Source organism: Aquimarina aggregata (assembly GCF_001632745.1).
Taxonomy (GTDB): Bacteria; Bacteroidota; Bacteroidia; order Flavobacteriales; family Flavobacteriaceae; genus Aquimarina; species Aquimarina aggregata.
Window position 1 is genome coordinate 173014 of the sequence record NZ_LQRT01000001.1, and the last position, 57671, is coordinate 230684.

At 31.9% G+C, this 57671-nt stretch carries 43 protein-coding genes (2 of these 43 only partly in view); 16 read left to right on the forward strand and 27 right to left on the reverse strand.

Going from position 1 to position 57671, the window contains the following annotated elements; all coding sequences use genetic code 11:
• A protein-coding gene (locus AWE51_RS00705; RefSeq protein ID WP_066308079.1) for a tetratricopeptide repeat protein crosses the window boundary here: on the reverse strand, positions 1 to 1225 show its 5' portion. The gene continues 863 nt to the left of window position 1, outside the view; only the first 1225 of its 2088 coding nucleotides appear in the window; its start codon is at positions 1223 to 1225; the stop codon falls past the left edge of the window.
• A gap of 551 nt (positions 1226 to 1776) precedes the next feature.
• On the opposite strand from AWE51_RS00705, the gene AWE51_RS00710 reads away from it, so the two are divergent.
• The 6 genes from AWE51_RS00710 to AWE51_RS00735 all read left to right on the forward strand — a co-directional run bounded on the left by AWE51_RS00710 (position 1777) and on the right by AWE51_RS00735 (position 10123).
• Entirely contained in the window at positions 1777 to 2583 is an 807-nt protein-coding gene (locus AWE51_RS00710) for a glycosyltransferase (RefSeq protein ID WP_066308083.1), read from the forward strand.
• A gap of 97 nt (positions 2584 to 2680) precedes the next feature.
• Positions 2681 to 6646 carry a DUF6923 family protein gene (locus AWE51_RS00715; protein ID WP_066308086.1) on the forward strand — a complete coding sequence of 1322 codons (3966 nt, stop codon included), beginning with the start codon at positions 2681 to 2683 and terminating at the stop codon, positions 6644 to 6646.
• A 111-nt stretch (positions 6647 to 6757) separates the two neighbouring features.
• Positions 6758 to 8005 carry an oligosaccharide flippase family protein gene (locus AWE51_RS00720; RefSeq protein WP_066308089.1) on the forward strand — a complete coding sequence of 416 codons (1248 nt, stop codon included), beginning with the start codon at positions 6758 to 6760 and terminating at the stop codon, positions 8003 to 8005.
• A gap of 114 nt (positions 8006 to 8119) precedes the next feature.
• A complete protein-coding gene (locus AWE51_RS00725) occupies positions 8120 to 8416 on the forward strand; it encodes an STAS domain-containing protein (protein WP_066308092.1) in 297 nt (98 codons plus the stop codon).
• Positions 8417 to 8442: 26 nt separating this feature from the next.
• Positions 8443 to 8742, forward strand: a complete 300-nt coding sequence (locus AWE51_RS00730) for a hypothetical protein (protein ID WP_066308097.1) — start codon at positions 8443 to 8445, stop codon at positions 8740 to 8742.
• A gap of 199 nt (positions 8743 to 8941) precedes the next feature.
• Positions 8942 to 10123, forward strand: coding sequence for a glycosyltransferase (locus AWE51_RS00735; protein ID WP_066308100.1), 1182 nt, complete (start codon positions 8942 to 8944; stop codon positions 10121 to 10123).
• 615 nt (positions 10124 to 10738) lie between these two features.
• Here AWE51_RS00735 and AWE51_RS00740 read toward each other — a convergent pair.
• From AWE51_RS00740 to AWE51_RS00750, 3 genes are read right to left on the reverse strand one after another with little or no spacing between them, the layout of a single operon-like run.
• Entirely contained in the window at positions 10739 to 12286 is a 1548-nt protein-coding gene (locus AWE51_RS00740; protein ID WP_066308106.1) for a glycoside hydrolase family 2 TIM barrel-domain containing protein, read from the reverse strand.
• Entirely contained in the window at positions 12283 to 13521 is a 1239-nt protein-coding gene (locus AWE51_RS00745; protein WP_232517316.1) for a hypothetical protein, read from the reverse strand. Before AWE51_RS00745 ends, AWE51_RS00740 begins: the two co-directional genes overlap by 4 nt.
• Complete coding sequence (locus AWE51_RS00750; RefSeq protein WP_066308109.1) at positions 13521 to 16610, reverse strand: hypothetical protein; 3090 nt, start codon at positions 16608 to 16610, stop codon at positions 13521 to 13523. Before AWE51_RS00750 ends, AWE51_RS00745 begins: the two co-directional genes overlap by 1 nt.
• Positions 16611 to 16782: 172 nt before the next feature.
• Between AWE51_RS00750 and AWE51_RS00755 the strand changes: the two genes are divergently transcribed.
• The 4 genes from AWE51_RS00755 (at position 16783) to AWE51_RS00770 (ending at position 19659) form a co-directional block, all read left to right on the forward strand.
• On the forward strand, positions 16783 to 17604 hold the full coding sequence (locus tag AWE51_RS00755; protein WP_066308112.1) for a dolichyl-phosphate beta-glucosyltransferase: 822 nt from the start codon (positions 16783 to 16785) through the stop codon (positions 17602 to 17604).
• 206 nt (positions 17605 to 17810) lie between these two features.
• Entirely contained in the window at positions 17811 to 18362 is a 552-nt protein-coding gene (locus AWE51_RS00760) for a TetR/AcrR family transcriptional regulator (protein WP_066308115.1), read from the forward strand.
• Positions 18363 to 18410: 48 nt separating this feature from the next.
• On the forward strand, positions 18411 to 18767 hold the full coding sequence (locus AWE51_RS00765) for a DoxX family protein (RefSeq protein WP_066308117.1): 357 nt from the start codon (positions 18411 to 18413) through the stop codon (positions 18765 to 18767).
• Positions 18768 to 18795: 28 nt separating this feature from the next.
• A complete protein-coding gene (locus tag AWE51_RS00770; RefSeq protein ID WP_066308120.1) occupies positions 18796 to 19659 on the forward strand; it encodes an SDR family oxidoreductase in 864 nt (287 codons plus the stop codon).
• Positions 19660 to 19759: 100 nt separating this feature from the next.
• Here AWE51_RS00770 and AWE51_RS00775 read toward each other — a convergent pair whose 3' ends face one another.
• From AWE51_RS00775 to AWE51_RS00825, 11 genes are all read right to left on the reverse strand, one after another.
• Positions 19760 to 19993: a hexameric tyrosine-coordinated heme protein gene (locus AWE51_RS00775; protein WP_066308123.1), complete on the reverse strand. Its 234-nt coding sequence runs from the start codon at positions 19991 to 19993 to the stop codon at positions 19760 to 19762.
• 130 nt (positions 19994 to 20123) lie between these two features.
• A complete protein-coding gene (locus tag AWE51_RS00780) occupies positions 20124 to 20405 on the reverse strand; it encodes a hypothetical protein (RefSeq protein WP_066308125.1) in 282 nt (93 codons plus the stop codon).
• Between the two features lie 65 nt (positions 20406 to 20470).
• The gene (locus AWE51_RS00785; protein WP_066308127.1) at positions 20471 to 20857 is read right to left on the reverse strand and encodes a group III truncated hemoglobin; all 387 of its coding nucleotides are present in this window, start codon (positions 20855 to 20857) and stop codon (positions 20471 to 20473) included.
• A 58-nt stretch (positions 20858 to 20915) separates the two neighbouring features.
• A complete protein-coding gene (locus tag AWE51_RS00790) occupies positions 20916 to 23135 on the reverse strand; it encodes a nitric-oxide reductase large subunit (protein ID WP_082832259.1) in 2220 nt (739 codons plus the stop codon).
• A 28-nt stretch (positions 23136 to 23163) separates the two neighbouring features.
• Positions 23164 to 23499, reverse strand: coding sequence for a cupin domain-containing protein (locus AWE51_RS00795; RefSeq protein WP_066308527.1), 336 nt, complete (start codon positions 23497 to 23499; stop codon positions 23164 to 23166).
• 7 nt (positions 23500 to 23506) lie between these two features.
• Positions 23507 to 23833 carry a 2Fe-2S iron-sulfur cluster-binding protein gene (locus AWE51_RS00800; RefSeq protein ID WP_066308131.1) on the reverse strand — a complete coding sequence of 109 codons (327 nt, stop codon included), beginning with the start codon at positions 23831 to 23833 and terminating at the stop codon, positions 23507 to 23509.
• A gap of 3 nt (positions 23834 to 23836) precedes the next feature.
• Positions 23837 to 24310: a hypothetical protein gene (locus tag AWE51_RS00805; protein WP_066308133.1), complete on the reverse strand. Its 474-nt coding sequence runs from the start codon at positions 24308 to 24310 to the stop codon at positions 23837 to 23839.
• Between the two features lie 45 nt (positions 24311 to 24355).
• Positions 24356 to 24787 carry an RrF2 family transcriptional regulator gene (locus AWE51_RS00810; RefSeq protein WP_066308135.1) on the reverse strand — a complete coding sequence of 144 codons (432 nt, stop codon included), beginning with the start codon at positions 24785 to 24787 and terminating at the stop codon, positions 24356 to 24358.
• Between the two features lie 107 nt (positions 24788 to 24894).
• A complete protein-coding gene (locus tag AWE51_RS00815; protein ID WP_066308138.1) occupies positions 24895 to 26073 on the reverse strand; it encodes a PepSY-associated TM helix domain-containing protein in 1179 nt (392 codons plus the stop codon).
• A 94-nt stretch (positions 26074 to 26167) separates the two neighbouring features.
• Positions 26168 to 27457 (reverse strand): DUF4374 domain-containing protein, encoded by a 1290-nt coding sequence (locus AWE51_RS00820; protein ID WP_066308141.1) that lies wholly within the window; start codon positions 27455 to 27457, stop codon positions 26168 to 26170.
• A 34-nt stretch (positions 27458 to 27491) separates the two neighbouring features.
• Complete coding sequence (locus AWE51_RS00825) at positions 27492 to 29819, reverse strand: TonB-dependent receptor (protein ID WP_066308143.1); 2328 nt, start codon at positions 29817 to 29819, stop codon at positions 27492 to 27494.
• Positions 29820 to 29936: 117 nt separating this feature from the next.
• On the opposite strand from AWE51_RS00825, the gene AWE51_RS00830 reads away from it, so the two are divergent.
• Positions 29937 to 30953 carry a helix-turn-helix transcriptional regulator gene (locus AWE51_RS00830; protein WP_099098755.1) on the forward strand — a complete coding sequence of 339 codons (1017 nt, stop codon included), beginning with the start codon at positions 29937 to 29939 and terminating at the stop codon, positions 30951 to 30953.
• Here the strand turns inward: AWE51_RS00830 and AWE51_RS00835 are convergent.
• The 8 genes from AWE51_RS00835 to AWE51_RS00870 all read right to left on the reverse strand — a co-directional run bounded on the left by AWE51_RS00835 (position 30950) and on the right by AWE51_RS00870 (position 42943).
• Positions 30950 to 31780: a crotonase/enoyl-CoA hydratase family protein gene (locus tag AWE51_RS00835; RefSeq protein ID WP_066308530.1), complete on the reverse strand. Its 831-nt coding sequence runs from the start codon at positions 31778 to 31780 to the stop codon at positions 30950 to 30952. The two genes, AWE51_RS00830 and AWE51_RS00835, sit on opposite strands and share 4 nt — an antisense overlap.
• Before the next feature lie 2 nt (positions 31781 to 31782).
• On the reverse strand, positions 31783 to 32901 hold the full coding sequence (locus AWE51_RS00840) for a heparan-alpha-glucosaminide N-acetyltransferase domain-containing protein (protein ID WP_066308145.1): 1119 nt from the start codon (positions 32899 to 32901) through the stop codon (positions 31783 to 31785).
• A gap of 5 nt (positions 32902 to 32906) precedes the next feature.
• Positions 32907 to 33839 (reverse strand): sterol desaturase family protein, encoded by a 933-nt coding sequence (locus AWE51_RS00845; RefSeq protein WP_066308150.1) that lies wholly within the window; start codon positions 33837 to 33839, stop codon positions 32907 to 32909.
• Between the two features lie 158 nt (positions 33840 to 33997).
• Positions 33998 to 36442 carry a GNAT family N-acetyltransferase gene (locus tag AWE51_RS00850; RefSeq protein WP_066308152.1) on the reverse strand — a complete coding sequence of 815 codons (2445 nt, stop codon included), beginning with the start codon at positions 36440 to 36442 and terminating at the stop codon, positions 33998 to 34000.
• A 16-nt stretch (positions 36443 to 36458) separates the two neighbouring features.
• Positions 36459 to 38909, reverse strand: coding sequence for a GNAT family N-acetyltransferase (locus tag AWE51_RS00855; RefSeq protein WP_066308154.1), 2451 nt, complete (start codon positions 38907 to 38909; stop codon positions 36459 to 36461).
• Positions 38910 to 38914: 5 nt separating this feature from the next.
• Positions 38915 to 40099, reverse strand: a complete 1185-nt coding sequence (locus tag AWE51_RS00860; protein WP_232517317.1) for an MFS transporter — start codon at positions 40097 to 40099, stop codon at positions 38915 to 38917.
• Entirely contained in the window at positions 40096 to 41430 is a 1335-nt protein-coding gene (locus AWE51_RS00865; RefSeq protein WP_066308157.1) for a lysine N(6)-hydroxylase/L-ornithine N(5)-oxygenase family protein, read from the reverse strand. Before AWE51_RS00865 ends, AWE51_RS00860 begins: the two co-directional genes overlap by 4 nt.
• Before the next feature lie 7 nt (positions 41431 to 41437).
• On the reverse strand, positions 41438 to 42943 hold the full coding sequence (locus tag AWE51_RS00870) for a pyridoxal phosphate-dependent decarboxylase family protein (RefSeq protein ID WP_066308160.1): 1506 nt from the start codon (positions 42941 to 42943) through the stop codon (positions 41438 to 41440).
• A 291-nt stretch (positions 42944 to 43234) separates the two neighbouring features.
• On the opposite strand from AWE51_RS00870, the gene AWE51_RS00875 reads away from it, so the two are divergent.
• Complete coding sequence (locus AWE51_RS00875) at positions 43235 to 43792, forward strand: hypothetical protein (protein ID WP_066308162.1); 558 nt, start codon at positions 43235 to 43237, stop codon at positions 43790 to 43792.
• A gap of 68 nt (positions 43793 to 43860) precedes the next feature.
• On the opposite strand, the gene AWE51_RS00880 is transcribed toward AWE51_RS00875, so the two are convergent.
• Both AWE51_RS00880 and AWE51_RS25990 read right to left on the reverse strand, forming a co-directional pair.
• On the reverse strand, positions 43861 to 46023 hold the full coding sequence (locus tag AWE51_RS00880; RefSeq protein ID WP_066308164.1) for a beta-1,3-glucanase family protein: 2163 nt from the start codon (positions 46021 to 46023) through the stop codon (positions 43861 to 43863).
• Between the two features lie 95 nt (positions 46024 to 46118).
• The gene (locus AWE51_RS25990; RefSeq protein ID WP_082832260.1) at positions 46119 to 47846 is read right to left on the reverse strand and encodes a carbohydrate-binding protein; all 1728 of its coding nucleotides are present in this window, start codon (positions 47844 to 47846) and stop codon (positions 46119 to 46121) included.
• Positions 47847 to 48489: 643 nt separating this feature from the next.
• Here AWE51_RS25990 and AWE51_RS00890 point away from each other — a divergent pair.
• The 4 genes from AWE51_RS00890 (at position 48490) to AWE51_RS00905 (ending at position 55560) form a co-directional block, all read left to right on the forward strand.
• The gene (locus AWE51_RS00890; RefSeq protein ID WP_198403781.1) at positions 48490 to 51297 is read left to right on the forward strand and encodes a helix-turn-helix and ligand-binding sensor domain-containing protein; all 2808 of its coding nucleotides are present in this window, start codon (positions 48490 to 48492) and stop codon (positions 51295 to 51297) included.
• 299 nt (positions 51298 to 51596) lie between these two features.
• Positions 51597 to 52208, forward strand: coding sequence for a hypothetical protein (locus AWE51_RS00895; protein WP_066308170.1), 612 nt, complete (start codon positions 51597 to 51599; stop codon positions 52206 to 52208).
• Positions 52209 to 52659: 451 nt separating this feature from the next.
• The gene (locus AWE51_RS00900) at positions 52660 to 53103 is read left to right on the forward strand and encodes a glycosyltransferase (protein WP_066308172.1); all 444 of its coding nucleotides are present in this window, start codon (positions 52660 to 52662) and stop codon (positions 53101 to 53103) included.
• An 846-nt stretch (positions 53104 to 53949) separates the two neighbouring features.
• On the forward strand, positions 53950 to 55560 hold the full coding sequence (locus AWE51_RS00905; protein ID WP_066308175.1) for an isocitrate lyase: 1611 nt from the start codon (positions 53950 to 53952) through the stop codon (positions 55558 to 55560).
• Between the two features lie 120 nt (positions 55561 to 55680).
• Here AWE51_RS00905 and AWE51_RS00910 read toward each other — a convergent pair whose 3' ends face one another.
• Together AWE51_RS00910 and AWE51_RS00915 are read right to left on the reverse strand one after the other, a co-directional pair.
• Positions 55681 to 56595, reverse strand: coding sequence for a LysR family transcriptional regulator (locus AWE51_RS00910; protein WP_066308176.1), 915 nt, complete (start codon positions 56593 to 56595; stop codon positions 55681 to 55683).
• 380 nt (positions 56596 to 56975) lie between these two features.
• On the reverse strand, positions 56976 to 57671 hold the 3' portion of the coding sequence (locus tag AWE51_RS00915) for an alkene reductase (protein WP_082832261.1). The gene runs 372 nt beyond the window's last position; 696 of the gene's 1068 nt are visible here — the last part of the coding sequence; its start codon lies off the right edge, out of view — the gene reads right to left on this strand; its stop codon occupies positions 56976 to 56978.

Here is a 57671-nt window from a genome sequence, read left to right on the forward strand (position 1 = left end):
AACTCACTGCCTCATTATCACCATTATCAAAAGTAAATGTTGTTTTTTCTTCTATAAAAGGTGTGTGCGATTTTTTGAGCGTCTTTATTAATTTCTCTGCATCTGGTTGTTTAGGATAATAATTTAATGTCTTAAAGGCATATTCATACGATTTCATATCATCCCCCACTGCCCTATATGCATTTGCAATCCCCAAATTACCATCAAAAGCTCCCAAATTTTTATTCAAAATACTTTTATAACTATCCAGACTTGTCTTAAAATTACTCGTATACATACCACGGGTTGCCTTTAGACTTAGAATTCTTGGGTTATCTGGGTAATCCAGTGTTAATTGATCTGTAGCTTCTTTTGCAGATGTAAATTTTTTATTCCAAAGTAAGGCTTGGATATGTCGTTCTTGGGTTGCTAAATATAAATCTTTGTCACTTTTAAATTGCTCTACTTTTGATTTTGCTATTAGCGTTATATCAAGTGCTTTTTTTTCTTTTGATAACTTATGCGCAACCAAAGCTAAACCGTTTAATGAAACGATACTATCTTTTGGTGTTGTAGCTAATGCCTCGTATGTTTTCTTTGCATTTACCAGATCTTCTTGAACTAAATATATATTCGCTTTATTAAGCTGTGTATCCTTATCATTAGGGAAATCAACTAGGTTTTGGTCTAACAATGTAAGAGCTTTATCATACTTTTTATCTTGAGATAGAGCATTGGCGTATCCCAATCGAACGTATTTTCTAGATGTCAAAGCATTTGCGTTTCCAGATTGTAATGTTAGCGCTTTATTAACTACCTCTAGTGCCTTACTATATTTCTTTAAGTTTGAAAGCGTATTAGCATATCCCAAAACTGCAGGAAAACTAGTATCGTTCTCTTTAATAAGGGTTTCGTAGTATGACTCTGCGTTAGAAAACTGACTATTCCATAATAGTGATTCTGCATAATTTAATTTAACTTCAAAATTATCAGGATAGTCTGCTTTTAAAGCAGTAAAAATAGCAACTGCTTTTTCTGAGTCTCCAGATAAACCAACAGCTCTTCCGTAGCATAGTCTTGCTGTTTGATTTTCTGGATATGATTTTAAAATGTTTTCAAAGAAGTCTTTTGCTTCAATATATTTACCAGTTTCTAAATAGGTAAAACCTTCTTGCATTTCTTGAGCAAATACCGATGAAAATGACAACAAAAACAAAAGGATAAAAAAAAATGGTTTTAAGGACATGAATATGTATCTCGTTGATTGATATTGTTAAGTTAAGAATAACATCCAGAAGATTCATTAAAAACCGAATAAGTTTTACAAAAATCGTAACGCATTAGAAGTCAGTAGTAAAAGAATTTTAATCCATTTTAACATAAAATTAAAACTTTCACCTCCATTTAGGGGGAAAATACCCCCCTATTTTAACACTAAAACAGTAAAAAAATCATCTTTTTCTTTAACACTTGTAGGATTTATCTTTACATTTTAACTGAACAAATGTTAAAATTTCAATGAAAAATGCACGATTATCGACAAAATACACTGTTTTTGGTGTTAGCGTATTAAATTTGTGGTTTTACCGTAACCAACTTTCTCAAACACTTATTAGTTTTACATCAGATTGATCACTAGATATTTAGCATCAATTTAAGTTCGTCAAAATGTTAATATAGGCTTCAAAAATCCCCAGAAGAATGTTTAACATAATTTAAAAGAATACAGACTAAAAACAACAAGTCACTTTTAAAAATACTTCATTAAAAACGAAGTATCCCCAAAATAATAAAAACATGACGAAAATTACTGGTATTATTATCCCTTGTTACAACGAGTATTACAGATTAGAAAAAGAAAAATTTTTAACCTTCTTAGGTAACAACCCCTTATACCATTTATGCTTTGTAAATGATGGCAGTTCAGACAATACATTAGAGATGTTAAATGAACTTAAACAGATCAACCCTAAAAATATATCTGTACTTAATCTAGAAACTAATCAAGGTAAAGCTACTGCAGTACAAACAGGAGCCAATTATCTTGCCGAATTAGATTTTATAGAAAATATTGCATTTCTAGATGCAGATCTTTCTACATCTTTAGAAGAGATGGACAATCTAGTACAAAAACTAAATAACAATCCAAAACTAGCCATGGTTTTTGGATCTAGAAAAGCTGAAGAATCAAATAATATAGATAGAAATATAGTAAGAAAGTTTTTATCAAATTTTGTAGGGTTCTTTATTCGTTTTATTCTACAACTTCCTATTAAAGATACCCAATGCGGTGCAAAAGTATTCAGAAAAAGTATAATCGAGAATGTTTATAGCCAAAGGTTTATCAGCAGATGGTTATTTGATATCGAGATTTTTCTACGTCTTAAGAAACATATTGGTTTAAAAGACCTTTTAAATCATATTAGTGAAGAACCTCTTGATAGCTGGATCGAAGTAGACGGATCAAAAATAACATTAAAAGATTCATTTCTTATCCCGATTAATCTTTTAATTATCTGGTTTAGCTACTTAAAGGTAAATACACCTAGCAAAAACACAATAGCAGTAGGTCAACTTAAAGTAAACTATACTATGGTTAAATAATTACTTTCTTTTCTATACCCTTTACATTCAACATATTTTTTAATTATAAAATAACTGCTAGCACATTATAGCTCTAGCAGACAACAATAAAAACACTATGAAAAAAACCTTTACTCTATTGGTTATTCTTATAGCCAGCTCTATCTATGCTCAACAACCTTTTGATTGTAATGACGGTAAATTTTACCAAGTCATCTCTGGAGCTTTGCGATCGTATGATCCTATAACAGGTACATACTCAGATCCGTTGCACACCCATACTGCCTATAATGCAGGTGGATACAATCCTGTAGATAATTTTTTATACGCCATCAGAAACAGTGATAAGCACTTATTGCGTATCGGCTCAGATTTAATTGTAGATCTTGGTGCAGTAGCAAATAACGGAGGCGTAACATTTGGTGGTGGTTATGCTGCAGATGTCGACAGTGAGGGAAATCTGTGGGTTTTTCAGAACTCTCTTGATAAACGTTCTTTTCATAAAATTACAAACTTGCAAGATTATGACGGATCGTCTTCTCCTGTTTTTGAAATTATAGTATCTGATCAAGCATCACCAAGTACTTGTGCAGATATCGTATTTATAAATGGTAATTTATATGGTGGTAGTAGAGGTAACGTATACAAATGGGATCTTACTACGGCCACACCGGCATTTAGTGGTAAATCTGTAACAGATTTACCAAATCATACTTTTGGAGCCTCTTATACAGATACTAGCAATCGACTGTATGTATCTAGTAATAATGGTGGTTTATATCTAGTTAATGATTATGAATCGGCAACTCCATATGCCACATTACTAAATAATACAGAGGTTACCAACTCTAATGATGGCTTTAAATGTGCTATTGGGGTTTCTCCGATAGATGCTGATAAAGATGAAGTTCTAGATCCTTTTGATAAAGATACCGATGGTGACGGGATTCCTGATCTTGTAGAAGGCGGTGGAATAGATCCTTATGGTGATGATGACTCTGATGGAATTTTTAATTATTTAGATGCTGATTTTGGAAACACATGTAACAGTGGTGTGTCTCTTGCATTTGACACAGACCGAGACGGAGTACCCAATGTATTAGATCTTGATAGTGATAACGACGGTATATTTGATATTGTTGAAGCTGGTCTGGGAAGTTATGATACCAATGGTGATGGCTTTTTTAATTCTGAAGACGACAACTTCGTAGATTCTGACTTAGACGGTATTGCCGATATAGTAGATGTTGATCAAACTGGAGTTATATTCTATCCAGCAGATACCGATAATGATTTAATTTATGACCCTTACGATATCGATTCTGACCAAGATGGTATTACCGACCTTATCGAAGGACAGGTTAGTTTAAACTATATAGGGCTTTCGGGATCAGATCAAGATCGTGACGGTATGGATGACAATTTTGATCCGGATAACGGGGGTACACCTCAAGGGTATATCAATACAGATGGTACAGATAATCCAGATTTTTTAGATACAGATTCTAATAATGACGGGGTCTTAGATACCGTTGATGCATATGATACAACAGGTGATGGTATTGCAAATACAGTCCCATCTGGAAACGATTTTGATCAGGATGGTATGGATGACAATTTTGATTTAAAAGAAACTGTTTTTGACTCTGATAACGGAGATCAAAATCCTAGTAGCTTTCCTGTTGCTAGTATAGGTGAACGATATCAATATGTAAGTACGTTTAATGCCAATGGTACTCCAAATAATTTGGGCACAGACGAAACATTGTCTTCTGATTATCTTACACGTATAAACGACGCTTTACCAGAAGGAAGTTCTGTTCCTAATCTTAATCCTAATTTTATCTATGCAGGATATGATACCAATATTTCGATAGAAAATACCGCAGATATCTCGGTAACTTTTATAAGCGAAAACACTACTTACAAAAATGCACTAGGATACTATACATATGATCTTAATAACCCTTCTACAACCGTACCTAAACCAGAGGATATAACTCTTGTTTTTGCCAATGCTTCAGGAACAGGTAGTGATGGTGAATTAAATGCCGGAAATACGATGAATATAGGTAGTTTTCCTGCAAATACAGGTATAGGATGGGTATTACTAGTTGACGGTTGGAACAGTACATCTGTAGACGAAGGTTTATGGCAAGTATATACCAACCCTGAATATAACCCAGAATGTGATGAAACGTTAAGACCTCATAATATCCTTTTGGCAGATCCTGCAAATGAAACAATAATATTAGGTTTTGAAGATATAAGAAGAGATTACCCAGGAGCAGATCATGATTTTAATGATATTCTGTTTCACATTAGGGCTGATCAATACAGCTCGTTAAAAACGACAAACATTCCAGAGCTTACCGAAGAAGGTATAGTTACATCAGGAAATGATGGAGGATTAGAGAGTAATGGTGATTTGGCAAGTCTTATTGCCAAAAGAAATTTCTTAAGATCAAAAACTAATAAAGTTAATAATCAAAAGAAATTACAAAAACGCTTTATCCCTGGTAAAAAATCAAATAAATCAGGAAAGATTGATCTAAGTATTTATTTCTCTGATACTGGTGCTTCTGGTACAGAAACATCTTTTGTTTCTAGCCCTGATGACTTACTTGGTATTACAAATGCTACCTCTGTATTCTCTATTGATTATTACAATAAAGAACAACGTGTCGGAGCAGCATTAGCAATGGCTACAGAAGGGTCTGTTTATGACCATTCAAAAACCATTTGCGACAGGCTTAATGGTTCTGTTTTAGAAGATATTAGAACACTTACCATTAGAAACCATACACTAGTTAACACCAGAATAAGAAGAGTAACCGGTGAAGTTGAACAAGCTTTACATTTTTCGGTAAGAATAGATGAATATCAAAATGAGCTGTATAGTTTATGGAATATTGATCAATATCCAGCGGGAGATTACCTTAATTTCCAAATCTGGGGAGGGTCAATACCACAAGTGGCTACCATGGCTAATAACATTATTGATAAATTGATTGATCAAAAATCTCTGGGAAAAACCTTTATTCCTGATAATATTCCTCCTGTATTTGTACAAAAAGGATTTTATAAAGACGGAAAACTTGTCTTAGACATTGTAAATAAATCTGAAATAAGTCAATTTAACTTTAGAGGGAATAAAAGAATTACAGAACTATCTGAAGAAGAATTAATGATAAAAACTGTAGGTCTTTCGGGTGAATATAACGAAACGGTCACTATAGAAACAGGACACCTGTTTGATATTGGGTTTGCGATTACTGGTGAAGACCCTAATAAAGCAGATGCATTATACCTAGCAGATGGCCCATGGGGAATTGATTATCTAGAAGACGGCGCAACAGTAGCTAATTTTGAAATTGTTAAAAGTGAAAAAACTGAAGATCAAGAAGATCAATATACAGTAGAACGAGATATTAAAGTAAATGGTGAGCTTAAAGAAACTCTAAATGTATTTAGAAATATACTTGGAGGTGACTTGACTCTAGATGTCTCTAATTATGAAGCTCTAGCATTTGAATTATTTAGTGATAAAGATGTAGAAGTAATTTTAGTAACTAAAGATCTGGTAGATTGGAACCAAAGACTTAGATATACTATAAAAGCCAATGATAAAAAACAGCTGTATACAATTCCCTTTTCAGATTTCTCGAGTAAAACAAAACAAAACAGAGTTATGGATAATCTAAGAAGTGTGGTATTCTCTATCCAAGGAGATTATAAAAACAATACCACTTTTACTTTAGATATTTCGAAACTTGCCTTTACAATGGTAGAAGAAACAAATGGAAACATAATTGTAGATAATGATACTACTACGATAACTAATTCTCCTAACCCATTTAGGTCACAAACCACTATAAAAATGCCAACCGATAATCAAAAAATTACAATTTCTGTAATTGATATGTTGGGTAGAATAGTACAAAAAGAAGAATTAGGAGGTATAGGAACACCTACACAAATCTTTACTTTTACTGCTAAGAATTTACAGCAAGGTGTATATAAATATATTATTAGAGGAGATGACTTTAAGAAGAGATATGAAGGAAGTTTTCTAATAAAATAGAAATCTAACAAAACAACTATATCTTATTTAAATAAGGTATAGTTGTTTTAAAAAAGGTCTTATCTTTAGAGATATAACGACCAAAACTTTAAAACAAAACAACATATAATAATGGCCATTCATATTTCTGTATTAAAGAAATTAAATGCTGAACAGAAGTTCATGGCCAGCGTAATTATAGTTAACGGAGGAAATTATCTTTACAATTTACTTTTAGGAAGAATTCTGGGACCCGAAGAATTTGCAGATGCAGCATTATTGATTACATTTCTTTTAGTACTCTCTTTTGTTGCCATGACATTTCAGTTATCCACTGCAAAATTTTCTGTCATTTTTGAAAACGAAATATTTAAAAGTTTTATCAATATCACTTATAAATATTCAACGATAACGGGTGTTATTCTAGGTATCTTAATGATTGTTTTTTCAAAACCATTGCAATCTCTTTTTAATGCGCAATCTTCATATATGTTTGTCATATTTGGGATTGGTATACCCATTTATTTTATTATGAGTGTTAATAGGGGGATTTATCAAGGAAGTAAAAAATTTGATAGTCTAGCAATTACTTATCAAAGTGAAATGATAAGTAGATTAGCTATTACACTAGTTTTAATATATACTATTGGTCTACAGTCTTCAATTTTAGTTGCAATAGGTATTGCCGCTTCTTTCTTTTTTGGACTAATACCATTTCGTACAAAAGATATAGAAATTACAACAAAACATAGTCTCCCTAAAGCAGAGTCTAAGTATATCACTAAGTTCTTTATTTTAACAGCATTCTATGAACTCACTCAAATTATAATTAACAACAGTGACATTTTAATGGTTAAACATTATTTTGAAACTTATGAAGCGGGTTTATATGCATCATTGGCACTAATTGGCAGAGTAGTATATTTTGTAGCATGGATGTTTGTGATGTTACTGCTACCTAAGGTTGTTGAAAAGCAAAAAGATGGAGAAGCCCATGCGCCTATCTTATTTAAATATGTATTCTACATTACTCTATTATCGGCAACCATCGTTTTGGGCTGTTATTTATTTCCAGAATTAGTAATCCAGATGATGTTTGGTTCAGAATATATCAGCATTGCGCCATTACTATGGAAATATGCTATTGCTACCTCTCTTTTTGCTATATCTAATATTTTTGCTTATTATTTTTTGTCATTAGATCAATATATACCAGTTGTACTATCAGCCTTATTAGGTATATCACAAGTAGCACTCATCGTCTTTTTTCACAACACATTATCAGAAGTTGTTATTATGCAAATAGTAGCAATGGCTATTCTTCTCACATTTCAGTTATTCTTTTTTATCGGTTACCTAAAGCTATCTAAAAAAGCTTAACGTACCGGTAGACCCATTCGTCGAAAGAGATTAGCATCTCAACATAATTCGTGTTGAAATGCCCAATAATTGTACCATATTTATAAAACAATAACCCTTAAAAACAAAATAGTTATGGCATTACGAATCACTAAAAACCAAGAAGTTTTTGAAATTAAAGGAAACATTGTAGCAGAAAATGCCCGTTCTGTACAACACCATTTTGAGAAGTTATTATTTCATTCTGAAAAAGTAGTAGTGTGTCTCGATAAAGTAAAAAAAATAGATGCTTTTGGAGTTAATGTACTTACTCGATTGTTTAAAAATGCAGTAAAAAACAATAAAATCTTCTTTATTATCGGTAAAGAAAATAAGATCGTACGACAGGCATTTGGCAATGTCAACTACATTTTAAGAAGTGATTTTGTCTAACCCCCAAACCCCAAAATACTACCATTATGAAACTACAAATTATAAACACCGCAGGAACCTTTGAAATTATAGGAAATTTAACCCTAGATAATACTGTAATCGTAAAAGAACATTTTAACTACTTATTAGATCATTACGAAGAAGTCGTTATGTGTCTTAACAAGGTTAAAAAAATAGATGAAAAAGGAATTGCAGTACTTAAAGAAACCCATGCCAAAGCAAATAAAAGAAGTAAAGTGTTATTTGTTCTAGGAAAAGAAAATGAGGTAGTTTCAAATGCATTCAAAGAAAACCAAGTAAACTATATTTTTAGAGATAGTTACTAAATCTTTATCACTTAAAAAACGTAATTCATTAAGATACTATAGATTCTTATCCTTTTTGAGTTGTTTTTTAAATAAGGTTGTTATAACTTAGTGTATAACATAAAAAGACGTACCCCACTCGTCCTAAAATCTTAAAACCTAATACCTCTTTTGGATTTTAATACGTTTCTGTCTCTTTCCTAATAAAATAGAAATATAAATGAGATTAGCCATTGTAACTGCGTACCCCCCAAGTAAAGTAACTTTAAATGAATACGCATATCATTTAGTAAAATATTTTAGACAACATCAAGAAGTTTCTGAACTTATATTACTAACAGATGTTACAAACAAAGAAGCTGATATCAATTTTGAAGAAGACGGTTGTAATATTATAGTAAGACAATGTTGGTCTTTTAACAGCTATAGTACTCTTTTTTCAGTAATGAAAGCAGTTAAGCAAACAAAACCCGATGCTATATTGTTTAACCTTCAATTCATGAAATTTGGAGATAAAAAGATAGCTGCAGCCCTTGGTCTATTATTGCCAAAGCGATGCGTTATGAATAATATACCTACCATAGTTTTGCTACATAATATTATGGAACAGGTCGATTTAGAAAGCTCTGGGTTTACTAAAAACAAATTACTGCAAAAAATTTATACTGGCATTGGCACGATGCTAACACGCTTTATTTTGGGTGCGGATATTGTTGCCGTTACTATCGATAAATACGTACACATCTTAAAAGCAAAATATAAGACCGAAGATATAGTTCAAATTCCTCATGGCACTTTTGAATTGCCAGTAGAACCTAATTACCAACTACCCGAAGGGCCTTTGCAAATAATGACGTTTGGAAAATTTGGCACATATAAAAAAGTAGAAATTATGATTGAGGCGGTAGAAAAAGTGCGTTTAAGAACAGATGCAGATCTAGAGATTGTAATAGCAGGAACCGATAACCCGAATGTTCCTGGATACCTTGAATCTATGAAGACAAAATATACTCATGTACCGCAACTAAGGTTTACGGGTTATGTAGAAGAAGTAGATGTTCCTAGAATCTTTGCAGATAGTGCTATGGTAGTATTTCCGTATACCTCAACAACAGGAAGTTCTGGTGTACTTCATCAAGCCGGAAGCTATGGTAAAGCGGTTGTAATGCCAGATTTAGGAGACCTAAGCTTGTTGGTAAAAGATGAAGGGTATAAAGGTGAATTTTTTGACCCTGAAAGCATTGACAGCCTTGCTGATGCTATAGAAAAAATTGTATTAGATCCTGTATACCGAAATACTTTGGAAAAAGCTAATTACAAGGCAGCTACAGCGTTTCCTATGAGTAAAATTACATCAATGTATATAGAGCAGTTCAAGGCAATAAAAGCAAAGAAAAAATAGCTTTAAAACTTAAAACAACACTGTAAAAGCCCCCTCCTTTCATAGATTAACAATTATCTATGTGTACAATTCTTACTTCTAATACATAATAAACTCAGCCTTATCTCCCACTTCTTACTATTTCTATATCATTAACGGGTAGTATTAAATTAGTACTACTATTTTTTTATCCTCATTTCCAACAATCTTTAAAGATAACCAGGCTATTGATCATTTACTGTAAAACGTTAAAAGTCAATAATATTACAATCATCGACACATACCAACTGCTCATCGAAAATAAGGCTCAAAAGCTATCGATTAGGCCCATATTTGTAGTGTAACAAAGAAACATTATTAAAAAAAAGAATAATAATGTTGATACGGTCTTAAAAAAACAAATTCAGAATTAAAATATAAAATTCGATTTAGTAAGGATAAAATTAAAGTTTCGACTTCTTTACTACTTGAATAAAAATATATACAATACTAAATCTGGAAATTAGATCAATACCGACCATCTAATAATAAAAAGATGTTTATAGAATCTGATAGCCTTCGATTTAACATTTTCGTCAAAAATATGCTACACCTGCACCATACTGCAGGTGTTCTTATTTTGAAGAGTTCCTGTTGTTAATTTCCTATAAATTTGAAAGCTGGTTTTTTGTTTCCTTCACGATCAATAAAACCAAAATGCTTTTGTTTGTGTTTACGCCAAGGTAATTTTCCAACAACGGCACTAGGCACTTCTTCAAAATCATAGAGTGTCCAAGACATGTAATGCAAATTTTCTTGCTTTATAATTTCCTGAAATTGCTGATGGTAATCAGCTTGTTTTTTTTGTGAAGCTCCAAAAGGACTCCAAAGTCCTCGATTAGACGATAGTCCAAACTCTTGTAACACAAGAGGTTTTTGAATATTTGTTTTTAATTCTGAATACGAATCTGTAAAACTATTTTGATCAAGATAATAGTGAAAAGATATGATATCCATTTCATCTTGTAAAAGACTTGCAGATTCTATATCAGACCAGCCTATGGTAATCAAGTGATTTGGATCGTATTGTTTTATTTGATGTTTCATTTCTTTTAACCACGCTAATACATTTTCTTTTCCTCTAGTATCAAAATCCAAATTAGGTTCATTCTTTATATCCCATGCTAAGATTGCTTTGTGTTCTTTAAAAGCACTTACAATTTGCTCTGCATGGCGGTGTGTTAAGGTCCAATCTAATACAGAATAATCACCATAAAAATCAAATAAGGTTACAATAACCATAAGCTCTTTATTTTCTGCATTATCAAGAACCTGTTTTAATTTTTCAATTTTTTCTACCTCAACGTTTGCCTTTCCAAACATCTCATAAGGCACAAAAATCCGTATTGTATTTAAGCCTCCATCTAGCAAAATATCAAAATCCTTTCTTATTGCTTTGATATCAAAACTGTCTCCAAACATATCCCATGGTGTTTTTTGCGGATAATAATTAATGCCTTTAATTTGGTATTCTTTATTCTCGACATAGATTATATCATCTATCGTTTTTGCAAAACCGTTAGATTCAATAATGGTGTCTTGCTTTTTACTTTCTTCTTTTACTATATGTCTTACGCGCCAGAAACCATCTTCTAACATTAATAGTACTTGATAATCTGACTTTATTTCGGTCTCAAGTATCATCGTTTCATTTCTATAAACTCTTTGGTATTCTTTTACATTACTATCGGTTAACACGGCTAATTGCCCATCTGCACTATAAAAATCTAAATCTATGGTATGGTTTGTAGTGGTGCTATGTATAGCGATTCCCTGCTCTTTATTAAATTGCAATGTGCTATCAATATTCTTTCTTGCACTCTTGGTATAATAGTCTTCTATTCCTTCATTTTTATTAGTTTGGTATGCAGCATTACGAATATACCAGGCATTAAGGTAATCTTGTTCAATATCAAAAAGCGTTTGTTTTTCCATAGGTCGCCCTGGATTTGTGGTATCTTTCCACACTATTTTAGGCAAGTATATTTGTTCTTTATTTAATGCTAGATGCAACATTGAACTCCTATCGGCTCCGGTATTTAGATATGATAAGGTTTGGCTAATCCCAAAAAGTACTAATACTATTACTCCGACAAAAGAAATAATAATAAATATTCTGTATATGTATCTGTTCCAGCTTATCATTTTAGTCTTATATCGTTATATTTTTTTTCTACTCCCAGTGCCGATATTTCAATAGTATACTCACCAGTATCATAAAAACCTTCTTGCAAAATGAATCGTACCAAACCCTGGCTTGATGATTCTATCTTAGTGTCTATTTTTACTCCATTTTTTATGATATTCATTTTAACTATAGCACCATCTGGAATTAATTGTTCCATAAAGCTTATTAAAGGTCCTACTTTAATTTCTCTATTATGATTCGTAAACTGAACATTAAAATCATCTAATACTGCTTCATATTCTAATAACAGCGTATTACTTTCTGCCATACCGTGTACATAGCCTTTAATTTGCCAAATTTCATGATGACTAGGGTGTAACATTTTAGCAACAGCTTTACCTTCAATAGTTTTTCCTTGGGTGTGTAATAATAATCCACTTTTATCTTTAATTGAAAAATCAACCATGGTACCATCACTAACTATATTACCATTCTCATCTCTAATTATAGAGGTTATAAACTCTGTAATTTGATTACCGTCGGCATAGATATGTTCTCGCTTACTGGTAATTTCAAAATTTTCTGGTAACGAAGGGTAAACTTCTACAGAAAACTCTTTAGATACTGTAGCATGCACTTTTGAGAATAATAGCATTCTACCTGATTGTTTATAAGAAAATATATTTGTCCATGTTATCATATCTTTACTATACAATTCTCGTTCTTCTATTCTATCCAAAAACTGATGTTTCATTATAACCTTAGTACTATCGGCAATAGGGTTATCATAAGAATCATTGGCAAGAACTGTCTGCATTGTATAATCTCTACCCCCAGCAATAATACTAGGAGGACCGATATAAGATTCAAGAAACACTTTTTGTTCTGTGGTAGCTATGATCTTTATTTCCCCGCTGGCAATACCTTTAGATTTATATACCAATGTATACGTTATTCTTCCTTTTTTGTTGGCCATAAAATCTGGAATGTCAAATTGAGTATTATCAGACAGATTAGGTGTTATGACAGTTGTTCCATAGGACGAATGCAGAAAAAGTTCTGTTTCCACAGAATCACTAAGTTTAAAGTCAAGTTGTATATTTTGCCCTGCTTCAAAAGTTGTTGACTTGGTTAACAAAGTAGCTGTAATATTTCTTTTTTGTGTTGTACTATTTGTAAAGGCAATACTGATAGCTATTACTATCGGAAACAGTAACAAAATGATATATCGTTTTCTTTTATTTAATTTCATTAATTCGGGTTTCCTATATAGGTATTCACTTCTAACTTGACATAACTAAAGCCTTTTCCACTTATTGGTATTAGAGGAATTAACTGGTGTTCATATTTTCTTTCTGGTACAACTTTATTGCTTATTTCTTTATTCAACAAACCATTAATAAAAACGTTTTCCAGGTTATTTTCTCCTTTACTAACTGTCGAAATATCTAATAACTTGTAGTCAAAATATTGTTTGCGTTGTGGTCTAATACCTTCTGGTAAATATTGATGATCGACCCATATCAGTTCACTATTCTCATCGTAATATGAAACTAATAACAACGGTATTGTTACCTCTTGGAGACCAGAATTAAACAATACGCCCTCGATATGATCTTTTTGAATAGAAAGTTCATTAATCGTTACTCCTTTATACAAATCCACTGTGGCGACGTTTCCTGCACATTGCAAATCAAAATTAGTAGGCTGCTCCTCTAAATTAACCGGAGTAAATTGATCAGGATCAAATGTTTCTGGTTTGCGCTCTTCATGGTTGGACCAAGCAATACCTTCAAAATTAACGCGAAAACTAGTTATTTCTTTAGGCATTAACTTATGTTTCATTTGATGTTTCACATTAAACATCGCCAATTTTTTATTTGCTTCGTTATATAATGTTCCTGCAATAACAACATCTGCAGGAACATTATCTATATTCTGTATTTCACCAATAATAGCGTATTGTCCATTATTCGATATAATTTTTGCCGAGAGTACTTCTAAAACAGGTTGTTTTAAGACATCTTCATGATAAGTTTGTTCTGAAGTAATTCTACGTCTTCCGTGGTTAAAGTAATTTGGAGTGTTTTCTACAAACAATTGATCTGGTGGAATATCTAGATCATAACTAGACGTTTTAACAAACCATTTCTTATCTTCTTTTATCAATTCATGAAAAAACGTTTTATCAATTTTCTCCAAAGGCGTGACCCATTTTGTAAATGCTTTTACTTTGGCTGTACTATCGGTTTGAGCAATTATGTCGACTCTTATCTCATCTAATTTTGCGTAAGAACTTAAAAGCCCATCTGTTACTGCAATCTCTAACATATACTGATCCTTGGTTTTAGTACTATTTGGATCTAAATAAGAATATGCTCGCTCAAATTCTTTAAAATCCAAGGCGTCATAATATGATTCGGTTACATTTATCGGGCTAATTTGTTTTGCATTTTTTATATACAATAAGTAAAAACCAATTCCAAAAACAATAATCATGAGTACACCCCATATATGACTAATTTTAATTACTGAACTTTTAAAACCATCATAGGCTACTGCAAATTTAAAATACACAGGAAAACTCTTATGTTTAGATTTTAAACCATGGATCCAAATCAATTGTATATTAATAATAAACGCCAATAAAACAGTACCAACAGGTATCAAACCCCACATTAACTTTAAAAAAGTTGGCACGTCTTCTTTTGGTAAAATACTGGATAGCGGGGGAATGTTTAGTTTCTCCCAAACCATAATTCCGTTTTCTAATTGTCTTAATCTTTGCCAACCACAGAAATATAAAATAGGGTCATAAAACTTATCATTAGAAAAGACATATTTTAAATTGTATTTTTCGGGAACGGTAAGGAATTGTTGTAACGAACCTATACCTTCTACACCTCTAAATTTTGAATTTTCAAGACGTTCTACTGCTCTAGTCGTCAATTCTGGTAGTCTTCTTGCAGAGTGATAATTTCCATCAACAGTCATTGCATTTGTCTGCGCAGAAAGCCAAGCCATTTGATCTCCAAAACCAAGTGGTAAAAATCGCCAATGATCGTGTTGATCTTGTTGTAAAAAATTAAGAATAGGAAGCATTTTTATTTTCTGAGGCTGAAAAGGTCTAAAATACCCTAAACTCATAGTAAAGAATACTATAAAAACAAAAGTAGATACAAACAAGCCTCCTAAAACTCTTCGATACACTCCGCCATATTTTTCTTGAATTTTCTGTCTTAAGTCACCTTCAACAAAACGGTAACCAAACTCCCCAAAAATTGGCAATGCCATTATTGAAGCCCATAATGTAAATCTATCTAATGTAAGAATATTAAATGCATTATCCCCAAGCATCATTCTGGGAATAGGAGTAGTCCCCCCTGTTCCTAAAATTGTTAAAAGCGTAAAAGATAATCCAAAAAACAGATATCGTTTACTGTAAAACCGAAACCAGATATAAGGAAGTATAAACAATAAGATTCCCCAAGGAATCAAAAAGAACACCAAACCAGAAGAAGTAACTTCAAAAAAATTATCTCTAGAACCATGCGGAATTGGAACTTGAGTAATTGGGTTATTTTTGGTATTCACCCAATAAGGTAAAATACAAAATATAATGAGCAATAATGAACCAAAACCAAAAACCACTATTCTTTTAAAAAGCGACAAAAAAGTTTTGAAAAATAGAAAAAACCTAACCTCTTTGTAGCTATTTACTTTTTCTCTCGATGCATCCATAATTATCATACCAATTAATGGAAAGATAAAAAAGACCATTCCAAAAATAGGAGTTACATGATGTGAGGTAACTGTAACTGCCAGAAGACTTAAAGCATTTACCAAATACTTATATTTTCCTATTTTGATCCAAAGGTAGATTTCGGGCAGTGCATGAAGTAAAATAGAGAGCCCTACAATACTAGGTAGTTGTCCAAAAATATGTAATGTCTCTATAAATGTAGACGAGAACACTGCAAATATTGCTGTATATCCGGCTACGTTTCTATTCGAGGTAAGTACTAATGCAAATCGATATATCCCGGTTATAAAAAGAATAATACCTATAATAGCCACAGTAAACAGCCCAAATTTTACTCCACCGATGTATGATAACAAACCAATACTTTGATGTACAAGTGGTGGATACCCCATAACTGTAAAACCGGTATACCAACTATAACTCCAAGGGTCAAACCAGTTATTGGCATAGTGATTCCCAAAAAAAAGATGAATTAATGCATCGTAAGTAGACTCTAGTGTAAAAAAAATTGCTGTTCCATGGAACATGACACCTATCAGCAATGCACTAATTAAATACTTATTTGTGGATTTATCCATATAGACTCGCCATAGTTTATGATTTAAATATACAACAAAGGTTTCAGTTTCGACGAATAGCACACCTTCTGAAAAAAACCATTCATCTACAGCAATTCTCTTCTCACCGAATTGTGGCAGATCACGATATCAATGATAATTAATTTTAAAAAAGAACCCCTAATGCTACATTATGAAAACTGGAATTATTATACCCTGTTATAACGAAGAAAAAAGATTAAATACAATTGCATTTTTAAATTGTATACGAACCAATAACAATTTCCACCTATGTTTCGTAAACGATGGAAGTAACGATAATACTATAGATGTATTAAAAGAGTTACAACAATCTAACCCATTTAGAATTAGTGTAATTGATATAAAGAAAAACGCAGGAAAAGCTTCTGCTGTAAGAACAGGTGCAAATTATTTATATACTAGAGGCGATATAGAATTTATAGGTTTTATAGATGCCGATCTATCCACAGATTTTAACGATTTTAACGGACTATTACATACGCTAAAAAGTAATAATGACTTAGATATGGTATTTGGCTCAAGAGCAAAAGATACCTCTGCAACTATCGAAAAAAACGCAATTAGAGGATTATTTTCAAAAATCATTAAAATCCTTGTATACTTTATTTTGAAATTACCTATAGAAGATACACAATGTGGTGCAAAAATCTTTAGGACTAAACTTGTTCCTGTATTATTTAAGAAAAATTTCTTTAGTAGATGGTTATTTGATGTGGAGATGTTTTTAAGAATGAAGGAACACTTTGGAAAAGTCAAAATTTTAAGTAAAATCTATGAACAACCCCTACAGCGATGGGTGCATATGGAGGATTCTAAATTAGGGTTAAGAGATTCTCTAGAAATCCCTTATCGATTGTTATCCATCTGGTTTAATTATACTATTCTTCAAAATTTAAGTTACACCAATATTGAAGAAATCATTGAACCGAGTATAGAGATATTCGGTATGCCCAATACAGCTTTAGCAGCTTAATAATTTAAGGTGACTGTAGGCGAAAACCTGTCAAACTTGTTTTAATTTTGGATAAGTAATAAAACAAGTAGACAGGTTTTTCTTTGTAGACAGGTTTTTCTTTTTGGATTCTTTGACATTATTCTTTTAAAGTGTATTAAAAACCTATAACGAAAAACACCTTCTCTATTTTTGGAATATTCATTCCATCTTTCTAGTTTTGCTATGTGAATAAAAAAGAAAGCATTCTTAAAGCTGCCTTAGAGTTATTAGTTGTAAATGGCATACATGCTACTCCTATGTCTGCAATAGCAAAAGCAGCAAATACTGGCATGGGTACTATTTATAATTATTTCCCTACAAAGGAAATATTAATAAATGCCATTTATATTGATATTAAACAAAAGGAAAAAGCATTACTATTATCACCAATTTCTAAAGAAACTATTAAAGAAGAATTTGAACACTACTATATTGTGGTGATTAATTTTTTCTTAAAAAACCCCGTTTATTTTCAGTTTTTAGAACAACTAAATAGCTCTCCTATTATCTCAGAAGAAAGTAAAAGAGAAGGATATAAAGCTATTGAACCTGTAATCACTTTACTCAAAAAAGGTCAAAAAGAGGGTGTCATAAAAGATATCGATATAGAGGAACTTTTACAATTTTTAGGAGGAGCCATTTTCTCTAATTTAAGATGGTTATTTCATACTACCAATCTAAAAACAATATCGACTTCGAATCAATTAAAATTGGTTTGGGACGCCTTGAAGTTATAATTTTTTTAATCAAAAATGGAATGAACATTCACTCCAAACTATACTCATATGAAAACTATTTATTGGACCTCTACAGGTTTACTATCAATTTTACTATTATGGAGTTCATACTCCTATATTTTTAGTCAAGCAACTATTACGGGAATACGCGCATTAGGGTTTCCTGATCATTTTAGGATACAGCTAGCTGTTTTAAAAATTATTGCTGTTATTATTTTACTTGTTCCCCAAATTCCTTTACAGATAAAAGAGTGGGCATATGCAGGAGTTACCTTCTTCTTTATAACATCAATCGTAGCACATACAGCTCATAAAGATTCTATTTTTATATCACTACTTAACTTACTGTTTATAGCATTAGTATTTATTTCAAGCCTATATCTACATAAATCAAACATCTTATAATCTTATATAAACCTTAAAAAATTAATCAATGAAAAAAATAGCCATTGTTACCGGAACATCATCTGGATTGGGTCTCGAAACATCTATTATACTCGCGCAAAACGGTTTTAAAGTCTATGCTACTATGCGTAACTTAAAAAAACAAGAAGCTCTTATGCAAAGTGCCAAAACAGCATCTGTACATCTAGAGGTTTTACAACTAGATGTTACTGATCAAGAATCTATCGATTCATGTATAAAACTCATATTAGCCAAAGAAGGACAAATAGATTTACTGATTAATAATGCAGGGGCTGGTTTTGCCAAAACTACTGAACAAACTACTGAAGAAGAATTAAAATGGGTTACAGATGTCAACTACCTCGGAGTTGTACGATGTACCAAAGCGGTACTTCCTAGTATGCGAGAAAAAATGAAAGGTCATATTATAAATATTACTTCTGTTGGCGGTTTAGTTGGACAACCATTTAATGAGCTTTACTGTGGTGCTAAGTTTGCTGTAGAAGGATTTACAGAAGCTTTGGCCTCATACATCACCGATCCATTTGGAATAAAGTTTTCTTTAGTAGAACCTGGAGGTATTGTTTCTGAATTTATGAAATCTGCGATGGAAAAAACCATTACAGATGGGCAAATGGCACATCCCGATTATATGCCCATATTAGAAAAGTATATGAGTGGGGTTCAAAAAAGAGCCCAAGAAAGTGCAGATCAAGTATATCAAACTCCTGAAGAAGTTGCTCATGTTATTTTAAAAGTAACTCGATCTAAAAACCCTCCTTTACGAATACGAACTTCGCAATGGGCCGAAGATTTCACATTGCTTAAAACGCAGGCAGATCCAGATGGCACCAAACTCATTCAAGATATAAAAGAGCGGTTTTTGAAGTAAAATCTTCAAAAAAATTATAAAAAAAGGTACTTTAAAACAAAGTACCTTTTTTTATAAACTTATATTCTTATTAAAACGAACATTTAATTTTATCTTACCGCTATTTCCAATACTTATTCGCTGCAGAAATTGTTTGAAAATTCACAGCAATCACATGCGATGCTGCAGTAAGACCAGAAGCGCTATTTGCATACTCCTTCCTCAATTTTTTTAAAACTTCTATATCTGGTTGTGTAGACTTCACTCCCATTCTTGATAGTTTTATCGCTAATTCATATCCTTCTTGTGGGTTCTTGGTAATTAGGCTTTCTAACCATATTTCTTTTTTTTCCATATTATAATAATCTTAATTAAGTTTATTCTGAGTACTTGTTACTTTGCTTATTTTCTTGGAGTCTACCTACAAATGCTACGGCATATGAAGAAGATCTGAATTTTAAAATAGGATCATCTATAAAAATGATTTAAATCAAATTAATAATCGTAAAGGAAATACTGAATGCTACACTCATAACAAGTAAATTAAAACTTATTTTGGGTTTTTGCTGAGATAAAATAGCCGCATTATAAAACATACACATGATGGTTATTATAAATAATTGAATCATTTGTATTGCAGAGTTCCCGTTCATTAATATAAACATAGCGGCTACTGATCCTAAACAACTTTGTCCTATAATTGCAATAGGAGAATATCCTATTATTCCTTTTGAATACTCTTTTAAATAACTATGATAAATTTTCATTTTTCTTTTTTTATGAAACCAAGAATACAATACTGGTTTCGATTAAACATTGAGTCACTTTATCATTAGGGTCTGCTTTTCCAAATCGTTAAATATTGGCTTGTTGCCATTTTTCTTGCTGCATCTTTTGCTCTTTGCGCCAATTCGCCTTCATACAATGCATCTATTGTAGTAAACCATAACTCTAACCATTTCCCAAAATGAACTTGAGTAATACTGTGGTTTAAATTTTTATCCACATTTTTATGTACCTGCCCTGGGTTTCCTTTAAAACAAGCTTGTCCAAATAATGCCGTGACCCAAAAATCTGTGAGTTTTTCTAAATGCATTGGCCAGTTATTTTCGGGAATATGGCTATTAAATATTGGTCCCAGTAATTCATCTTTTTGAATGGTTCTATAAAAAGTTGATACCAGAACAAAAACATCATCTCGATTACGTATTTCTTCCATCTTTTTATTTTATACCAGTACGCATCAAGCAAATATTGATATGTACTGGCGTATTAGTTTAGTTTCTTTTTTTTAGACAATAGATCGTTTCTTGAATAGCGAACCAACAGAAATAGAATATTCCTACCGAGAATATAATATCACCTATCATACGCAACCATTTTAAAGTTTGCACGACTGGTGAGTACAGTAATTCTGCATCTCTCGCAAAAGAATATCCCTTTGTTATCGAGGTATACGCCTGGATAATACCAACAGGAAGGAGGCTTAGAATCACCATGGCACTTAACCCAATATTTAAGAACCAAAATGCTCTTTTTAATTTTTGATTATTCCATTTTCTATCTGAATAAAATCGAAGACATATAATAATAAATCCCATACCGAGCATACCATATACTCCAAATAGCGCTGTATGAGCATGCACAGCAGTCGTATTTAATCCTTGTATATAGTATAAAGCAATTGGTGGATTAATTAGGAAACCAAATACACCTGCTCCTACCATATTCCAAAACGCAACCGCTATAAAGAAAAATATTGGCCATTTATAATTTTGTATCCATTGATTTGACTTTAAGAGGTTCCAGTTTTCTCTTATTTCAAACCCCATTAAAGTAAGAGGTACTACTTCTAAAGCACTAAATGTTGCTCCAAGCGCTATTGCTTGTACGGGAGTACCTGAATAGTATAAATGGTGTAATGTACCTATAATTCCTCCTGCTAAAAAGATTGTAGCCGAAGCTATAGATGCTTTACCTGCTGTTTTTGCTGATAAAATCTTCATTCTTAAGAATATAAAAGCAATGACTACTGTTGCAAAAACTTCAAAGAAACCTTCAACCCATAAATGCACCAACCACCACCTCCAATAGTTTATCACAGGCAAACTACTATTTTCACCATACATCAATCCAGAGAAAAAGAACATTCCTATGGCTATTACTGATATTAAAAGTATAATCAATAAGTGTTTGGTATCGTCATTTTTTCTAATACCATAGAGTACATGTCTTCCTACCATGATCACCCATAACACTAAACCAACTGCAAGAAAAATCTGCCAAAAACGCCCCAAATCCATATACTCATACCCTTGATGTCCAAAGAAAAAGTTTGTTGTTAAGTCCAAAAATTGATGTACTCCCAACCATTCACCAAGCAACGACCCTAATACGATAACTAGTAAGGCCGAAAAGAGAAAATTAATCCCGAAAACCTGATACTTCATTTCTTTGCCACTAATCATCGGGGCTAAAAATAAGCCTGTAGCTAACCAAGTGGCAGCAATCCAAAACACGGCTAATTGTGTATGCCATGTTCGAGTAATAGCATATGGCAAGATACTGGCTAAATCGAAGCCAAAAAATGCTTGCCCCTCTACAGTATAATGCACCGTTAAAATTCCAAGAATAATCTGTAATCCTATTAATAAAGAAATTACTATAAAATATTTTAATACCGATTTTTGGGATCTTGTAAGTAGTATATCCGTAAGAGGATCTTCATTTGGTTGAACAACCGCCTCTCCTTTCTCATGATTTCTGATATAATAATAGGTAAGTACCCCAATAAACAATAGTAGTAAGACTACCGAAAACCCAGACCAAATCTGAGAATCTGGTGTAATTGTATTATCTATTAATGGTTCATGCGGCCAGTTCGAAGTATATGTATAGGTTTCATTAGGTCTATTGGTACTTGCCGCCCAAGAAGTCCAAAACAAGAATGCATTTAACTGCGCTAATTTCTCGGTATCTACTAATGCTCCTTTTTGAATAGCATATTGCTCATGTCCTTCAGAGAATATAGTCGCATAATAGCTTGAGTTTTGTTTGATCGCATCATATCTAGCTTTAGATATTGTAATACTTTTAGTAGTATGGTTATATGTGTTTGTTTTAACATTTTTAATCAAACGTGCCTTTAATGCGGCTTTTTCTTCTACACCCAGATTATCGTAATTGTCATTGTAATCTTTACGAGCCCATGCATCTAACATAAACACAGCTTCTTTATGTATCCAATCTGCAGTCCAATCCGGAGCTACATAGCTACCGTGTCCCCAGATAGAACCAACCTCCATCCCTCCTATTGATTCCCAAACGTTTTGTCCTGTTTGAATATCATTTTTTGTAAATACGACTGCTCCGGTTTCTGATACAATTACCAAATCCGGTATTGGGGGTTGTGTTTGATAAATTTCTGTTCCAACCCATATTAAAGCAATGAATGACAGTATAACTACACTCGAAAATCCAATCCAAATTTTTCTCATTTCTATATTTTTAATTTATAGGGTTGTTTTAGATTATATTTTTAACTCTGCCTGTTGTATCCAAACTTGAAATTGATAATCGCACAATAGCATCATCTATACATTTTAGATCATGTGGTACATTAGCATCTAACGCTATTATATCCCCCTTTTTAAGGAATTGTTTATTGCCATTAACTCCAAAATCAATTGCTCCTTCGAATATTTCAATGACTATAGGAAAAGGAGCTTTATGCTCTTTCATTACTTGCTTACTTTTCATAACAATCCTAATCTCTTTAGAAGTTTCTGTTTTTAGTAAAACTGTAATCGCCGGTTTGTCCTTTTTGTATACTAGGTTTTCTGTTAAAGATCCTGTTTTCATAATTTTCTTAATTTTCATTTATCAGTTTAAAAGACATTCCGTTAATCTTTTCGTTTACTAGTATTTGGCAAGACAAACGACTCATCTTTGTGCTATTTTGTAATTTATTTAGGGTTTGTATTTCTGTAATATCTTTATCATCAATTAAGATCGAAAGAGGTTTAATATGGCATGTTCCGCATAATCCTTTACCACCGCAATCCCCTATCTCTTCATAATAATTATCAATAATCAATTCCATCAAATTGGGATATTCGTATCGTTTAAAATCAATTTTATGAATCTCATTAAAAGCATCAATAATGGTTACGCTCAACCTTGTCATTGTTTTCATAAGTCATATCTTTTTAGTGCTACTCTTTTCCAGATATATTTTAAAAAGCATCATTCCGTAGGCGAAAAGACTTATTACTTTTAGTATTTCGAACAATACATACCATAAATGCAATCTGCTTTTGGGAACATCTACTCCTTGAATAATCAAATCTGCACGATGATCTAATGCTGGTAATAACCAAATAGTTTGTAAGCCTAAGATTAGTAATGAGATGCCTAAAAAGTATTTTCTTTTTATCTGCTTATACATTGGTTTTGAATAGATCATAACTACAAGTATTGCTAATGCACAAGTAATCTCAACTTTGTTTAGGGCATTAAAAACTAATTGTCCAATTCCTAAACCTATCTCGGTAGTAATACCAGGAGCTTGAAACTTCAACCAAGCTTCCATAAAGCTAATGGCGCCTACAAATCCCAACCAGATAAAATTGATTGCTATGACGTATTTGATATATTGATATTCTATTTTCATAAAAGATTAAAAGACCTTTTTATCCTTTTTATATTTAAATTTTTTTTATCTCTTTAAAATGGTAAAATCTGTATTCATATCTTCTGCAATGGATAGTAAGGATGTATTTTCTAACATATTTCTTAAGCCATCTCTTATCTCTACAAACTTAAAATGAAGTGGGCAAGGAGAGTTAGCATCACATTGTTTTAATCCTAAACCACATCCTGTATAAATAGCATCCCCATCTAAAACACTCACGACCTCACTAAGTTTTGTGTTCATTTTATTGTCTTCTATTGTAAAACCACCATAAGGACCTTTTACTGATTTTACGATATTACTGCGAGTAAGTTGTTGTAAAACTTTAGCCGTAAATGCTTGTGGCGAGTTTATTTCTTCTGAAATAGTACTTAGACTAACCATATTATTTTTAGTGGTTTGTTGTGCAATAAAAATTACTGCTCTAAGACCATATTCACAAGACTTTGAAAACATATATAAAATATTAGAGCACAAAACTAACTAATTATTTTATAACGGACAAAAATATCCTTTATAAAACTTACTAAAATTCATATTCTTAAAATTTACCAAAGATTTTTCTAAACCAAAACACCTTGTTGAGAAGTTTTTTTAGGCTTTTTATATGTACGTCCATACCAAAGTAAAACACCACTTACAGGCAATGATGCGCATAATAAGCTTACTAAAAAAGCAATTATTTTACCGATTATCCCGCCAATAGCACCAATATGGATATCATAATTCATCCGGATCACTTTATCTGCAAATTTAGCGTCTTTATACTTGCCGTAAATACTAGTTGTTTCTAGTTCTTGTAATGTGTTTTGATCAAAGAAGAGGTAATCCATATTATAATATAATCCCTTAGAATTGCTTACTTCGACTAAAATAGAGGTCGTATCATTTTCGGGATAATGCAATTCGTAACTAACAGCATTTGTATATTTTTGTTGTAAAAGAGGCACAAGTTTATTGTAAGCTGGTTCATCTTCTGATTCGATAACATAAGATTGCGTACTGTTAGGTATAATAAATTGAGGAGCTTTATCACCTCCAGATACTTTATACGCTATAAAATAAAACCAATTAAACGCCATTACACATCCTGTAAAAGCTAGTAACAATCCTAATGAAGAGACATAGAAACCAGTTACTGTATGAAGGTCAAAGTTTTTTCGTTTCCAACGTGTTTTAGAGTTCCAATCAAATTTTAAACGCTGCCGCCAATTCTTTTTATTTCTGGGCCACCACAAAAATAATCCGCTAATCATTATGATTAAAAACATTAAAACCGAGTATGATACTACTCTTGATCCTATTGCATCAGGCAACCACAAACGAAGGTGTCCTTTTAATATAAAACCAAAAAAACCAGAATTGTTATTTACTCTTTTTATAAAATCCCCAGAATAAGGGTCTAAAAAAACACTGTGATAAAAAATCTCAGGTTCTGCTTCATAAAATACAACTTCTATGGCTTCATTGGATTGACCGTAAATCACGCCATGAATGGTTTTATTTGGGATAATTTCTTCTGCGATTTTTTTTATGTTAGAAGCTGTAATAAAATCTTCATGTCTAGGCGTTACATATTTATAGTCATCATAAAAACTTTCTATTTCGTCTTTAAAAACCCACAAACATCCTGTTATTGAAACTATAAAAAGTACAACTCCCGTAATCAACCCTAATATTTTATGAAGTTGTAAAATTGTTTTACGTCTGTTTGCTTTTTTATTCTTTTTTATAGTTTTCATTTATCTATTGGTATAAAAGTATTTGCGCCCAGAAAAGTCTTGCTGAACGCAAATATCTATCCGAAAAAATTGTTATTTATTAATCTTGTAGACTCTATTGTAGCCTAAAGAACCCCTTTATTGTTTTACCAATAATTTTTGCTCCTTTAGTTCCAGTAGCACTTGCTATATCAACTTGATATACATACGCATCTGTTGCAGTTTCAATACTTACATACGCTTTACCATTTTCAACTAAAATTGGTGACGAATATCGTTTTGCATGCAGTGGTATATTAGCAACATCGGTAACAGTTTTTTCAACCAAATCGATGATCACTAATTTTTGATTAAATACAGTTCTTCCAAAAGCCTCCCATTTATTACCTGTATCATTGGTTAGTATACGAGCAATCGCTTTATTACCACCTGCATAATCTAACGAAAATAACTTACCACCACTTGTTACTTCTTCTACATTAAAGAAGTAATCAGTATCAAACTCTGTTTCATTATTTTTGATTCTTAAAATCCCTGATGGTTTTGTTGATGCTTCAGAGAAACCAGCCATAACAGCACCACAAGAAAAAGAATATAAATCTCCGTTATCTGCCTCTATCAAACCTGTAGTCGTACCATTAACTCCAATATTACTAGTCCTACTATCTGTAATAATTTTTTCTGGAGTCGTTCCTATATTGGGGTATGAATACACAGCTACAAAAGCTTCATCAGGGTCAGTTGTACCAAGATCAACAGCCGCTCCTTCATCATTAAATTCATTTTTTATTTTTTGAAACGGAATAAATAGTTTATCTCCTCTTATCTGCAATGCAGTAGGCCATGAAATTTTAGTATTTCGAGGATCAGCATTAGGTTCTACAAAAATTTGAATGTTAGAAATTTGTTTTACTAAGCCAGTCTGTGCATCGATAACATGTAATCTTCTAGTTGGTAAATCTCTCGCTATTTCCATAGCTAAAAGTGTATTGCCATCATCACTAGCTCCAAACATCTCTAAGGCGTTTTCAAAAATAAAACCTCCTCTTTTTTCTATGAATCCTTCTCCATTATCGGCATAGGCAGTACCTTGATTATCTTCACTATATCCCGTAGAAAAAAGCGTTTTACCTACTGGATAGAAAAATCTCCAGCTTGTAAGTTCGATACCTGTTCCTACTGCTGAAATTTCTCCAGACATGATATCTTCTTTACTTACTATATAGTCGGTTTCATTATCACCGGTTGTTCGTAACGCCATAACAAAACCTTTAGAAGATTGACCAGTTACTGCTGGCTCTGTTACGCCTCCTCCAGTAGGAACATCATCATCACTACTACAGGCTGTTAAACCAAGCAAGCCCAGAATAGCTATTGATAAAGTAGTTATTTTTAATTGTTTCATTTTATACTTAATTTTAATTGTGAATACTTACTATTTATTGTAAAAAATATCTGAATTTCAGATAAATTGCTCTTCCTGGTTTTTGAATTCTGAAGTTATCAAAGACCAAGTCATCCATTAAATTAGTCACTGAAGCAGAAAGGTTATATCTACCCTCTTTCCAACTATAATCTATATCTAATCCATGTATATTTTGTGCAGGTATATCATTCTTATCTAAAGGGTTACCGTTATTTTCTGTTTTCAGGAAAAAAGATTCTGTGAACGAATAATTCCAATATATTGCTAGTTTATCCTTTAAAAACTTAGCTCCAAGTCTGGTATTCCAGAAAAAATAAGGGATATTAGGCACTCTACTATTAAAAGCAGCATTCTCAAAGCCTTCATCAAACCTGTCTTTATCAATGATATCTTGATATGTAAAATTAAACTGTGCTTCAAATCGATTTATGAACAATGCTTTGATTCCAGATTCTATACCTTTTGTAGTAACATCAGTAAGATTATCAAACTCGCTAAAAATCCCTTCAGGTCTTTTTAAACGGATAAAATTATTTGATTGTCGGTAAAACAGATTAATATCATATGCTATTTTAAAAGTAGAAAAAGTAGTATTTAAGCGCCCTCCCAAATTAATATTATCGCTTTCTTCAGGTTGTAAATCAAAGTTGGGGGTTATAAACAATCCGTTTCCGAGTAACTCATAACTTTCAGGAATTCTATAGGCTTTTTCATATGATGCTTTTAGTGTTAAATCTCTTATCGGCCTTATTGCCAAAGAGAGACCGTACCCTGTAGTAGAAAAATCAATAGTTTGGGCTATAGCTCCATTGCTGTTTTCTTGGTCGGCCGAAAATAAATAATGCTTACCGAAGAAAGTAACATCATAAATATTTTGAGAATTTTTTAGCGTGTATGAAAGTCCAAATACATTCTTTTTTAGTGAACTTGGAGCTCTAAAAGAAGTATTGTTAAGGTTTACATCGTCTTTACCTTTTCGTTTTAAAAAATTAAAAGCATGATTACCCTCTATAGTATGGTTATCATTTAAAGAGTACTTTATATTAAATTGACTATTTGCTACCAGATCAGTAAGACGAAATAATGATCTGGCTACCCCTAATTCTCCTAATTGATCAGATTCATCTCTTTCGATAAAATTACCTGTCCAATTATACTTTCGAGTGCTGGTATCATCATAAGTTTCTTTGACGTTACCTACTAGACCAGATGCGCGAAGTTCTAAATTACTAATCGTTTTTTGGTAAACAGTTGATAATAAATACGTTTTTCCTTCTGTATTAAAATCACCTAAAGCTCTAAAAATATTATTATCAGGATGCTGGTAATTATTTTTATTGAAAGTATTGAGCAATCGGAAATACCATTTATCTGCATACGCCTTATCAAAAACTCCAAATTCTGCAGACAACATTGCTGAAGTATATTCGTCATTAAATCTCTTAGCATCAATATTGCCTAAAAAATTACCCAATTCTAAATCAAAAACAGGGACATCTTTCATTATGTAATCATTGTCTGAATAATTAAAAAAAGACGTAAACCTGAAATAGTAATTCCTTTTACCTATTAATTGAGTATTTAGTGCTACTCTATGCGTATTAAATGACCCTACACTGTAGCTTGCGTCTAAATAGTTTTTATTTTTATATCCTGTGTTAATATTAATAGCCCCTCCAAGTGCATCGGACCCTAAAGAAATAGGAACCACTCCCTTATAAACTTCTATAGATTCCACGAGGTTAATAGGGAAATTATTGAGGGTTAATGTAGAACCAAAATTTTCCATAGGAACACCATCAATAAAGTATCTGATTTGATTTCCTGTAAGTCCATTTAGTGCTAATTTAAAATTAGAACCTAACCCTCCTACCTCTCTTATATTAACTCCTGGTATGCTTTTGATCACTTGGTTAATATCGGTACTTGAATTTTTAAGGTTTTTTGCCTCTACAATATTGAGATTATAGCCCTTACTCCGTTTTTTTTCATTTTCTGTTTTACTTTTTATTACAACATCGTTTAATTGCTCTATATCTTCCTGTAAAATGATGGTTAGGGATACCGTTTCAGAAGTTATTACAACTTTTTGTGTATTCTTTTTAAACCCTATATAACTGGTCTCTAAAACATAGGTACCTTGCGTAATGGGAATAGTAAATTTTCCTTCAAAATCACTAATTGCTCCTACTCCTTTTAATTCAAGTATTTGAATTGAAGCTCCCACTATTGGATCAGAATTATGGTCTACAATTTTTCCTTTAATGCTGCTCTGAGCAACACATGATATTGCTACAAAAAACAGAAAAAAGACACTCCATTTTTTTTCTAAAATATTCACTGACGATTACAATTTTTTTTAAACTATTTAGTTAGACTTTATAATTATTATTTATATTTGGTCTAAATAAACTTAGTTGCAAAATTACTGTCTACAGAAAGAGAAAAATGACGTATTATGGATAAAAAAAGACGTAAAAAAACGTCGCTTAAAACCGAAACCAAAAACCTGAAAAACAAATGTAGTCTATACGCTATCTCTCAATTATTAACAACTCAAGAAGAGTGTGGGCTTATTTCAAAAAAATTTAAATTTTTAGATACCTATGGAGTTGGATATTTTGAATATCATCAATTTGATGGGTTGCATATAAGTCTATTTGATGCTATTTTAAAAAAAGACTTTGTAATTCATGGTTATTTATCTAAACAATTCTTAGAACTTTCTTTTTTAATAGAAGGAGAACAGATCATCTCTATTGATAACAATACTAATGACATCATTTATGAAAGTCAAGAATGTTATCTTATATATGTTCCTGAAGTAAGTGGCTCTATTGCTTATCATAAACGCAAACGTTTAAAAGAGATAAAAATTAGAATGGATACTACATTTATCCAAAGGCACCGTCTTAATGAATCTTATAATATTCTTGAACGATTCGCATTAAAAAATCTACAAAATGGTTTTACAATGCCTTTGTGTACAAAAACTCAGGAAATATTAACTCAAATTTTACTAGACCAACGTAAAGGATTATTAAAACGTTTATTTTTAGAATCTAAAACCTTAGAATTAATCGCATTAAAACTTGACTCAAAAAAAGTCTCTAATCCAAAAGTTTCAATTCAAACAGATCACCTCATTAAAAAACTATATCAAACACAATTTTTAATTTCTTCAGATCTTTCTATACAATATTCGATACCATTATTAGCTAGAAAAATTGGATTAAATGATTTTGTATTAAAAAAGGAATTTAAAAGAGTTTTTGGTCAAACAATTTTTGAATATGCTACCGAACAACGTATGAATAAAGCCAAAGAGCTTTTACATCACAGTTCGAAACCTATTTATGAAATTTCAGAACATGTAGGATATAAAAATTCTACACACTTTACGGCTGCATTTAAAAAAATAGCGGGTATTACTCCAAAAAAATACAGAGACAAGGGTATTTCTGAAAAAAATTAATTGATTAAAACTTTTGACTTTCGAAATTGTGCTTTGGCTAAAATCTCCATTCTGCGAAGGTCTAAATTACTAATTTTCATACATGCATCCACCCAAACATCGGTAATCTCGATTAGTTCTTCTTTTTTTAAGGGAAAAACCTTTTTCTTACAAATACTATGGTAATATTCAAAATTAAATCTTTCATTAAGTTTTTTTGCCAAACTATGTAATCCCACCGTAGCCGATTCTTTTTCTGCTATTGTATTGATAAGCCCCAATGATTCAAAATATCTAGCATTAAATACTTTTCCACTGCGGATAATTCTATCAGCATCTACGGTATTTAATTTACGAAATAGCAGACTGTAAGCTCCCATTCCTGGAAATAAATTAAATTTATTTTCAGGTAATCCTAATTTAACTCCTTCTGTCGCTATCATAAAGTCATGGGCAAGCGCAAATTCAAACCCTCCTCCGTAGGCATTGCCTTCTAATAGGGCAACTGTAATCACTGGTAAATTAAAAGAGGTGTACATGGTATACATCGCATCGATACATAAATGCGCATATTCTTGTAATTTACTAATATTCTTATTTTTAATATTATTCAAAAAAAATGGTAAATCACCTCCCATATTATAGACTCCTTTATGCTCAGAGGCTGATACTATAAATTTCAAAGGACGATTTGGATGAGAAAAAAAATCTTGCACCCATTCACTAAATTCTTTAAACTCTTGAAGTCCTTTTAAACAAAAGTTTGGCATTCCTGTATCTTTTATTTTCCATAACAAAAGCTCTTCATGTTTAAAATAATCTACTGTAATACAATCAAATTCTCGCATAATCATGTTTTTTGAACTATTGCTTCTTTTTTAGAATTTTTGATGCTTTGTCTTTTAGAACCTTTTGACATTAACCAACTATCAAGCACTATTTTTTGAATACCTAATGTTACCAATATACTAATAGGAATAAGTACCAATACACCGGTCACACCGAACTGTTGATATCCTAAAAATCCCATCCCCCAACAAATAATAATCCATTGGATCACATAAATAGTGGTCACGCGTTTACTGCAATAGTAAAAAAACTCAAAAACCTTATTTTTCTTTATTCTAGTAACCAAGAGATTGGTTAGCCATAGTAACGTTAAATTAAAACCGGCTAAATAAATTGTCCCGCCAGGTCCTAAATGAAAATAATCTCCGAAATGATATGTAAAATTATAGATACACAGCCCTCCTCCTAAGAGCATTAATACAATCCCTGCAATCCCCATTCTGTTAAATAAATATCTATTGCTCTTATTTTGCTCTTTGTACCACATCCCAAAGAACATACCTATAAGGATAAAAGAAAACCAAGGAAATAAAGCAAAATAAACATTCCACTCTGCACCCCATAATAAATCTAAAATGTAATCAACACCTTTTATCCCTAATCGAAAACCATGTATTTCTTTTGAAAATACTGCTATAATTAATGCCAGTAAAACGGGTACAAATTTGTTTTTTGAAAATCGATTAATGATTCCCATAAATAGCAAAGAAACCCCTGCTAATTGTAAAATGTCACCTGTTCCTAGCATATATAACATATTATCTAGAGTCACTGGTTTTGTCCAGCCATAGGCCGCTATAAAATTATCGGGTACAGTATCCACCAAAACAGGTAAAATAAATTTCATGAAATTCATAAAATACCCTATCCCCAAAATATACAAGGCCCTTTTTATAGAAAGTATTATGCTTTGATTTCGCGATAAGGTAAATGACACCCCCATTGCTATTAAAAACATAGGAGTTCCTTTTCCTATAAGATGAATAATGGACCCCAACCATGTCTCGGATTGCGTGTGTATATCTCCATAAATCCAAAGTGTATGTACTATAACTACCATTAATACACTTATCCCACGTGCTAGGTCTATTGCTAATATTCGATTTGTTGTTTTATCCATTATTATTAATTTGTAACGTTCTGTTTTTTGTTAACAGCATCTTTTAATAAGGCCTCTAGCCTATACTCTGTTGCTTTTTTCCCTCCGTCAATGTGATTCCATCCAGGATACATAAAAATGTACTTAACTTTATCAGTCCATTTTGAAGCATTATTAATATCTCTCCAAAGTTCTGTCCATAATACTACTTGTATTTGCCATATACTTTTACTGTCTATGCTATCTCCCATAAGTCCGTATATTGGTTTATCACTATCTAATTCTTTTTGAAGAGTACCGAACATCCTATCCCAAATAGAAAATGTTTCTCCGTAATTTGTGTCAAGATATTTGTGATTTTTTGCATGATGTACTCTATGTAGAGAAGGAGTAATCAAAATATGCTCTAACCAAACATGTCTACCAACCAATTTTTCGCTTGCATGTTCATATAAACCATATAAAGCGGCGATTAATTCGATAATAAAAATCATAAAAGGATCAAAACCAAAAATTGGAAGCCATAAAACGGTATGCGGCATATGTAAGAAAATAAGAAAAGATCCTCTTACAGCCACGGTTAACTTCATCTCTTCTGCGGTATGATGTACACCATGTATGCACCAAAAAAAACGAACTTTATGCCCTATATAATGCAGTACATAAAACATAAAATCATATACAAAATAAGCTAAAACCCATATATACCAGTTATATCCTAATGTAAATAGACGATATTCATATACCCACATCATTGTTCCTAAAATTAGGACTTTACCAAAAAAAACATACGGTATAGTCTGTAATACGTATGACAAAATATTTACAAAACCTTCTTTATTACTTTCTATTTTTCTGGTAAAAAAAAGAATACTCCATTCTACAATAACTAATATTATAATAAGAACCCCTGAAACACTTTTAAACTTAGAGAACAGTAGCTGAATCCAGTCATTCATATCTATTATCGTTTTGTTTTTCTAAATTTTTAATTTCTCTCGTTAGTGACCGTTCGGATTGTCTTTTCATGTTCCTTAAAAGCTTTGGTAATTAGTTTTGTTAGTTTAGTTTTTTGCCTTTATCAATTTGCTGCTTTAAATTCTGATTATCTCTACCTTTAGAGCTTTTGAAATTCTTTTTCAACATTATTTGATAATTTATTTCTAAACTTTGCAATTGGATTCTTTAATGTCCCTACTAATTCAAGGCTTTCGATAGGATCAGTAAGATCTAGCATTTGTTTAGTATTCTTTAATTGTAATCTATTAAGACAACACCTATCAAACTCAGAAACAAAAAGATCATATCTCTCAAAGCTTGATTGCAATTGCGGATAACGGGCTTGATATGTATGAATACATTTTGCCACTTGCTCCCAAAATAAGTCTTCTGAATAGTCTAAGTTTTTTTCTAAAATCGAACTCATAAATCTGAAAAAACAATCAAATACATCTGTAAAAATCGTAAGAGTTTTCATTCTGTCTGAAGTTTCGGTATACAGTCGTTTTACCTTTGCCGGTAGGTCTAGTTCTGGATTAAAAACAATAACTTCTTCGGTTATATCTTTCATAAGAATTTTAACTGGAGTGTTATTTTCTAAGACCATGATTATATTTTCGCCATGAGGCATAAAAACAAACCCGTATGCGTAAAAACAATGTAATAATGGACTTAGATATGCATCCAAGTATTTTTGTAACCACATTGTTGTATTAAAAGGTGATGAGTTTATAAATGCTACCAGTAAAGAACCTTCATTTTTATCAGTGTGCAACAAAGCAGCCATAGTCATTAACTGTTGACTATTTGTAACTTTACAATGTGGGCTCTCTCTCCATAAAGCCGACAACATTTTGTTATGCGCATTTGTTTTACCAAGTACTTCGTAATAGGTATTTTGAAAACCTACAGTTGCAACCTCACCTAACATGCAAAAACCATTTTCAATCAAGTAATTATCATTTGCCAACAGCTTAGTAATCCAGTCGGTTATATGCGGAGTACTTTTCATATAATAAGGGGAAAGACCTCTCATAAAACCCATATTGAGAATGGATAGCGCGGTTTTTGTGTACATCTTCTTAGGGTTACTCACATTATACAATGTTCGTATCGACTGTTGAGCGGTGTACTTATCTTCACTCTCTCCTAAAAAAACAAGATTTTGATCTGCTATATCTGCAGAAAAAATTTGCAGAATTTTGTTATTCCATTGCCAGGGATGCACCGGAATAAATATATACGATTCAAAATCTAATCCTTTTGCTTCTAATTTTGAATTAAATCTTGCGATAGTACTCACACCAAGTTCTTTATGCATTAGTGATTTATATTCATATTTTTTTGTGGCTGTATATGTTGTTTTACTTTTATGTCCGGCAAGCCATATTAATTTAAATGGTTGATTAGTTTCTGGGGCATATTTCATATAGTCTTCGCCGGTAAATCCGATCCGACCATTATTAGCAACAAAACATGGGTGTCCCTCTGTCATTGCATGTTCTATTAGCTGAAAAGAACACTTTACTAATTCTTTAGATGAAAATTCTTGATTTTCTAATTTATATGCAGCACTAAAAAGTGTACTTGAAATTTCTTCCAAATAATTTGGCAATAAATGCTCGGATATTTTTAGTGTATTTCTGAACTCTACAATAAATTCAAAAGCATCTATTTTTTTTGACTTACCATTGTTATATTTTGTAATTGAACCTTCTTGAATATCCCAATGATCTAGAGATCTTATCTTTGCATTAAATTCATAGTATATTTCGGGGATATCGGCAACCAAACGATATGCATTAAAGTGCTCTCCCCTATTAATTTTTTTAGGAACCAATATAAGTTCATGGGCAAATTCGCCAATAGCTTTACAGACTAAGGCTATGTTGGCTTTTTTCCATATTTGGGGATTTAGATGGGTCATGGCAGATTGGGTATCGGTATTGGTGTTTAAGTTGGTTGGTAATAGTTTTGTGCGTAAATATCTTTTAGCTTCATTGAATTGTTTTCTATCGCAAAATGCTAACGCTGCTCGCTTTTCGGGTAATTCAATTTCTTTATGGTATGAGAAACCTGCTTTTTTATTTAAAACATGAATTTTTTTATTCGCAGTATCAGGTTCTACAACTATTCTATTGATATAAGGTTGAGAGAAAAAGTATTCTATTACTGTACTAAACACATTCCATGTAAAACCAGAGATTTTATGTTTAGGAGGAGCTACCAGAATGTGCATGCCGTAGTCTGAATCTTCTACATCATAATATTGAGATATTCGATCATTAGAAGCTTTATATTTTTCCATCAAGAAAATAGGTTCGTCGTTCCAGGTTCCGATAAAAACATCATAATTTTTAATGGAAACTAATTTTGCATATTCTGTCTGAACATCTTCAAGAGATTTGTTTTGCATTCCCCAATAGGAAGCATATGGCCTTGTTACCCAATCATGAATGATTTTAAGATCTCTTTCAAAATCAAGATGTCTTAAATAAATAGTGCCAAAATTGTCTATTGATCTAGAGTAAACCGCATTTGATATATTTAAAGTATCTTTCATTTTTACACAATCTTTATTAAGATATTACCTTTGTTTTGTCTCTTTTATATGCGGCAATAGGGTTTTTTAATTTGCCCATAAACTGCAATAAAGCTACTGGGTCGTCAAGGTCTATCATTTGTTTATTGTTGTTTAATTGAAGCCTATTTAAACAAGACAAATGAAAATCAGGAGCAAATAGATCATAGCGCTTAAATTTTTCTTCCTGTTCAGGGTAACGATCTTGATACTCATAAATATTTTCGGCTACTGTCTCCCAAAACTGTATTTCTGTAAAGTTTGCATGCTCAACTAAAATATGAGACATGAACCTAAAGAAGCCGTCAAAAATATCTGTGAATATTGAAAGTAGTTTTACATCTTCGGGCACAGATGCATACATTCTTTTTAAAGATTTTGGTAAAACAACTTCAGGATTAAGGATACAGGCCTCTTCAGTAATATCTTTTAATAATGCTTTTACCGGAACATGATTTTCTAATACCATGATTAGGTTTTCGCCATGTGGCATAAACACTAAGTCAAAATGATAAAAGCAATGTAGTAAGGGACTTAAATAAGCTTTAAAGTATTTGCTTAACCACCTTTTTGTAGATAATCCAGACTTCTTAATTATTTTTGGCAATAATGCTTCTCCACAATGATCTATATGTAAAAAGGCTGCCATTGTCATTAATTGTTGTTCATCTTTAATAAAATTTACTGGGCTTTCTCTCCATAATGATGCTAACATTTTATTATAATCATTATGCCCACCAAACTCTTCGAAATAAGGATTTACATAACTAATTGATGCAATCTCACCAAGCATTTTAAATCCTGTTTCCTCAATAAACGGATCATTATATAACAACTCATTTAACCAAATAGCCATCTTGGGTGCTGTACCTAAATAATACAATGGCAAGCCTCTCATAAATCCCATGTTTAAAATTGATAATGCAGTCTTGGTATAAAACTTATGTGGGTTTGTACTATTAAATAAAGTTCTTATTGATTGCTGTGCGAAATACTGATCCGGACCATACCCCAAACAAATAAGGTTTTCTGTCGCTATTTCTGGAGAAAATATATTTGCTAATTTATTAAACCATTGCCAAGGGTGCATTGGAATCAAAAAATAATCATCCGGGTTTAAACCTCTTTTCTTTATTATATTCTGAAATGTATTAATGGAATCACTATCTAATTCTTGTTCAATTAATTTTTGATATGGTAAATCTTTGGTTGCAGAATAAACGGTACAATTTTTATGCCCTGCTAACCATACGATAGAAAAGGAATTTCCTGCCTCTGGAGCATAAGCTCTATAGTCACTACTATCAAATCCAATACGGCCATTATTAGCAACAAATCCAGGATGCCCCTCCGTCATAGATTGTTCAATAGTTTGAAAATCTGCATTAACTAATTCGTTTACTTTTGGGTTTCCTTTTAGATACTTAAAAGCACTACCATATAATGTACTTATAACCTCCTCTAAATACACCGGCATTTGATCATTCTTAATACCAAGTTGTTTCCTGAATTCTTTTATAAATAAAACTCCATCTAGCTTTACAGATTCACTTTGTTCATATTTTTTAATTGATGATTGATCTATCCATAGGTGATTTAATGCCAATGGTTTTGCAAGAAATTGATAGTGTATTGTAGGAACATCAGATTTTAAAACATAACTATTCCAACCTCCTTCTAGTGTATCTAAAATCTCAGGTTTGATAAGCAATTCATGATTGAATTCACAAATTGCTTTAGTGATAAATAATGTATTTACTTTTACCCATACTTCTGGTTGCAAATGGGCAATAGATTGTTGAGGAGAAACTGAATTATCTAAGGTATTCATTGCACTTCTTTTATTGATTTGTGGTACTACTATGTGTTTTTTATATTGCTCTCTTGACAAAAAAGCCAATTGTGCAGTTTTATGTGGTAACTCGACTATTTTATCTAACCGAAATCCTATTCGTTGGCATAAGGCAAACATCTTTTTGTTTCTTATATCAGGCTCAATTAATATTCTATTTATATTTAAATCTTTAAACACAAAATCCATTATTGTATTAAATAAATACCAAGTAAAATTTGGTATTTGAACTACTGGAGGGGCTACTATAATATGAACCCCACAATCATCATTTTGAGGTTTATAGAAGTTTTTGATATCATCTTGTTGTGGATCGTATCGTTCTAATAAAAAAACGGGTTGATCTTTATAAACTCCTATAAATACATCATAATGGTCAGGTTGCATTAACTTGGCATACTCAAGTTCTACTTCTTGTAATGAAAAACCTTGCATTCCCCAAAAAATGGCATAATCCATATTAACCCATTGGTGTAATAAACTACTATCATCAGTTATCCTAAACCGTCTTATTTTTATTTCTCCTAAACCTTCAATAGATTTAGAAAACAAATACTGTTTGTTAGTAGTTATATTTTTGTGGTTAAACTCTGTCATGAATCTCATGTTTTTACCAATCTTTTTACGGCTAGTTTCATTTCTAAATTGAAGAGCAAATAGTAAAGTACCAAAGTGACAACAAAACCAGCTAAAGCAATAAAAAATGGAATCTTTAATCCTTGGTTTTCGACTACTATTCCAACAAAAAAGGATGATACTAGGACCCCAAAGTTTTGGAAAAAATGAACTTTACTATAGTCAATTGCGTATGATTCTGGGGTACTAAATTTAAATAGCAAAACATCAAATTTTACTACCCCTTGAAAAATGGCCCAGCCATATATAATCCTACCTATAATTACAACACTTAAAACAGGTGTACCTTGCAATAACAATCCCAAAACACCTAGTAGTAATATGGAAATAACACCTTGAAATCCATTATTTCCTGATTTTTTTTTCGAATTTACCCACAGGGCTATAAGTGCTACAAATCCTGGAATTGCATACATTGTTCCTGAAAGAAATTTTGAATCGTATCCTGAAATATTCTCCCAATAGCTTGCAAAAAAAGGGCGAATTAGAAAATCACTGAAATAGAGAATCATGGTTATAACACCTATTTTAAGTATGAATCCTTTTGGTATTTTTCTTGTCTTATGCGGAGCATGATCTTCATGTACAGGAATAGGTTTTGCAGTATGATACTCTTTACTAGTTAACATATAATAACTCATCCCCATTTGGATAAAGTCACCCGCTGCCATAATTAAAAAAATATAACTAGCATTTACTAAATCCACCGTTAACCCCCCAATAACTGCACCCAAAATACCCCCTAAATGCACCACAACAGACAATAATCCAATTGTATCTGGATGTTCTTTTTTGGTGATAATTTTCAAGATATATGGATACACTAACAAATAGCTGCCTTTAAATAAAATCATAACTAAGGATATGATCCAAAAGTTGATGTATGAAGTTGTCCAATAACAACAGAGTGCTAACATTCCTGCAATGCATTGCGTATATACTAAGATCCTTAGTTCTTCTATCCTTTTAGAAATGTAGGCCCAAATCGGAAATGCAATCATTACCATAAAACAAATGGCTGCAAAATAATACCCCACATACTTAGGGTTTGAAACACCAAAACGAGTTTCAAAAAATTCTGGATAGAAAGGATGAAGTAAATAATCACTTACTACTGCTACTAATGTCATAATGATTAGAAATCGTTTCATACAACAGCGTGTTCTACCTTTATTTCTTCCTCTTTTGTAACTTCAAATTGTTGAAAAGCAATTCGTTTTTCGATTGGATAATATTCTTTTCCTGTAAGTTCTTTAATGATATATGAATTACGATAACAAGCCATTCCTAAATCAGGAGTAACAAATCCGTGGGTGTGTAGTTCTACGTTTTGCACAAAAATATCCGTACCCTTATGATCAATCGCATAGTTACGATGTACATCAAACCTTCCTTTTTTATCCCTGGCAATACGATCTGTTATCCCTTGAGTAAACTGAGGTTCTTGATATTCATATCCAGTGGCTAATACGAGACTTTCAGTTTCATGACGGTAATATTTGTCTTCTTCATGTTGATGTACTTCTAAATGAAAATTCTCTGAAGTATCATCATATGTAGCTTTTTGCAATTCAGAATTCGTTCTAAGGTTAATGTTTACCTTAGTCATAAGCTGCTTGGTGTATATCAAATCAAAAATATTAGCAATTAAATCCTGATTTATGCCTTTATATAGATGTTTTTGATTTTTAATAAGGCCATCACGTTTTTCAGCAGGTAAACTATAGAAGTAATCCACATACTCAGGAGATGTCATCTCTAAAGTCAGTTTTGCATATTCTAAAGGAAAAAACCGAGGAGATCGTGTGATCCAATTTAATTCGTACCCTTTATTATCAATATCTTGAAGCAAGTCATAAAATATCTCAGCAGCACTTTGGCCGCTGCCCATAACAGTAATTGATTTTTTAGACTGTAGGCTTGCTTTATGATTAAGGTAAGATGAAGAATGAATTGCTTTTCCTTTTAAATCTCTACAACAACTTGGCACTATGGGCTGCGTTCCTGTCCCTAATACTAACTTACGTGTTTTATATACTTTTTGTTCATTAGTTTTTGTACATCTTGAAAACACTACGTAATACTCTTCTTCTTCATTATATACTATTTCTGTGACTTCTGTCTGAAAATAAACATTAGATAATTTCTGGATTGCCCATTGACAGTAATGATTATATTCATTTCGAAGTAATAAGAAGTTTTCTCGTATGTAAAAGGAGTAAATTCGTCCTTGTTCTTTACTATAATTTAGAAAACTATATGGATTTGTTGGATCAGCGAGAGTAACTAAATCTGCCATAAATGGGATTTGCAAGGTGGTATCTTCTAGTAACATGCCAGGATGCCAATCAAATTTTTCTTTTTTATCTAGGAAAATCCCGTTTACATCGGTAATTGTATCTGTTAAACATGCTAAACCTAAATTAAAAGGTCCTACTCCAATAGCTATAAAGTCTAATATTGTTTCTTTTTTCAGTTTCATAATCCAATTAGTTACTTGATTTATAATTATTACCGGTTTCCTTAATCATTGCAATGATGCTTAATAAGTCATTTATAGTACTCTTAGGGTTGAGTAATGTAAATTTCAAGTAAGTTTTATCATTTAATTTTGTACTTGCAATAGAGGCTTGACCTGATTTAAACAATGTATTTTTGATGTATAGATTTATCGTATTATGAATTGTATCTTCTTCTACTCCATTTGCTTTATATCGAAAAACTAGTGTGCTTAGTTCTGGTTTATGAGCGATTTCAAAGTTATCGTCATCTTTAATACTATGGTATAGATCTAATGCGAGCCAATGTACTTTTTCAAGAAAAGAACCAATAGTTTTTTCGGTCGTCATCTTTAACGTAAACCATAATTTTAGTGCATCGAATCTACGGGTAGTCTGAATTGATTTTTCGATTAGGTTTGGGCACTCTTCATCTCTATGTTCTAAAGGATTTAGATAATCGGCATAATAGGATATGTACTTAAAGTGTTTAGTATCTCTTGTTAAAAAAGCACTAGAACAAACGGGTTGAAACATTGTTTTATGAAAATCAATCGTAATGGAGTCTGCCAATTCAATTCCATTAAATAGATGCTTATGAGTATCGGTAAGTACATAACAGCCACCATAAGCACCATCTACATGAAACCAGATGTCGTATTCTTTTGCAATTTTCGAAATAGTAGATAAGGGGTCAAAGCTTCCAAAATCCGTTGTTCCTGCTGTACCTATAATTGCAATTGGAATATTACCTAATTGTTTTTCTTTTTCTATTGCCTGTACTAAAGCATTGGGCTTCATTTTCATTCGTTCATCGGTTGCAATAGGAATTACAGCATCATACCCCATCCCCATAAGGGCTGCATTTTTTTTAATACTAAAATGTGATTTTTCTGAGCAAAAGAATCGAAATTTACCGACAACATCTGACCATCCGTTTTCTTTAAGGTTTAGTCCATAATGCTTAAAAGCGTAGTGATCTCTTGCCATGAGCAATGCCATAAAGTTCGATTGGGTTCCGCCACTGGTAAATACTCCATCTGATGAAGAAGGCAACCCCATTTTAGAAGTAATCCACCTAATCATTTCCTGTTCAATTAATGTGGCCGAGGTACTTTGATCCCACGTTTCAACAGCTGTGTTAACCGAAGATGCTATAAAATCTCCTATTAACGCAGGAAGAAGAACTGGACAATTTAGGTGTGCAACATAATTTGGATGATGAAATGCGATTGTATGATCAAGATACAGTTCTTTAATTTCTAAAAGTGCTTCATCTATTGATAACTTAATGTTAGCATCTGCCTTAATTAAATCTACTTTAGACCTTAAATTACTTGGTGATTCACCACTAAAGAATTTATTGGTATTCAAAAAAGAAGATACATACTGAATTGCCTTCTGAGCATATTCTTCATAGGTGTATTTGGAATGCGCATCGAAAAAGTGATCAATGTCAACATTGGATATTAAGTCAGTTTGAGTTTCTAGGAGCATATTTTTTATTTTTATTTGATCTAAATAAGCTTTGCGAAAATAGAACCTTATAAAAATAAAATGATGACGTATCTAGGATAAAAAATGACGTAGAAATGAATTTAGGAGTTTCTTATACTAAAATTTATAAATCATCTTTTTTTAAAAACAATTAAGAACAAATCTCTATTTGTTCATTTTTATTAGGGGTAAAAACCTGATATAAAGTCCGAAATCTTTGAAATTCAAAGATTTCGGACTTTTAAAATGTAGCTGCATATACTTTTGAGCCAATTCTAAAAAAATAAAAACATGAGAACACCAATCAACTTAAAAAAATACTTCTTTGTATTTCTAGCTTCATTCATCTTTTATGCCTGCGAACATGATGCTACCTTAGAGGAGCAATCACCAGTAACCCAAGAGCTAACTGATCAAAACAAAGCTTCTGTATCTGCTTTGTATGCTAATTTTGTTACGGTTTTAAGAGATATTGAAGATCCTGATATCATGAGTTACTCAGAATTTGAAAAAAGCCTTAGAAATACTAATGATAGAGAGAGAGCTTTACTTGAAGAAGAAATAAAAGAAGGCTTAAGAGGTATCGACCCAAAAACAAATTTCGAAGATGATTATGCAAAAGCAGGAAGCAACTGTAAATCAAATGTCGTAAGCCGATTAACGCATTCAAGAATTAAGGCACTTGGAAGATCCAGAGCTAGAATGTCTTGGTCAAAGAAAGCACGGCAAAAATATGGGTGGAAGTATAGAAAATGGTCTAAAGCTAAAGATAAAGGCTATTACTTTTATACCGATGGTACAGACTATTTACTATGGAAATATCGTGCCTATGGCAAACCATGTAAATAATAATGTTGAGTTAAAAATCATACAAGGTTCTCTATTTATTGAGAACCTTGTATGATTTTAGTATGTTTTTAATTTGTCTTAATTAACTGCTTTGTTGAAACTTTGCCATCAATATTGATTCTAACAATATATACTCCTTTACTAAGATTAGAAAGTATTACAGGCTTATTTCTATTAATCATAGTAACAGGTACTATCTCATGTCCCAAAGTGTCAAAAATGGTAATACTTGCATCTTTACCTACAAAATCTAAGCTAATCTCATTTGTAAAAGGGTTAGGGTAAATTACCCATTCTTGTTTTTTAGCCTTGTTGGCATCAATCTCATTCAACATCTTAGCACTGCTACTAACTTTGAGCCAATTAATATTCCAACCTCCAGTTATTGCCTTGATTGCGATCTCTTGCTGTCCTGCATCTAATGTAACCACATGTGCAATTGTAGTCCAGTTCTGCCATCCTCCGGTATTAGGCACTGTACGTGTTCCAAAAACTGAAGCTCCTCCCGCTTGTTCTAATTGGATCATTCCAGTACTATTTGGACTTGCTACCCGATATTCAACAGTATATGATCCACGTACAGGAATATTGATATCCCAAACTAACCAATCATCTTTATCAATATATCCAACATTTTGTCCTCCTTCTGAACAATTTTCATTCTGAACACCAGACATATAAAGATAGTTTTCTGCTTCAATTACCTGACTATATCCTCCCGTGCTGGCTTTAGAAATGATAATAGAAGTTACTTGATCATTAAAGCCATCATCAACAAGACAATTTGTATCTCCTGTTTTTACAATTGAAGTGCCTGTAAAATTATCATCGAAATATAGTATAGCTTGATACCCAACTTGTACTTTTACTGAAGATATATCATCATCTCCCACTCCTAATGCTAGTAACTGACTTCTTGTATACCTACCCTCATCTAATCCTACAGCATATCCACCATACGAGCAATGTTGATATATCGTAGCTACTCCTGTTGGGGGGTTAGGATCTGTACTTCCAATAAGACCACCTATAGTTATTTTTATATTCTCAGGCTTTGGCGTATGTATTGTTGCTGATTGATTATACACATCATCATAGGCAAACGTATATGTTTGACTTTCAAAACTAATATCGGTCTGATGAAAAAATTTAGAATACCAATTGTATGGCCATGTTTGATAATATTTGGACGTATCCCCAAAATCTTGCAATACTCCAGATGGTACATTAAGATCAACTGCATGTCGCGTGATCGCCGCTACCATTTGTGATTGTACTACCAAATCCCATCGTTGTCCTGAGGCCATTACCCCGCTTCCTTCCATTGCCTCGATTGTCGTTGGTTTTCCTGAAATAGTACCGATCTGACCATCACTATCCCGTCTAAACACAAATCGATTGCCTTCTTCTACTTTTCCTCTCCAAATACCAGCATCTGATGTAAAAGCAAGTTCTTGATTTGAATACTTAGACCAAATATCATTAATATAACCATCCATAAAGTTTTTAGGAAACGTTTCTACTTTTGTTGGAAAATGAATTATGCTTTCTGACGGATTTAATAGGCTTTTAAAATCACTAGGGGCAGATTCTTGCCACTGATTTAAAATATCATTGTGTTTCTTTAATTCTCCTACTTTTTTATAAAAATTATCTCCCCAAACTTCAAGCCCCATAGGATATTGATAAGAATCTACTCTAGATGTATTACACCAAAGACCTATATCATTATACGTAAGCTCGATTAATTCGAATTTGATTCCTTGATTCGGATCTGTTGGATTTGCAAGATTCGGAGCAGAATATCCACTAGGAGCGCCTGAATGTCCAAAAAAGTAAAGATATAATTGGTCTTTAAATGAAATCATAATTCGACACCCTGCAATCTTAGGAATCTGGACTGTTTTATTTGGAATATCACTTAATCGACGAAAACAATTGGCATATTTTCCATTCTCTCCTGGACCTTGATTACCATCAATTACAGGTCCCTGAACAGTATTATCAGATCTATCCATTCGATTTACTTGCCCAGTAGCGGCATCAACCCACACATGACCGTCTGTTATTCCCACAATAGCGACATACAGTTCGTCGTCTGAGTATTCTGAATTATTAATAATTTCATAAGGTAAAGTTTGTGCCTGAAGTACGGTCCCAAATGAAATCAGTAATCCGATTAATACTATTATTATAGTATTCTTTTCAATGGTATTATAATTGGTTTTCATTTTCTTGCATTTTAAATTTATGTTGATTGGTTTTAAGATCTAAGTGTCTGCACTTATTAATAGAATAAATGAGAGATTTTTATTACAAATAGAAATTATTTCTTAACTATTCTCTTTATTTCTTTAAGTCCATCTATTTCTATCGTAATTAGATACACTCCTTTTTTAAGACTAGAAAGGTTAATTGTTTTTCCAGATGCAATATTTTTTGAAGGAATCATAGTATGGCCCAAGTTATCATGAATAACAATATTTGCCGTATTTGCATTAAAGTCTAATTGAATCACATCTGTAAAAGGATTTGGGTATACCGAAGTAGTACTTAGTTTCTTTTCTTCTTGAGTTAATTTTTGATTGTGGATTGAAATTGAATCAAAAGTTTTCTTATTGGTTTCTTTTGTTATTTTTATCCAATTCACATTAAACCCTCCAGAAACTGCATATATCCCCAAAGGATAGGTACCAGCATTTATCATAACTGAATGAGAAATCGTTATCCAATTTTGCCATCCTCCCGTATTTGGAATATTGAGTTGTCCCAAAACAGTTGTTCCTGCATTAATATCAGTTGATAATCTCCCTCCATTGATAGCACTTGCCACGCGATACTCAATATTATAACTTCCAGAAGTAGGGAAATTAATGTCGTTATATGCCATCCAATCTCCGGTATCAATATACCCAACATTTTGACCGCCCTCTGAGCAATTTTCGTTTTGAACACCGGACATAGAGGTATAATTTTCTGCTTCGATTACTTGGCTAGACCCATTATCTCCCAATTTAGAAACAATAATAGAAGTAACTTGATCATTAAACCCGTTGTTCACAAGACAATTAATATTACCTGTTTTTATAATTGACTTTCCCGAAAAATTATCATCAAAGTATAACGTAGCTTGATATCCCGATTTCACTTTTACTGAAGAAATATCATTATCTATTGCTCCTAACCCAATTAATTGATCTCTCGTATAGTTGCCTTTTTCTAAACTTACAGCATATCCTCCATAAGAGCAATGTTGGTAAATAGTAGCTGCTCCTGTTGAAGGAGGGTTATCTTTAACTTGATAAACGCGTACATAATCTACTGCCATGCGAGCAGGTAATTTGCCATCATCAATCGAAAATCCGGGCCAGTTACCACCAACTGCTAAATTGAGTAATAAAAAATATTCATTCTGAAATTCACTTGTCCCATTAATACCATTACTGATATTAACTTCATGATATTGATTTCCATCAATAAACCATTTAATCTCATTTTCGTTCCACTCTATAGCATATACATGATAATTATTTACGTTCACAGCAGTATGTCCTCCATAATTAGCATAATTACCATTATTATCCTGCCAATGTATTGTACCATGAACATCGGGTGAGTTATTTATGTGTTCCATTATATCTATTTCTCCACAAGCTGGCCAACCTACAGATGAAATATTACTACCAAGCATCCAAAACGCGGGCCATAAGCCTTGTCCTGATGGCAAAGCTATTCTTGCTTCTATTTTACCATATCTAAACCTTTTTTTACCTTGCGTTTTCATTCTGGCAGAAGTATATTTATATCCACCAAAATTTTCTTTTTTAGCGGTAATGATAAGATTACCATTCTCTACAGTTGCATTTTCTCTTCGATAATATTGTAATTCATTATTACCCCATCCGGATGAACCATTTCCGGTCTCAAAGACCCAATCTGGACTGATTCCATTAGTAAATTCGTCTTGCCAAACCAGATCCCAATTTTGAGACCTAACATTAGAATGTAGTGTTAAAAAAAAACTAATAAAGAATAAAATTTTAATTGCTTTCATATGAATTGTGTGATTAAGTTAGTTACGTTAAGGGTATTATTGTCCGGTGTCAAATTGTACTTTTGCATCCAGAGTTCTTAAAAAAAATGAATTAAGATCGTTTTGATTCTCTCTTTATATCAAAAAAAGATGTTGAATAATTCTTTCTTGAGATGTTGATCTTTTTCTCAAATTATTCAGCATTTAAATCTCCTAATTAAGGGTTTTAACAAATTTAGGGAAGAAGAATATGCCTACATTAAAACCTACCACAACAAAAAATATACAAAACAAGAAAAGAAAAATGTATATCTAAATCGTTTTCAAAAACAAGCGTTAAAAAAATGATAATCAAACAATTAATCCATTCTTAAGATAATAGACTGTATTGGTTGACATTACATTTGTATAGGTAATGTTGTGGTAATTTTTGCATTTTATAATTTACTTGCTGTATCATAAAATTTTCCAACTTAATTTATTTCCAAATTTTGGCTTTTATCATCAATATTAAGTTGTTCAGCTAATTTTATAATCTATATTGTTTTGTAATTCTGATATTAAAGCCATCACGATAGTATATCAATTTTTACTCGATATACTAAACTAATTCTTTTGGTTGTTATACTTAACCCTAATATCTACTCATATGTATTTTAAAACCTTGAGCTACCAAAAAAAGATACACCTATTCTATTTACTACTACTTTCAACAATTGCGTCATCTCAAGAATTGCCGCCAATAGCACATTATTTACCAGAAAATTATCTTGCAGAAGCCCAAAACTGGTCTATCTCTCAAGCAAGTAATAAATTTATCTATGTGGCCAATACTATTGGGTTATTAGAATTTAATGGATCTCATTGGAATGTATACCCTACGCCAAATAAAACCGCAATGAGATCTGTAAATGCAGTTAATGATCGTATATATACAGGTTGTTATATGAATTTTGGTTTTTGGAAAAAAAACGATTTAGGAACATTAGAATACACCTCTTTAAGTGATCCTATAAAAGAAAAGTTAATTGAAGATGAAGAGTTTTGGCATATAGTTCATCAGGAAAATTGGGTTCTATTTCAATCCCTTCATAGCATCTATATATATAATATCGATACTAAAAAAACTAACATCATCTCTTCTGAAACTGGTATTCTAGGTATTTTTAATGTTAGTGGTGCAATCTATTATCAAGATAAAAACCAGGGAATCTTTAAAATAGAAAAAGGAAAGGCTAAACTCTTAACAAAATTTTCGCCAATTAAAAATGATAAAGTAATCCATATCGCTAATACTAATGATGGAGTTCTTATACTTACTAGTCTTCATGGATTTTACAAGTATTCAGATAAGGTCATCAAAAAATGGAAAACTCCTGTAGACAGTTTACTAAAAAAAAGTAAAATATATAGCAGTATACAGTTAAAAGATAAAAGTTTTATTATTGGTACAATAGCCAAAGGAATTATTCATATTTCTGAAAAAGGAGATTTAATATACCAAATTGATCAAAGTAAAGGTCTAAATAACAATACAATATTATCAATTTTTGAAGATGTTGAAAATAACATTTGGCTAGGTCTTGATAATGGTATTAATTGTATAAATATTAATTCCCCAATTCGTCTTTTTAATAATGATAAAGGTACTATTGGAACAGTGTATGTTTCGAGTGTTTTTAAAAATTTTCTTTACTTAGGAACTAATCAAGGTGTTTTTTACAAAAAAATAGACAAAGAAGAGCCATTTAAGTTTGTAGAAGGTACAAATGGTCAAGTTTGGTCTCTTTTTGTGTATGATGACAAATTATTTTGTGGTCATGATTCAGGTACTTTTCTTATCCATAACAATACTTCAGAATTGATTTCTCCAGTTTCGGGGGGATGGAATTTCAAAACTATCCAAGAGTTTCCTCAATATTTAATGCAAGGTACATATACTGGACTTTATCTGTTGGAAAAGAAAAACAAAACATGGAAACTGAAACAGAAAATTAAAGGAATTGATTACTCCTCAAGATATTTAGAAATTTCTAAAAATACTGTTTGGATTAATCACGAACATAAAGGTCTCTTTAAAGCCAATATTAACGAACAATTCACCGAACTACAAGAAGTAACTAATGATTTTTTGATAGAAAGAGGACTAAATTCTAGCATCACCAAGTACAAAGAAAATATCATCTATTCTAACCAACAACAATTAACATTTTATGATAAAAAAAATAAAACCTTTGTAGAAGAAAACCCTATAAATAAAGTTCTGGATGGTAAAAACTATAAGATTGGTAAACTAATAAAAGACAATACCGATGGGTTATGGGGTTTTTCTAAAGAAAATATAAGTCATATCAGACAAAGTCAATTTTCTGGTGAATTAAGAATCATTAAAATACCTATTCCTAGATTTTTAAGAAAAGAAACTGTTGGTTTTGAAAATGTAGCACACATTTATGACACCAAGTACTTACTAGGACGAACTAATGGATACATGACATTGGATCTATCTGAGATCAACCCTAAAGCATATACCATTTTACTGGATAAAATAAGTATAAAAAGCAAAGACACTTCTTTTAAGGCCATATCATTGTCACAAAAATCACCTCAGTTTAAGTATAAGCTAAATACAATCGCTTTCTCATATACAATTCCTGAGTATAATAAATACGTTATCTCTAAATTTCAATATAAGCTAGATGGATTCTACAATAATTGGAGCAACTGGACCACTGATTCAAAAGTTATTTTTGAAAACCTACCTTTTGGAGAATATACCTTTATGGTTAGATCTAAAACAGGTAATACCTTAAGCAAAAATATCTTAGAATATAAGTTTAGGATCGATAGACCATGGTATTTTACGAAGTTAGCTATTGCTATCTATATTTTATCATTGCTTATTTTGTTGCTATTAGTTCATGATTTATACAAACGATATTATACAAAACAAAAGTTAAAATTGGTTACCGAAAATAAAAAACAATTTGCACTTAAAGAACTAGAAAATGAAAGAGAGATCATGAAACTGAATAATGAAAAATTGATCCAAGATTTAGAAAGTAAAAATCGTGAACTTGCAACATCTACAATGAGTATTATTAAGAAAAATGAAATTTTAAATACTATAAAAAAAGAACTCAAAAAGTTTACACTTGAAGATGGAAATTTTAAAAATGTAGAAAAAATCATTGACAAACACCTCAACAATAAAGATGATTGGAAACATTTTGAAGAAGCCTTTAATAATGTGGATAAAAACTTCTTGAAAAAGCTAAAATCAAAACATTCAAAATTAACTCCACATGATCTGCGATTTTGTGCTTATTTAAGGCTTAACTTATCTTCTAAAGAAATTGCTCCTTTACTAAACATCTCTGTGCGCAGTGTCGAGATTAAACGATATAGACTAAGAAAAAAACTTTCTTTGGAACATAAACAAAGTTTAGTAAGCTACATTCTTGAAATTTAGCTTGAGCTCGCTAAAAAACCATTGGATTTACTTTAGCTTCAGCTCGTCGTATAACATAATCATCATTTTTGCCACTTATCGATCAAATATATCCAATAGTCTTTCAAAACCTACTTATTATCGAAAAAAACTCAAACCGTTCGTCGTAATTACTAAGCATTTAAACGATCAAAAAAAAACCTTTCATCTAAAAAAGAAAAATACCCTTATGTAAATAAGTACCTTAATAATAGGAAAATAGAAAACTGCGCGACCTATTTCTACAATCAATTAATTATTAACTTAAAGCACTAAAAACTATGAAACAATTAACTTTTCTTTTACTAGTGCTCTTATTACCTTCATGTTCTGTAGAAGATGACTCTGCTCCGTTATTCATTGAACCAATATATGTGAATAATCCTACATTTAAATTAAAATTAGATATAATTTATGTTCTCCCAAATGAGAAGTATGCGAAATCGAAATATAACATCGATGAATCAAAATATTTAGATTATTTAAACGGCTGTTTTTTTAATCGGCATGATATCGGAATTGTTTTGGGAGAATCCAGAACGTTAGTAAATCCAGAATTATATGACCTTAAAGACGATCGCGGTAATGAATCAGCGATTTTTGAGAGAGAAACAAAGGGCACCTGTAAACCGGACCGTTTGAATATGTATATTATACCCAGAACCAATACCATTGCCATTGCAGGCTTAGGAGTAACCCAAAGAACACTCATAACAGATGAGTTTCTGTTTAAAACAACAAGCCCTCATGAAATTGGTCATTCTCTAGGATTACATCACTTAGACGTAGATGGAAATATCATGAGTAGAGTAAAACCTTATTTACGAAAAGAATTTAATAGCGAACAAGTAAGTGAGTTAATTCAACAAATTATAACGATCAATAACCGATGAGTTTCTATACAACCGAGTACCTAGCTATCTCATTTAAGTATAAGAAAGAAATATTACGAGTGGTGTAAAACCTTATTTACGAAAAGAATTCAATCACGAATAAGTAAGTAAATTAGTTTAACAAATTACATATAACCATTAGGAGGAACGACTTAAGGATAAAAAAGTAGTACTAATAGTATAACAATAAAGTACTATCAAATTAAGCTAATTAACAAGTTTCACCCTAAAACAGCAGGATATAAATTACTATGTCCTGCTGTTTTAGCAATACTAAGGTTTACGTTTTTAACACATACCCTTATCTAATAAACTCGATATCAAAATTCATTTTAACCTCTATTCTATACCATTCACCACAACCAATTTCTATCTCATCGAAACACTAAGATTACGAGCTTAAATTCTAATTAATTTAGAGCATCTAATCGCTAAAAAGATCACTCTTACCATGAAGACCGGAATAATAATATCGTGTTACAATGAAGAAAAAAGATTAAATACTACTCTATTTTTAAATTTTATAAATCGAGAAGACAAATTTCATTTATGTTTTGTTAATAACGGTAGTAAAGATGACACAATTTCTTTATTAAAAACCATACAAATGGATAACCCGTTAAAAGTAAGCGTAGTAGATATAAAAAAGAATTGTGGCAAAGCAGAAGCTGTAAGAGCTGGTGCCAGATATCTTCATAGCAGAGGAGACATAATATTTGTGGGGTTTATAGATGCCAGTTTATCCACTACTGTGAAAGATGCCGATGAGCTATTAAAATCATTAAAAACAAATTACAGATTAGGCATGGTATTCGGTTCCAGAACTAAAAAAAGCCTTAAAGAGTTTAAAAAAATGTACGAAAGCATTATTTCTGCAAATGATACAAACATTTAAAATGCTTGATTTATAAAATTTCTTCATCATAAAATTTCATTTGTTATATTTTCAATTCATTAAAATACCAGAGATAATACCTCAAAAGACATAAACAAATTAAAAACGATTAGTAAGTCTAGAGGAATACCTGTTGAATCCACAAAATCTATATAAAAATTAATTTAGTAAGAGTGTATTTATTAGATTTTAATAACGTAGATGTCTAAAAAACATAGCTAATTTCTTTAAAAACAAAGTATTTTTTTTCAATTTCAGAGACATCTTATACAGATTATCTATTTTTTTAAGTATCAGATTTCTATCAATCAAAAGCTTAAATACTTAAAAGAGCTTAATCTTTCCAAAATATTATAAGTAACTGATTATCAGTATTTAAATTCAGTAAATACAAATATTTCATCGAAGCTATCTGCTTAAGAAAAGTTATTTGCGAACGCGCCCATTTTAATTTTTTATAAATATTTAGCGAACGTTCGCTTTTTTAATCAAAAACTTTTTTATAATATTGCCTTGTAATTAATTGAATACAAAAACTAATCAGTGATTTTATCAAACAGCTGACTGCTTTAGCATAAAAGCAATCAAACCACATTAAAACGGATTGATAAGATTATGATTTTCTGAATTGTATTACAAAAGAAAGAACCCCACAGATGCTGCTACGTAGATAATGGGAATCATATTATTAATAAAATAACAAAAACTAAAAAAATGAAATCTCAAGTAAAGACTAAAACATTGGTTACAAATTGGGCTATTAATAATACCCATGATTACAGTACTCAGAAAAAAGCGATAGTTAAATAAAGAAATTAACCTTAAAGTAAAATTAAAAATAACATTATGACTAATTATAATTCAGCCCTTGATATTGTACGTAAACTGAAAGCAAAACATGGAAATACATGGGCGACCATAAAGCCAGAAAATGCAGCACGTATTGCTGTACAAAATAGATTTAAAACAGGATTAGACATAGCTAAATATACGGCATCTATTATGCGTAAAGACATGGCCGAATATGATGAAAACAATCTAAACTACACCCAATCATTAGGTTGCTGGCATGGATTTGTGGCACAACAAAAAATGATTGCTGTAAAAAAACATAAAGGCACAACAGATAAAACATACTTGTATCTGTCGGGTTGGATGGTAGCAGCATTACGTTCTGAGTTAGGGCCTTTACCTGATCAATCAATGCACGAAAAAACTTCAGTTCCTAAATTAATTGAAGAAATATACACATTCTTACGTCAAGCGGATGCAGTAGAATTAAATGATCTTTTTCGTCGTCTGGATGCAGGAGAAGATGTTCAGGCCGAGATCGATAATTTTGAAACTCATGTTGTACCTATCATTGCCGATATTGATGCAGGTTTTGGAAATGAAGAAGCCACATATCTTTTAGCAAAAAAAATGATTGAGGCAGGTGCTTGCGCTCTACAAATCGAAAACCAGGTATCTGATGCTAAGCAATGTGGTCACCAAGACGGTAAAGTAACGGTACCTCACGAAGATTTTATTGCTAAGCTAAATGCCCTACGTTATGCTTTCTTAGAGTTAGGTATAGAAGAAGGTGTAATTGTTGCTCGAACAGATTCTGAAGGTGCGGGCTTAACACAAAAATTACCCGTATCTATGGAAGAAGGAGATCTTGCATCACAGTATATGGATTTTGTTGAAGCAGAAGAAGTTGCTATAGGAGAAGTTAATGAAAATGATGTGTTGTTTAAACGTGATGGTAAACTAGTTCGTCCCGTACGTATGCCAAATGGTTTGTATAAATTTAAAGAAGGATCTAATATTGATCGAGTGGTATTAGACTGTATTACGAGTTTAGAGAATGGTGCAGATTTATTATGGATTGAGACTCCAACACCAAATGTAAAACAAATTGCGCATATGGTAAACCGAGTTAAGGAACAAGTGCCAAATGCAAAATTAGTATATAACAACTCTCCTTCTTTTAACTGGACGATTAATTTTCGTCAACAAGCATTTGACCTTATGGTGGCAACTGGTGAAGATACATCTGCCTACAACCGTGATGAATTAATGGATGCCAAATATGATGGTACTGAATTGTCAGACCGAGCAGATGAAATGATTCGTATGTTCCAAGCAGAGGCTTCTCGTGATGCCGGTGTATTTCATCACCTAATCACACTGCCTACATACCATACAACTGCATTACATATGAACGATCTTGTTGAAGGTTATTTCGGTGATATGGGAATGTTAGCTTATGTAGATTCTGTTCAACGTCAAGAAATACGAAAAGGTGTATCTTGTGTAAAGCACCAACGTATGGCAGGTTCAGACTTAGGAGATGATCACAAAACCTTCTTTGCGGGTGAAAAAGCTTTAAAAGCCGGTGGAGAGAAAAACACCAGTAATCAATTTGAAATTAAAACAAGTACTAAAGAGCCAGAATTGGCCTTGGACAAATAAAACCTTTGTCTCAGTTATGTATAAAAAGGGTGACTCTATTTTATGGGTCACCTTTTCTATAGTTCTAAAAATGTATCATTTAAAAAAACAAACATTGTATTAGATATAATTTTTAAGTCCCTAAAAATTATCAAATCTCTTTTTGATAATGGTACTCTTTTCCTTTTTCAAATATTCGAGAAAGGTAGTGGCTACTAAAGAGAACTTTTTATCCTTCAACCATATCATATGCCAATTGGATTTAATCGGAAAATCCTTGATAGGAATAATTTGTAAGCGTCCAGTTTTAAGCTCGTTTCGTATCCCAATAATAGGCATAATAGAATAGCCAAGTCCTGCGATCACTGCTTGCTTTACAGCCTCATTAGAGGTGAGTTCCATTTTTTTACTTACGGGTAGGTTATTCTTTTCAATAAACTGTTCCATAGTAAACCTAGTCCCAGACCCTTGTTCTCTATAAATTAAAGGTAATTTTGCAAAAATAGATTTATCATATATATCTTTTTCGAATTTTTCATCATTATTTCCTACTAGATAAAGTTGATTTTCCATTAACTCAATTTTTTCTATTTGTAACTTATCTGGAAGAACTGAAACTAATGAAAAATCTACTGTGTTTTTTTCTAGACTTTGAATCACCTGTGCTTTATTAGTGACATCAAGAACAAGCTCTACATCTTTATGTTGCTTTATAAAATCAGATAAGAAATACGGCATAATATATTTACCTGTAGATACCACAGAAATTTTTAACACCCCAGATAGCTGCCCTTGATATGCTAATGTCTTATAGTTTATATCTTTTACTTCTTGTAGTATTTTCTCTGCGGCTATGGCAATTTCTTTTCCAAAATCTGTAACATAAAGCTTTCTTCCAATGACTTCAGTTAAAGGAATAGGAAATTGATTCTGAAAATTTCTTAATTGTATTGAAACCGCTGGCTGAGTTAGATGTAATTCTTCAGAAGCTTTAGTTATACTTTGTTTTTCAACTATTTTAGAAAAAATCTGTAATTGATGAAGTGTATAATGCATAAAATACTTTTATCTATTTTACACCAAAAATAAATAAAAGTAAATGAACCTCATTTTTTAAGTTTGTAGTTATCATGAATGATTTGCTTAAACTTAAAACACTAAGACCTAAGTAATTCATAAAAATTAATATTGTACAAATTAATAAAACAAAGGACTCTTTTGAAGGATAATAACAAAACGAATAGCTATAAAATAGATAAATGACTAAAGCGCTTATCAACTGTTTAAATTGGAGATTATAACTATTCAAGCATATTTTTAAGTTTCACATGGTACTAATACACGAAGTGTGTAATTAAAAAACAAAATAATACTTTAAACCAGATAATTACACGGCTCAAAGTATTATTTCTACTCTTTTATCTGTAATTGCATTACTAATAATCTGTATAACCTACTTCGCCAGGTGTATAGAAAGTATCAGGATTAGGATCTGTAAGCTTTTGATTATTTTTTAGCTTTTCAACCAGGTTTGGATTTGAAATAAATGGTCTTCCTATATATACTAAATCGTATCCTTCATTAAGTAGTTTCTCAGATTTAGGTATGCTATCTACATCTCCTCCTACGATTATATTTCCTTCAAAAACAGTCTTTATCGTTCGTTTTATATTTGTAGTAAAATCGGGAGCATTCATAGCAACTCTTTGATCAACGATATGAATATAAGCTATACCTAATTTACCAAGCTCCTCTGCCATATATGTATAGATATCTACCAGGTCATCATAATCTCCTTTCATATCATTAAAAACACCATAAGGAGAAACACGAACTCCAACTTTATTACTTCCTATAGCATCTGCTACACGTATTGCCAGTTCCAGTACAAAACGGGCTCTATTTTTATAATCCCCCCCGTATTCGTCTGTTCTAACGTTAGTTTTCGGATTAATGAATTGTTCTAATAAATATCCATTTGCTGCATGAAGCTCGACTCCATCAATACCTGCATCAATCAATTGTTTTGCAGCGTTCACATAATCGTCTTGAACTTTTTTGATATCGGCAATAGTCATTTCTTGTGGTGTATCATGTGGCTGAAACCCTTTACTATCTGTATATATTTCTCC

Coding starts and splice junctions, on each gene's coding strand:
- AWE51_RS00710 (WP_066308083.1), top strand. CDS start 1,777: ATGACGAAAATTACTGGTATTATTATCCCTTGTTACAACGAGTATTAC.
- AWE51_RS00715 (WP_066308086.1), top strand. CDS start 2,681: ATGAAAAAAACCTTTACTCTATTGGTTATTCTTATAGCCAGCTCTATC.
- AWE51_RS00720 (WP_066308089.1), top strand. CDS start 6,758: ATGGCCATTCATATTTCTGTATTAAAGAAATTAAATGCTGAACAGAAG.
- AWE51_RS00725 (WP_066308092.1), top strand. CDS start 8,120: ATGGCATTACGAATCACTAAAAACCAAGAAGTTTTTGAAATTAAAGGA.
- AWE51_RS00730 (WP_066308097.1), top strand. CDS start 8,443: ATGAAACTACAAATTATAAACACCGCAGGAACCTTTGAAATTATAGGA.
- AWE51_RS00735 (WP_066308100.1), top strand. CDS start 8,942: ATGAGATTAGCCATTGTAACTGCGTACCCCCCAAGTAAAGTAACTTTA.
- AWE51_RS00740 (WP_066308106.1), bottom strand. CDS start 12,286: ATGATAAGCTGGAACAGATACATATACAGAATATTTATTATTATTTCT.
- AWE51_RS00745 (WP_232517316.1), bottom strand. CDS start 13,521: ATGAAATTAAATAAAAGAAAACGATATATCATTTTGTTACTGTTTCCG.
- AWE51_RS00750 (WP_066308109.1), bottom strand. CDS start 16,610: ATGGATAAATCCACAAATAAGTATTTAATTAGTGCATTGCTGATAGGT.
- AWE51_RS00755 (WP_066308112.1), top strand. CDS start 16,783: ATGAAAACTGGAATTATTATACCCTGTTATAACGAAGAAAAAAGATTA.
- AWE51_RS00765 (WP_066308117.1), top strand. CDS start 18,411: ATGAAAACTATTTATTGGACCTCTACAGGTTTACTATCAATTTTACTA.
- AWE51_RS00770 (WP_066308120.1), top strand. CDS start 18,796: ATGAAAAAAATAGCCATTGTTACCGGAACATCATCTGGATTGGGTCTC.
- AWE51_RS00775 (WP_066308123.1), bottom strand. CDS start 19,993: ATGGAAAAAAAAGAAATATGGTTAGAAAGCCTAATTACCAAGAACCCA.
- AWE51_RS00780 (WP_066308125.1), bottom strand. CDS start 20,405: ATGAAAATTTATCATAGTTATTTAAAAGAGTATTCAAAAGGAATAATA.
- AWE51_RS00785 (WP_066308127.1), bottom strand. CDS start 20,857: ATGGAAGAAATACGTAATCGAGATGATGTTTTTGTTCTGGTATCAACT.
- AWE51_RS00790 (WP_082832259.1), bottom strand. CDS start 23,135: ATGAGAAAAATTTGGATTGGATTTTCGAGTGTAGTTATACTGTCATTC.
- AWE51_RS00795 (WP_066308527.1), bottom strand. CDS start 23,499: ATGAAAACAGGATCTTTAACAGAAAACCTAGTATACAAAAAGGACAAA.
- AWE51_RS00800 (WP_066308131.1), bottom strand. CDS start 23,833: ATGAAAACAATGACAAGGTTGAGCGTAACCATTATTGATGCTTTTAAT.
- AWE51_RS00805 (WP_066308133.1), bottom strand. CDS start 24,310: ATGAAAATAGAATATCAATATATCAAATACGTCATAGCAATCAATTTT.
- AWE51_RS00810 (WP_066308135.1), bottom strand. CDS start 24,787: ATGTTTTCAAAGTCTTGTGAATATGGTCTTAGAGCAGTAATTTTTATT.
- AWE51_RS00815 (WP_066308138.1), bottom strand. CDS start 26,073: ATGAAAACTATAAAAAAGAATAAAAAAGCAAACAGACGTAAAACAATT.
- AWE51_RS00820 (WP_066308141.1), bottom strand. CDS start 27,457: ATGAAACAATTAAAAATAACTACTTTATCAATAGCTATTCTGGGCTTG.
- AWE51_RS00830 (WP_099098755.1), top strand. CDS start 29,937: ATGGATAAAAAAAGACGTAAAAAAACGTCGCTTAAAACCGAAACCAAA.
- AWE51_RS00835 (WP_066308530.1), bottom strand. CDS start 31,780: ATGCGAGAATTTGATTGTATTACAGTAGATTATTTTAAACATGAAGAG.
- AWE51_RS00840 (WP_066308145.1), bottom strand. CDS start 32,901: ATGGATAAAACAACAAATCGAATATTAGCAATAGACCTAGCACGTGGG.
- AWE51_RS00845 (WP_066308150.1), bottom strand. CDS start 33,839: ATGAATGACTGGATTCAGCTACTGTTCTCTAAGTTTAAAAGTGTTTCA.
- AWE51_RS00850 (WP_066308152.1), bottom strand. CDS start 36,442: ATGAAAGATACTTTAAATATATCAAATGCGGTTTACTCTAGATCAATA.
- AWE51_RS00855 (WP_066308154.1), bottom strand. CDS start 38,909: ATGACAGAGTTTAACCACAAAAATATAACTACTAACAAACAGTATTTG.
- AWE51_RS00860 (WP_232517317.1), bottom strand. CDS start 40,099: ATGAAACGATTTCTAATCATTATGACATTAGTAGCAGTAGTAAGTGAT.
- AWE51_RS00865 (WP_066308157.1), bottom strand. CDS start 41,430: ATGAAACTGAAAAAAGAAACAATATTAGACTTTATAGCTATTGGAGTA.
- AWE51_RS00870 (WP_066308160.1), bottom strand. CDS start 42,943: ATGCTCCTAGAAACTCAAACTGACTTAATATCCAATGTTGACATTGAT.
- AWE51_RS00875 (WP_066308162.1), top strand. CDS start 43,235: ATGAGAACACCAATCAACTTAAAAAAATACTTCTTTGTATTTCTAGCT.
- AWE51_RS00880 (WP_066308164.1), bottom strand. CDS start 46,023: ATGAAAACCAATTATAATACCATTGAAAAGAATACTATAATAATAGTA.
- AWE51_RS25990 (WP_082832260.1), bottom strand. CDS start 47,846: ATGAAAGCAATTAAAATTTTATTCTTTATTAGTTTTTTTTTAACACTA.
- AWE51_RS00895 (WP_066308170.1), top strand. CDS start 51,597: ATGAAACAATTAACTTTTCTTTTACTAGTGCTCTTATTACCTTCATGT.
- AWE51_RS00900 (WP_066308172.1), top strand. CDS start 52,660: ATGAAGACCGGAATAATAATATCGTGTTACAATGAAGAAAAAAGATTA.
- AWE51_RS00905 (WP_066308175.1), top strand. CDS start 53,950: ATGACTAATTATAATTCAGCCCTTGATATTGTACGTAAACTGAAAGCA.
- AWE51_RS00910 (WP_066308176.1), bottom strand. CDS start 56,595: ATGCATTATACACTTCATCAATTACAGATTTTTTCTAAAATAGTTGAA.